The following is a 57,671-nucleotide window of genomic DNA, read 5'->3' as shown; positions in this document are numbered from 1 at the left end:
TTTGAGGGTAAATTTTATTACAACGGTTGCAATAATGATTATGAGATCATTCAACAAGAACATACATTAATTTACTTGCAAACATCAAACACAATGATTGACTCAACTAAATCCGAAAAAGGAACCATAAGTTATCGGATTAATGGAACTCTGCAAGGAAATACTTTTACAGGTGAATATGCTAATTATTCAAGAACAGAAAATATCGAAGTTTGTGATAGAGAGCAGGTGATGAATCAGCAGATATTTATTGATTTTTTTAGTGATCGCTTAGAGATGTATAATTCACCCAATGATCCAAAATTTGTTTTAAGAAAAACTGGATAGCTCTTAATACTTTTATACAGATAAAAGTTTGACTACAATTTGACAAACCGGGTTTTATCATATCTCACCCATAGCATCAATAAACTTCTTGGTGCGCTGATCGCTTACGCACCCTACAGATCGTTGAATAAAGAGACTATTGATCAAATTCAATAAAAATCAAAAAAGCATATACTTTAATCAATAATTACCCCCGATAAAAATTCATATACAAATCGTTACAAAGTTGAGTACAATACAATTATTCACGGATAAGTATTTGTTCTTACTGTCATGATGGCGGATCAATTTCCCTGGCTGACTACGATAGTCCTATTCCCACTCCTTGCTTCAGTGCTAATTCCTGTACTGCCTGATCAAAACGGCAAACAGTTGCGCTGGTATGCCCTGGGTGTAGGCATCGCCGACTTATTATTAATGTGCTATGTCTTCTTGAAGTATTACGATCCCAGCAGTGCAAATTTCCAACTGGTGGAAAAGTTTCCCTGGGCGCCGCAATTGGGTTTGAACTGGGCCGTTTCTGTTGACGGAATTTCCCTTCCCCTGGTACTTCTGGCTGGACTGGTTACAACTCTATCTATTTTTGCAGCTTGGCAGGTAGACCAAAAACCTCGTCTGTTCTACTTCCTGATGTTGGTGCTGTATTCGGCCCAAATCGGGGTGTTTGTGGCTCAAGACTTGCTGCTGTTATTTATTGTCTGGGAACTGGAATTAATTCCGGTGTACCTATTAATTTCCATTTGGGGCGGGCCAAAACGCCGTTACGCCGCAACTAAATTTTTATTATATACGGCCGCTGCCTCTTTATTTATCCTGGTGGCTGCCTTAGCAATGGCCTTCTATGGCGGTGGCCCCTTAACTTTCGATATGGTGGAACTGGGTCTGAAGGATTATCCTCTCACCCTAGAATTATTTACTTATGCCGGGTTATTAATAGCCTTCGGCTTGAAATTGGCGGTTTTTCCCCTACATACTTGGCTCCCGGATGCCCACGGTGAAGCCTCGGCTCCGGTTTCGATGATTTTGGCTGGAGTGCTCTTAAAAATGGGGGGATACGGTCTGATTCGAGTGAATATGGGGATGCTACCCGATGCCCATATCTACTTTGCCCCGATTCTGGCAATTTTAGGGGTGGTTAATATTGTCTATGGTGGCTTAAATTCCTTTGGCCAGTCGAATATGAAGCGCCGCTTGGCCTATTCCTCTGTGTCTCACATGGGGTTTGTGTTGCTTGGAATTGCCTCCTTTACGGATATTGGGGTGAGTGGAGCATTGTTACAAATGATCTCTCACGGTCTGATTTCGGCGGTGCTGTTCTTCTTGGCGGGTGTTACCTATGACCGCACCCATACTCTGGCTTTGGATGAAATGGGTTATATCGGTAAGGCGATGCCCAGGGTGTTCACTCTATTTACCGCCGGGGCGATGGCATCTATGGCCTTACCTGGGATGAGTGGCTTTGCTAGTGAGGTGTTGGTGTTTATTGGAATTAGCACCAGCGATATTTATAGCACGACTTTCCGAGTGGTGATTGTGGCTTTGGCGGGTGTGGGATTAGTTCTGACCCCGATTTATTTACTGTCAATGCTGCGTCAGTTATTCTATGCCACGGGTGAAGCGCCTGCTTGTATGTTGGGTAATGCAGGTTCACAAAATTCTGATGACCAAGAAGCGGTTTGTTTTGGAACCAGTTGTGTACTGCCCTCGGAAGCTACTTTTAGTGATGCTCGACCCCGGGAGATGTTCATTGCTGCGAGTTTCCTGGTGCTGATTGTGGGAATTGGGTTATATCCTAAACTGGTGACTAAGGTTTATGACGCCACAACCGTTGCCCTGAATACTCAGATGCGGGATTCTTATGCTCAAGTGGCTAAGGCTAATCCTGATTTGTATGCTAAAGGGTTTATGGCTCCTCGGATTGCTAAACCGGAGGTGGCTTCGGTTTCGGGAATGTTGAAATAGATAGAAACCGGGTTTCTTTTAGAATAAGCGATCGCTTTGATTGAAAAAGGCGATCGCTTATTTTATAGTTAGGGTTGGGGTTAATTTAACCACAAAGACACAAAGACACAAAGGAGTTGTCAAGACTAATCTGCCGATTGCTATAGAATGTTTTAATATTTAATTGAGGGAGTAGGAAAATCAATTGCGTTACCGTTTTTTATCGTTAATTATCTTAGTATTAATATTTTTGACCAGTTGCAGTCCCAAGGATGTAGACACAATATCTGATTCTCAACCGCAATCCATTCAGGGACAGATTTTAGTTTGGCATTCCTTTGAGGACAAAATCAAGGAAATTATGCAAGATTCCTTGAATGATTATATGCAAATATATCCTAATGTTAGGATTGTTAGTGAATATGTTCCCAATGATCAATTAGAGCGGCAATTCCGCCAACAAGTTAACAGAGGTTTGGGGCCGGATTTTATCTTTACTGTTTCTGGGGTGATTCCGAGTTTAGTTCAGGATAATTTGATTCCGGTGATTCAAGATTTTGATTTTTCTGGTTATCTTCCTACGGCGATTAGTCATGTTCGCTATCAAGGAAAAATGTATGGTATACCCACCTCGGTGATGACTCAAACTCTTTGCTATAACAAGAAGAAAGTTAAGTTACCGCCTAAAACTTTAACTGAACTCTTGCAACAAGCAAAGATGGGTTACTCGGTGGGGATATGGTCTAATTTTGTAGCTACTTTTTGGGGGGTGCAAGTTTTTGGGGGGAAATCTTTTGATCTCCAAGGTAATTTTGTTTTTGATCAAAATAGTTGGGCAAAATGGATGGAGTGGCTAAAAATTGCCCAAAATGAACCGAATATGGTTTTTAATGATGGTATTGAAGGCTTGGAACAGGGGTTTATTAATAACCAATTGGCCTATGTTTTTTGTGATTCTTCGCGGTTTCCCAAATATAGCCAAGGGTTAGGAAAAGATAATTTGGGTGTTGCCTTATTACCAGGGGAAGATAACAACCCCGCCGGGCCTTTTCTCTATTCCCGTGTGATTTTGTTTAATCAAATATCGAGTCCTAATCAACAAAAATTATCCCTACAATTGGCTCAATTTTTTACAAATCCAGAACAAACTCGCAAGCGGTTAAGCCTCCTAGAAGGCTCTTTTATTCCGGCTAATAACAATGTTAATGTTAATAGTCGTTTGTTTCCTCGACAATCGATATTAGTTGAGCAAGCTAAAACTGCAATAGCAATTCCCCTAGATCAAGTTGAATTAGCGCGGGTTTGGGCGAAGAGGGGTGATAGTTTATATCCTCAAGTATTAGGGGGAAGTATCGCTGCTGAAGATGCTGCTCATCAGATTACTGAAACTGTTAATCAGAAATCAAGTCAACCTTAAAAAAAATCCGATATGTCTAATCAACCCAATTTAACATTTATTGTTGATCAAATTACTAAACTCTTGATTTTTTTGAATCGCTCTCCGGTACAAATTCAATTGTTGGTAATTTTGATCTCGATTTTAGTCAGTCATAGCCTATCCTATTGGGTCGGTAAAAAAATCAAAGCAAATTTTCCACAACTAGCAATTAATCTAGCCCAAGAAACAACTTTAGCTCCCTATTGGTGTGGATTAATCTTAATTCCTGATTTAGCGGGTCGGGGATTTAGCTTAATTGTATTAAATTTATTTCACAATTTATTCATTAATCAAGGATGGATTGCCGGAATTTTAACGATCGCAATTAATATTTTATGGGTTTATCTATTTTATCGAATTTTTATCGTTAGTTTATGTCTATTTATTCCGATTAATCGGGTTAAAGAGTGCGATTTCTATTTTTTTAGACCGATATTTATTTTATATGTTTTGAGAGAAATTTTAAGTTTATTTGTAGATTTTGATCAACTTCTGCAAGTAGTGGTGATTAATTTATTTGGCAGTTCAGTCACCATAGGAGCAATTTTAATTAGTACCGTGGGGTTATATTTATGGATTGTTGCTGTCAATATTTTACAATATATCCTTTGGCAGACTATTATTAATAGCACGAAACTTGATCCGGGTGGTGCTCAAGCCTCTTTGATTTTAATTCGTTATTTTTTAATTACTTTCGGAGTTGTGATTGTTATTGGATATCTAGGATTTAATTCTACAACATTTGCTGCAATTACGGGCGGGTTATCTGTCGGTATTGGCTTTGGGTTAAAGGAAGTATTTAGTAATTTTATTAGTGGGATATTTTTATTGTTTGAAGGTTCGTTAAGACCGGGAGATATTATTGAAATTGGGGGAGAATCCAGTGAAGTTAAAAAAATCAGTATGCGAGCGACAACGGTACAAGTGATAAGAGATAATTCAGAAAAAATTATTCCGAATCAAATCTTTTTTACCCAAGAACTTAAAACCATGACGGGTAGCGATCGCCGGGTGCGAAAGTCTTTAATTGTGGGAGTCAGTTATGATTGTGACCCGCAAAAAGTGATTGAGATTTTGTTAGAAATTATCTATAAACATCCCGAAACTTTAAATGATCCGGCCCCTTTGGTTAGTTTTATTAATTTTGGAGAATCTAGTTTAGATTTTGAGATCACAGTCTGGTTAGCAACTCCGACTGGAGGGAAACGAATTATGAGCGAAATTGCTTGTGAAATTTGGAAAGTTTTTGCGGAGAATAATATTGAAATTCCCTACCCTCAACGGGATTTACATATTCGCAGTGATATTAGAAAGGAAGTTGATTGAAAAAACTTGTTTATTTAGGGTTAAAATGGAATAATTCAGATTAGAAAGCCGCCAATAACATGACCAGTTCTAAACGTCTCATCGTGGGTATTAGTGGGGCTAGTGGTATTATTTATGCGGTGCGTCTGTTGGAATTGTTGCGGGAAACCGATGTGGAAACCCATCTGGTTGTTTCTCGGGCGGGAGAAATCACTAGAGCCCATGAGTTGAATATAGATAGTAAACAACTTCACAACCTGGCCAACGTCAGCTATCCTATTGGAGATGTGGGAGCCGCTATATCTAGTGGTTCGTTTCGGACGATGGGGATGGTGATTCTTCCCTGCTCGATGAAAACCTTGGCTGAGGTGGCGACGGGAGTGACAAGCAACCTCCTAACCCGGGCGGCGGATGTGGTGCTCAAAGAACGTCGTCGGTTAGTGTTAATGGTACGGGAAACCCCTCTCCATGCGATTCATCTTAAAAATATGTTATCTGTGACCGAATGTGGGGGGATTATTATGCCTCCGGTTCCTGCATTTTATACGATGCCGGAATCCATTGATGAAATGGTTACAAATACGGTTTGTCGGGTGCTTGATCTTTTTGATATTGATGGGGGTCAGATGAAACGCTGGGAGGGAATTAGTAATCAGTAATCAGTGTAGAGACGTGCCATGGCGCGTCTGTACCAGTTATTACCCATTACCTATTACCTATAGCAATCCTATTTGAGTTGTGTTTAAAATCCCTGATCAAAAGGGAACACCGGAACAGCCCCCCCAAAACCCCGGTGCACGGGGGTTTTGGGGGGAGGGATCTGGGGTAATACTTCTGGCCGTTTCATATCAGTATTGAAATGTTACAACCTATTTAGGATTGCTATATTACCCATTACCTATTAACTATTACTCACTTAACAATTATAACTTTTTATCTTCAATGCCAATTTCTTTGCCTAAATTTCAGTTAATGTGGATTAAGATTGTTCGGAAAAGTCGGCGTCCGATTCCGATCCGAACGGTTTTGATTATACCTTTTTTACTGCAAATTTTTGGGGCGGTTGGGATTGTGGGATGGTTGTCTTTTAATGCAGGACAGAAGGCGGTCAATGAGGTGGTGAGTCAATTACAAAATGAAATTAGTGCTAGGGTTGAACAGAATTTAGAAGCCTATTTAGCTATTCCAGAAAAGATTAATCAAACTAACTTAAATTTACTTCAGTCGAGAATTTTAACCTTTCAAGACCTAACCCAGTGGGAAAAATATCTTTGGCGACAGGTACAAATTTATCCTGATATTAACTTTATTAAAATTACTAATGCCGCTGGACAGGAACGCACGGGGGAACAGTTGGGGGATGGGTCTTTAAGAATTAATGTGATTGACAAATTCACTAATTTTGACTTCTATTCCTATAAGACTGATTATAAAGGCGATCGCACCGAAGTTGCAACCATTGTTAAAGATTTTGATACCCGAAAAGGTGTATGGTATAAAGATGCAGTAAAAGCCGGAGATGCGACTTGGAGTTCGGTGTATTTATCGTTATTAGAACCGACTCTATTAATGAGTGCTTTGCTTCCGGTTTATAATCCTCAAACCCGAGAAGTTCAAGGAGTTTTAAATACCGCATTACGGTTAGATGAAATTGGAAATTTTTTAAATCGATTAAAGGTAGGAAAATCAGGACAAACCTTTTTAATTGACAGTGATGGCACATTATTAGCCACTTCTACTTTAGAAAAACCCTTTCTAGTAGTTAAGGATGATAGACAGTTATTTGCGGCAATAAAAAGCCAAAATCCCTTAACTCAAGCCACCGCAAAATATTTAAGCAAAACCTATACTAATCTCAAGGATATTAAGCAAGGAAAAGAACTAGAATTTACTTGGAATCATGATCGTTATTTTGTCAAAGCGTTACCTTTTCAAAAGGGCAAAACCGTTAATTGGTTAATTCTTGTAGTTGTTCCTGAATCCGATTTTATGGAACAAATTAATGCCAATACTCGCACCACTATTGCTTTATGTAGTTTAGCATTATTGGGAGCTACATTAATAGGATTATTAACCGCACAATGGATTGTAAAACCGATTTTACAGTTAAATATTGCCGCCAAAAAAATTGCCCAAGGAGACTGGGAACAAAAAGTAAACCTGAAACGGGAAGATGAATTAGGTCAGTTAGCTAAATCTTTTAATAGCATGGCCAAACAGTTAAAAGAATCCTTTACTATTTTAGAAGCCAAGAATGAAGAACTGCAACATTTAGACCAATTAAAAGATGAATTTCTAGCCAATACTTCCCATGAATTACGAACTCCTTTAAATGGAATTATTGGCATTGCTGAATCTTTAATTGATGGGGCGACGGGAGATTTATCCCCCCAAACTAATGGTAATTTAGCCATGATTGCGGCTAGTGGTCGCCGTTTATCGAGTCTAGTGGGTGATATTTTAGATTTCTCTAAGCTGCGCCACCAAAATATAGAACTGGAACTGCGACCCCTTGATATTAGGGCAATTGTGGATGCGGTTTGTATTTTGAGTCAACATCTAATTACGCATAAAAATTTACATATTATTAATCGGATTTCGGTTGATTTTCCCCTAGCGGAAGCTGACGAAAATCGGTTACAACAAATTTTCTATAATTTAATTGGAAATGCGATTAAATTTACCCCAGAAGGCATCGTAGAAATTTCAGCCATCATTTTAACTAAAGGCAATAAGTCTCAAATTGCAATTACAATTTCTGATACGGGAATTGGGATTCCTACTAATAAATTAGACCGAATTTTTGAATCCTTTGAACAGGGAGAAGGGTCAACTGCTAGAGAATATGGCGGCACCGGATTAGGATTAACTATTACTAAACAATTGATTGAATTACATAGAGGTGAAATTACCGTTGAATCGGAGGTGGGTATCGGTTCTCGATTTACGTTTACCCTGCCCATTGCTGAAAATGCAGTTAAAACGCCGACGGAAAACCGAGTAAAAAATCCACTACAACCTCAAGAAATTAATACCTTATTATCAATTAATTCTAGTTTTGTTCAACCCCAAATTAATCTTTCTTCGGAAGTTATTAAGATTCTGATTGTTGATGATGAAGCCGTTAATCGTCAAGTCTTATTTAATAATCTTTCATTAAATCAATATGCCGTTTTTCAAGCCAGTAATGGCGAAGAAACCTTGGAATTAATTGCTAAAGGACTCAGACCTGATGTGATGTTATTGGATGTAATGATGCCTAAAATGACTGGATATGAAGTGACTCAAAAACTGAGAGAAAAGTTTAATGCCACGGAATTACCGATTATTTTATTGACGGCTAAAACTCAAGTTCAAGATATTGTTACAGGGTTAAATATGGGCGCAAATGATTATATGATGAAACCCTTTGCTAAGGATGAACTTTTAGCCAGAATTAAAACCCATGTTAATATTAGTCGCCTACAAACGGAAAATTTACGGTTAGCAACGGAATTAGAAGTAACTCGTCGTTTACAACAAATGATTCTACCTAGACCGGAGGAACTCGCAGCTATTCAAGGAGTAGAAATTGTGGGATTTATGGAACCTGCGGAGGAAGTTGGCGGAGATTATTATGATGTTTTAGAAACCGATGGTGTGGTGACATTGGGAATTGGAGATGTCACCGGACATGGTTTAGAAAGTGGGATTTTAATGTTAATGACTCAAATGGGAATTCGCACCCTCACGGAAATTAGAGAAACTAACCCTATCCAATTTTTGACTATTCTTAACAGCACTCTTTATAAAAATATTGAACGGATGAATGTGGATAGAAACTTGACTTTGGTACTATTAAATTATTATCAAGGATTGTTAACTATTAGTGGACAGCATGAGGAAATTTTGATTGTTCGTTCTGATGGTAATATTGAACGGATTGATACGATGGATTTAGGTCTTCCGATTGCTTTAGATGAAAATATTACGGAGTTTATTAATTCCGCAACCGTCGAGTTAAAAACCGGAGATGGAGTGGTTTTATATACCGATGGAATTACAGAAACCTTTAATGTTGATAGACAACAGTATGGACTTGATAGACTCTGTGATGTTATTTCTGAAAATTGGCAACACCCGATAGAAGATATTAAACAATCTGTGATTAATGATGTTTTGACATTCCGAGGAAAAGAAAAACAGTTTGATGATATTACCCTATTAATTTTGAAGCAAAAAGCATAAATTCATAGTTGTTGCGCTTCAGCGCTCCATATTTGTTGTTGCGCTTCAGCGCTCCATATTTGTTGTTGGGATGAATGCCCCTTTATGGAGCGCTAAAGCGCAACAACGAAATTTTGTATTGATGACCCCCTACTGATTATTTTTCAACTTGATTGTTAATTAACCTTTGAATACTGGCGATAGTCGGGTTAAATTCATATCCTTTTTGTTGGGGATTTTGTAAATAGGCTTTTTGTTCTTCTTCTATCATTAAAACATCCTGTTTAACCAACCCATCTAATAGTTTTTGGGCGGAACCAAAACATAAATTTTTGACAAATTTTCTGAATTTTATAGGCAGTTTATGGAGTCGCCAAAAGGCATTTAATGAGGTAAAATGAATTAAATATGCCTTGGTTTCTGTTAAACTAATCGGACAGAATAAACAATATATTTTAAAATAGTCTCCCAAAGTAGAAACCCAATGGGGATAAATATAACTAACCGTTAAAGGTTCAGGATGAAGTTGTCTTAAACCGGAAAAAAATAGCTGGGAAATTGACCAAATTTTATCAATTTTATAATAACTTTTAGCTTGATAGTAAGCATCAACTCGGTTTTCATCTGCTTCTATCTTGTCTAAAATAGCATCCGTCCATGCTTGTAAATCTTGATGTAAATGTCCGTGGTACATATCCATTAAATTCTCAATTAAAAAGGAAAAATGTCCTTGATAATGAATAACTGAAACCGTTGCAATATAATTTAGATTATCCCATTCTGGAATTGCTAAGGGTTGAATTAAATTAGGATTATCCCCAGGAAAAAGCCAGATAAAACCATCTAATTCTTTAACTGAATATTCTCGGATTTTACAATTTTTAGGTAATTTTTGGTTATCCTCTAAATAGGGAACTTTGACACATTCTCCCTGAGAATTAAATTGCCAACCATGATAAGCGCATTCTATATAATCTGATATGATTTTACCATGACTTAATTTAACTTGTCGATGGGGACAGCGATTTTCCAATGCTTGAATTTTGCCTAAACTATCCCGAAATAAAACAATATTTTGATTCCATAATTTTACTTCCAGGGGTTGAGTTTTGACTTCATGAATTGCTGCTACAACATACCAATGATTCGGGTTTATTCCTGACTGTCGAATATCGTTGGTTTTTGATGTTGTATTGGATAATTTTTCTTGATTCATATTAACCTGGGCGATTTCAATCGCAGCTACACAAACAAATTCCGCCTACGCGGAATTAAAGTAATATCAATTTTATATCTTTAAAAATCCTTCTGGATTTACAGAAAAAAGCGGTCGTTTTTGCAAACCCTCCTGATATAAAATTTCATTTGCTGCTAATAATCCACTACTAACAGCCCTTTCCATTAAACCACAGGGAAAGGGCATTTTTACCCAATCTCCCGCAAACATTAAATTAGTAACCCCAGAATTTGTAGCCGGACGATTTGCATAACTTCCGGGGGGATATCCGGCAAAATTTTTCTGATTGACTAATTCTCGATGTAATAGGGTAGCTAATTTTAATTCGGGGACAATTTCATAAAGTTCCTGTTCAAAAGTTATTAATAAAGCTTCTTGTGTGGGAAATTGCGTTTCTTTATAACAATAAGCATGAAGTTCTACCACAGTCCCCCCAGTTTCTTTATACCATTTAATATATTCCTCTTGAATACGATGATAAAGGGTAATACTATCGGTTAAATTATAACCTGATAAAGAGGTAAAATGGCTATATTCCCAAGGGAAATCTCGGTCAAACCAAAACCTACAAACTGCAAAGGGGTCAGCGACTTGTAGTTGTTCAATTTGTTGTTTCACCTGTTGATTGATTTCCCCATTCATCAAGGTAAATAATCGTTGCGTCCCAGGAATATCCGTCGCTAATACATAATAATCTGCCTGGATATTATTTGTAATAGATGAATTTCTGGTTATATTATTAATACCAACTAACTTAACTTGATTATCCTGTCTTTCTATTACCTGATAATTTGGTAAATCTCGTTGTGCTGGGCCAGAAATTACCTGACCTTTTTGATTAAAAACTGCCCCATGACAAGGACAATGAAAATATCCATCTTCTGCCATTTGTACCGTACAACCTTGATGGGTACATTGCAAAGAAATAGCTTGATTATTCTCTCCAGATACCGCATAAATATCATCTCCAGACCCAAAATATTCTAAACAGTCACCCCCGACCAATTCCTGATATTCACCCCCGCTTACCAAGGGGGGGCAGGGGCAGGGGGGGTCAATTAATGATAGAATTGGATTATATTTTACCCAAAATGGAACTGAATTAATTTGATTACCTTGAAAATAACTAATAGAATCAATTTTTCCTTGATTCCAGTTAATATTATTCACGGTAACATCGGTTAAAACTTCTCCTCCTTTTTGTTGAATTGCTTTAACTAAAGGTTGGACTAAACTGGTTCCCATATCTTGACAAGTTCCATTAAAAGCCAACCCTTCAGGATTACCAAAAAAATAGAAATGGAAAAACTGCATCAATTCCCCCACACTCAATTTATCCGGTGCATTTAAACTCGATTTAGCAAAGGGAAGAAAATATAAATCATACAAACCTTGAGGGAAATCTTGACTCACCCAGTCCGCCACAGAAATGTCATCCAAACGTTGAAAACTATTGGGAATTTTAAACCCACCAATTTCTCTAAATACTTTCCAATGATTCAAATGAGTCAGATTAATTCCCCAGTTTAAACGATTAGCAGAAGAGAACCCTAAATCCACCACATTCCAAGGAAATGCAGACCGACTAGGACGGAATATTTCCGGTTGATATTGGTTATTTTTAAAAACCACGGCATAGGATTCTAATGATTTAAAATTATCTTCAATTTGGATTTCTTTAACTAAGGATTTTAAGTTATAATATTGGGGAAAGAACCCATGAAAACCATGTTCCATTTTAAAGGTTTTATCACCTATTTTAATATCCCAACTAGCAATTTTACCGCCCAATTGGGGAGATTTTTCTAATAAAGTAACTTTAAATCCCCGTTGACTCAATTCATAAGCACAGGCTAATCCGGCTAATCCTGCACCGACAATTACAACGTGCTTAGGTTGGGTTAAAAATTGGGGTAAATTCAGGATATTTGGCTGGAAAATTGTTGGTTCAGGTTTATGGAATCGAGAATAACCTAAGAGTCCACCAACAGAACTAATTCCTAATAGTTTAAGAATAAAACGACGAGAAACATTAGAATTTTCAGAAGGATTAAATAGTTCAGTCATGGATAAAATAAACTTAAAATTTTAAAGCCAGATTATTTTCTAATCTACGAAGCGATGACGCTCACCGTATAATGATTATATCAATTTTGTAGCTATTGGCAAATTAATTATTATTAACATAAACATGATGTTGTATGTTGTTGGGCTTTAGCCCTCAAGATTGCGCTGAAGCGCAACAACAGCGCAACAACAGCGCAACAACGGGATTTTTTTTTATTTGTTGATAAAAATATAAAATTTTATGGTATAATCATGAACAGATAATTTTTTAGATCACTATAAATGGCAATAGAAATTGAACGAAAATTTTTAGTTCAGGGGGATGAATGGCGATCGCTTGCAGTGGGAGAAACCTATCGTCAAGGCTATATTGCTAATATCAATGGTCGCACGGTGCGGGTGCGGGTCGTAGGAAGTCAGGGATATTTAACGATTAAAGGGCTAACAACAGGAAGTAGTCGGGCAGAATTTGAGTATGAAATACCCGTTGATGATGCTCAAGAATTATTAGAAACATTATGCGATCGCCCTTTAATTGAAAAAACCAGATATAAAATTAATATCGGGGATTTAATTTGGGAAGTTGATGAATTTTGGGGAGAGAATCAAGGATTAATCTTAGCAGAAGTAGAACTAGAAACAGAAGATCAAAATATTAATATTCCCCATTGGATCGGAAAAGAAGTCACCTCCGATCCTCGGTATTATAACTCCAACTTAGTTAAAAACCCCTTCAAACCGTAGTAAGCCCTTCAGGGCTTCCCTCTTTTCTTTCTTTTCCCGTCTCCAGGCTCTATGACTATTTTTCCATATTCTATATTGCGATTTTAATGCTCAGGTTTATCTATTAAAACAACTAGATATAGTCGCGCGTGGGACTCAGAAACCCTGTTTCTCCACAAATCTCTCGGTTGAGCAACAAAGATTATGACAGAAACCGGGTTTCTACTGTCAAATCTTATTGATAAATATCCCAACAACCGACTATTTTTTCCCCTCTTTCCTCTTTTTCGGCTAACTCTAGGTTGAGTTTTAATAATTTCTCTAAAAGATCATCATCGGGATTAAATCCATAAGCTTCCATTGCTAATTTATCTATTTGTTGATGGAGTTTATACAGTTGACTACTAGACTCAGTAAAAAAATTGTTGTATAATTTGGTGATTCCCCATTGTTTTTTCTCCATTTGCTCTGTCCGATATTCATGGAGTTTAATCATGGTTTCTCTAATTTTTTCAACTATTTTTTTAGTCGGTGTTTGCGGAAAGGGGAAGGTTTCAAAACAAGTTGTATTAGTATAGCGGGTATCTCCTTTTAAAGTTGAACTTTGTGCTTTTACCCAAATACGATGAATATTTGAGGTTAATATTCCTAATATGTAAAAATCCTCGGATGCAATAATAATATTTAAGTCTCCAGGAAGCCAATTAATTTCAGCAGGAATAAATATCGCCCATTTTGATAGCCGAGGAAGTGAAAAATAATAGGATAAATCCTTAATTGCTTTTCTCATTGTTAATCTTTTACCTTCATATTGCCACCAATATTCTTTTAATTTATTGTTGCGATTATTCGTTCTTTCTTCTGGAATAGTTTGTTTTAATCTTACCAAAGGTAATTCATAATCACTCGCTTCTTCCAAACTCATATTATCAAAATCAATAATCCATCTATCAGGTTTTCCATGAGGAAATTTAGCTAAATTTGTTCCCATAGAAAATAATTTTAAAACATCTTTATTTTTAATATCTTTTTCAAGCCATTCTTGAACTTCTTTTTCAGTAACAATAAACCCTTTTCCATTAGGAATTACACCTTGAAAACAGTGATTAAGATTTGCTTTTAAAGTTTTAGCTTGGGTTACATCAGTTAAACAAGTCAGAGAAGAATTAATAAAATTAACGGGTTTATGATCTAAAAAATAAGTATCAGGTTTGATTTTACACCAATTCACAATACTAACATGAACTGCGGCTTCTCCAGACCATTCTTGAGTTGAAATGGCTTCGTGAATATAACCGTTATTTTCATTGATATAATCTAAAGAAACCTTGCGACTTTTCCCTTGACTAATTGAATTAGTCGCAACTAAACCAACTCTGCCATTATTATCAATATTATCATGGGCTAATCTAAACCAATAACTGCAAAAATCCACATCTTTAGGGTATTTTTCAAAGAGATGATCGACATAATCATCTCCTAAATTTAAACGAATATGTTTACCTCCTAAAAAGGGCGGATTGCCAATAATAGCATCGGCTTTTATCCAAGCATTAAAAAGAGCATCTTTACAGACAATATTATCATCTAAAGTATCTAAAGGTAAAGAATTTTCAGTTAAATTAAACTTATCAATTGCCACCTTACGCGCTATCATTAAAGTAACTCTAGCTAACTCCACCGCAAAAGGATTAAGATCCATTCCATAAAACTGATGGGGAGTAACAAAACTGATCTGTAATTGATCAATATTGGTAGTTTTTTTACTCATAATTTTATCAATTAAAAGCTGTTCAATGCGTTTTAATTCTTGATAAGCAATATAAAGAAAATTTCCACTCCCGCAAGCCGGATCTAAGACTTTATAATTGAGTAAGTCTAGCTGTAATTGATATAATTGCTTAAGGGTATTTGCACCTTCAATACGCTCCTCCCAATACTGACTAATAGTAGGGCGAACAATGTTCATTATATCACTTTCTGAAGTATAATGAATTCCGTAGGAATGACGGTCTTTTTTATTAACCGAGCCTTCAAAAATATTCCCAAAAATTGCGGGTCTAACCTTACTCCAATCCTGCCTCGCAGCCACATCTAAAAATTCTAATTCTTTCTCAGTTAAATCAATTGGATAAATCGTAGAAAATAGTCCACCATTAAAATAATCTACACCTTTATAACGCCCAGCCGGAGTAATTCCGGTTTGATTCATTTCTCTAAATAATCCCCCAATGATATCATAGGAGCTTAGTTTATTTTGGAGACAATCTTGTACACAAGCAATAAATAAATCTTGAGGTAATAATCCCCGATCTTCAGCAAACATGGCTAACACACATTGTAAAATAAAGCGTTGAGCGATTAATTCAGAATTGGTTTGTTTTGATAATCTTTGCTGTAAAGTTGTAAATAATTCCCCCATTCTTCGCGCCGCAATTTCAGTAATTTCTACTTGATTATTTCTAAAAACAGGAGTCCGATTTCCCAACTCCATAAAAGCAAAAGCACTCGCTCTTTCTACTAAATTAATCAGAGCGACTTTATCAACAGGTTCATCTAATTGATTATCAAAATCAAAAATCCAAAATTCATCAAAATTACAAAGAATCACATAACGAGGGCGATTAGGTACTAAACGTTGCCAATAAGCAAAAGCTTGGGCATAATGTTTATTAAGATCCTCACCCCGTTGTTTCATCTCAATTAAAACTTTAGGTTTCCAAATTAAATCAGCAAAACCAGTTTTACCTTTTTGACTCCCTTTTTTAATCGCTTCCTCATATTTTGCTCCCGCTTCTAAAGCACCCTCATAACCAAATGCTTTAAAAAAACGATCTAAAAAAGTTTGTGCTTCTTTTCTTTCCTGTCCTGTGATATGTTCTTTACAGAAATCAATAAATTTTTGTAAACTTTCCGGTGTTGCTGACATTTGACAATCCTCGCTCTTTTAAAGTGTCTTTTAACGTTCTGGAAATAGCTTACATTCCCTGAATGTGGGTTGATTAACTTCCCCTAAACGAGAGTTTAAAAATCGATCCATCCAATTCTCAAAATAGATCCGATTAGCTTGTTTTTGTTCCGGATCATTAGTATTAATAGAATGGGGTGCTAATCCCAAAATAGCAGCCGTTGTCACACAGAACATTGACTTTTGAAAACTTTGGCAAATTTGCACCCGTAAATCATCTTCCCCGCGACAACTATTTTGATAAATATTATGTAAATAATCAGGAAGAAAATGACGCATATCCTGCATTAATTGAGTTGGGGGAATACCTGAACCGCCAATTGGTAGAGGATCGGCGTATAATGCACCATAGGCAAAGTCTTTTTGTTCTGTGGGAATTTGCTGTGCTTGGGCATTATAAGAAACGGTTCCCTGAAAAGGAGTTCCCCTAAAGAACACAGCTTCAACGTAGGGAACGGCGGTATCCATTAAAAAGGTTAATTCGGCAGATTTTGGCAGGATATCATAAACTTTATTATTGATTTTGACGCTATAGGTAATCGGTTTATTGGCAGCTTCTACTAATGCTAATAAAATATGATTAACCACTTCAGGAATAGATTTAATTTCTCCTTGATCATAACGGTCAGAAAGGGAAATAAACATATCACTCATCACCCGCCAAAATTGACCTAATCCACTATAATAGGAGAGTTGTCGGATTTGTTCGGGGAGAAATCCTGGGAAAAAACGATGTAACGGTTGAATGATCAAATTTCCCTTAGTTTTGGCTTGAATAGCCGTTTCTGCTAATAGTAGAAATTCAGGAGAATCTAAATATTGATCTAATTTGCCTCCTCCATGCCAAAACATGGTTTTCATACAATATTCGGCATATTCAAAATTAATCCGATCATGCCACAAATATTGCAATATTTTTTTGATGTTTACCTCTCCGTTGAAATATTTAAAAAAGGGAAATAATTCTAAAAACTGTTCATCTGCAATATAAATTAGATTTTTAGAATAGGCATCCAAAACAATCCCATAACTTTTTAAAATGCCGACAACTTCTACTAAATTTTCAGGATAATCTAGTAATAATGCTTCGCCGGACTCGAGGCGATGAATATATTCAGATAGAGGATGTTTAGACATGGTATTAAAATCGGTAATGGTCATTTTGTTTAAAGGTTTAATTAAAATTAATCTCTGGAAAAGTGATAAAATGGGTTTGATTTTCTACTCAATTATTTAGACCCACTTTATCAAGAAATTCAAACTTTTTCCGCGAGATGTTGAGCAAATAAAGGTTGAGTATGGGCTAAAGCCGTTGTGGAAGCATCAGTTAATCTCACCAGTAAGTTAGGTTGAATTCCTAAGATCACAATAATTAATGCTAAAATCATAGCTGGAATGCGATCGCGCCATTGTACCGAAGGCAAATTCACCACAGATTCCGAGAGGCGACCAAAGAAAGCTTTATTAATCATAATCAGGAAATAAACTGAAGTTAATCCGGTTCCAATCATGCACAATAAAGTTTGTACAGGGAAGACTTCCATACTGCCTCGAAAGATGATAAATTCTGCCACAAATCCCACCAAACCAGGTATTCCCGCACTCGCCATTACCGCCATAATCATAATAGTACCAATCACGGGTAAACCTCGTTCTGGATTGAGTAACCCTTGAATAATATCTAAATCTCGACTTCCGGCTTTTCGATAGACAACTCCAACGGTTAAAAACATTAATCCCGAGATTAAACCATGACTCACCATTTGCATCACAGCCCCTAATAAACTGGTGGAGTTAGCCGCAGCAAAAGCCAATAAAATATAGCCCATGTGAGCAATAGAACTATAGGCGACTATTTTCTTCATATCTTTTTGAGAAATAGCACAAAAAGCTCCATATAAAACACTAACTACAGCCCAACTTGCCACCCAAGGAGATACTACTAACCAAGCATCGGGAAATAAGCCTACACCAAACCGTAATAACCCATAAGTTCCTAACTTTAATAATACCCCGGCTAACAGCACAGAAACAGGGGTTGAAGCCTCAACGTGAGCATCAGGTAGCCAGGTATGGAAGGGAAATAAAGGAATTTTAATTCCGAATCCAATTAACAGACCTCCTAATAAAATCAGTTGGGTGGTTAAAGGTAAAGATGAGACTCCCAAGGCTGTAGCACTAATGGTATCTAAATCAAAATCTAGGGTATGGGTCAGCCAAACAATTCCTAAAAAAGACGCTAAAATTAGAAATCCCGAAACGGCCGTATACAGTAGAAATTTAGTGGCTGCATAGCCTTTGCGTTTGCCTCCCCAAATCGCAATTAATAGATACAAAGGGATTAATTCCACTTCATAAAACAGCAGAAATAATAATAGATTTTGGGATAAAAATGTCCCAGAAATCCCAGCCGAAATCAGTAAAATTGAGGAATAATAGAGTTGATGGCGACTAATAAATAAATCAGTAATTGCGATCGCAATCGTAATTAATAACCCATTTAAAATTACCAAAGGTAAGGATAAACCATCAACCCCCAAAGTATAATTTAACCCCAAAGGTTTAATCCAAGGAATATATTCTTTAAACTGTAAAGCCGGATTATCTGGATCAAATATTCCCGCTAAAACCAACGACCATAAAAACAATCCGACTGTGATCACTAAAGACAATTGACGAGCCGTTTTACCCGATAAATTCGGCCAAAAGCCAATAATAGCCGCACCCAATAAAGGAAGCCAAATTAATACACTAAGCATAAATAAATTGGTGTTGATAGTTGATAGTTAACTTCCGTAGATTAAGAAAAGAAAGCCCTAAAGGGCTTACTACAGTTAGAATTGCCACAACATTAATCCCAGCAATACTCCTACTCCTAAAACAATAGTTAGGAGATAAAATTGAGATTGTCCAGAAATACTGTATTTTAAGCCTTCTCCACTAAACAAAGTTGCTAAACCAAAAGCATTAACAATGCCATCAATAATATAGCGATCGATCCAAGCACTAAAAGCGGAAATTTGACGAACAAATAAAACCACAGTTAGATCGTAAATTCGATCAATATAGAAATCGTAAGCGAATAAATCTTGCAATCCTTTCCAGGGCAATTTGTAAGGCTTAGAACCCACCCCATATAAATAAATAGCAGCGCCAATTGTCACCCCAATAATACCTGACATCACCAATAAAGGAACCGTGGCTTGACGGACACTCTCAGCAAATCCCGTGGGGGGAACTTCCGCCAAGGGGGCCGTCCAACTGAGTAATAATTGCCATTGTTGTAACATCAGGGGTACTAACAAGGTCAAAATGGTCATGCTCACAAGCGGTAAAGCCATTGGCCATGGAACTTCCGGCGCTCGCCGGGTTTTTTGTTGGGGTTTTCCCGCAAAAACTAATCCGAAAACCCGGGTTAAACTCAAAGCCGTTAAACAATTAACCAGCAGCAAGACCAAAATCAACCACAGAGGTAATGTCCAAAATCCATTCACCCAACGGCGCATTGTCCAAAAAGTACCCAATGGCATTAAGGCGACTAAACCCCCCGCACCCACAATAAAAGCCGTTGTCGTTGCGGGCATTTTTGACCATAACCCCCCCATCTCCGTTAGATTTTGGGTATTGGTGGTTAGAATTACCGAACCCGCACTCATGAAAACTAAGGCTTTGGCGATCGCATGGGTGAACAATAATAACAGAGCAATATCAACTTGACTTTCTCCCACCGCAATAAATACCAACCCTAAATAGGCACTGGTAGAATGGGATAAGGCCCGTTTGAGATCAATTTGGGCAATGGAAACCAAAGAAGCACCAATAGCGGTAATTGTCCCCAAAACCACCAAAGTTGTAGATGCAATTGGGGAAAGGGCCAAAACCGGTTGCAGTTTAATTAAAACATAGGCTCCACTGGCCACCACCACGGAATTTCGCAGAATCGAAGCCGGGTTTGGGCCTTCCATCGCCTCATCTAACCAGAGATTTAAGGGAAATTGGGCGCATTTTCCAATCGGGCCAGAAATCAAGGCCAGACCCAGTAAAGTCGCATGGAGGGGCGTTAAGGTGGCGGTTTCAGCCCATCCTTCCAAATCGGAAAAGCTCAAACTTCCGGCCAGGGTGGAGAGATACACCACCCCCATCAACAGCAATACATCTCCGACCCGTTTGGTTAAAAACGCATCCCGAGCCGCCGTTACCACCAAGGGTTGAGCATACCAGAAGCCCACCAGCAGATAGGTAGAGAGGGTTAATAACTCTAGGAGGATATAACTCAGTAATAACGAATCACTTAGGGCTAACCCACTAATTGCCGCTTCAAAGAATCCCATCAAACCAAAAAACCGAGCCAGAGCCCAGTCCTTTTCCATGTATCCCAGGGCGTAGCATTGAGCAATTAAACTCAAACCCGTAATTAATTCTATTGCCCCCAAACTCACCGGGGAGATTTCTAGGGCAAAGGATAGGTCTAAATTGTTGGTGTGTACCCAATGGAAAACAATTTGCTGAATGGGTTCATCCCAGGTAGTGCGGAAAACAACCGAACCATGGACAAGGGCTAAAACCGTCATTAACAAATTAAAGTAGGCTGCGGGTCTAGGCCCAGTGCGTCGCACCAGTCCCGCTGACCAAGGTAAGGTCAAGATTGCCCCAATTAAGCCATAAAAAGGTATCCACCAACTGGTGTGGAGGAGAAAATCTGTCATTTAACTTAAAATTAAAAAATTCTTAGGAAGTCTCAGCTTACTATATCAAAATTTCGGATTCATAGGTCTTTGAGTTAACTTTCAGCCGGGATTGGCGGATTATTATACTATTTTATAGAGCTATATACACAAAAAGTCTTTTCATTAGAGTCTTGCTTACATTGGCACGGTTATAATTCTCAAAAACTTAACAAAACTTAATTAAAATTCATTATCAACAAAAATAATATTAAAAATGAGAAAATATAATCCAGATTAATATTGTCAAGAGTGTCACCCTTCTCCTATTCTTATAGAGGGAGGTTCGTTACTATTTCTGTAAATTGAAATTGTAGGTAATCTGCTGATCTCCGTTTCCATCCTCAATGGCATGGAAGTAAGCAATAGGAAAATATAACTATTGCCAAATCTAGGGATCAATAAGCCCTAAAATTAGACTTAAAGGATAACTACAACATCTGAGTGTAGCCCGAAATCCGACGGTTGAATCTGTTGGAAATTAGCTTATCGCTTAAAAATACAGTGTAGTTTGTTTTGTTCATTAACTAGGAGTTAAACCATGTCAATTGCTGTGGGAATGATTGAAACTTTAGGCTTTCCTGCTGTTGTAGAAGCAGCAGACGCCATGGTTAAAGCAGCCCGGGTCACTTTAGTCGGATATGAGAAAATTGGCAGTGGCCGAGTCACCGTCATCGTGCGTGGCGATGTTTCCGAAGTCCAAGCATCTGTAGCAGCCGGAGTGGAATCTATCAAACGAGTGAACGGCGGTCAAGTGACTTCCACCCACATTATTGCTCGTCCCCATGAAAACCTAGAATATGTTCTGCCGATTCGCTATACCGAGGCAGTGGAGCAGTTCAGGGCTTACTAAGGACTCAAAAAATCTCACGTTGAATTGACCCGTGTAGAAGTTCTAAAAAGTAATTTCACAACCCCAAGTCAATTTTAATTAAAAGCGGAATTATCCCCATTTTATGGCGAAATTCTGTATTATTCCCGAACTGTTTTGATTGATTTTAGGAGTCAAATTTAATGGCGATTGCAGTTGGTATGATCGAGACTTTAGGCTTTCCTGCCGTTGTGGAAGCGGCGGACTCAATGGTAAAAGCCGCTCGAGTCACCTTAGTGGGTTACGAAAAAATTGGCAGTGCCCGGGTTACTGTGATTGTGCGGGGGGATGTATCCGAAGTGCAAGCCTCCGTATCCGCAGGGGTTGAATCCATTAAACGAGTTAAGGGTGGAGAAGTTTTATCCACTCATATTATTGCTCGTCCCCACGAAAACTTAGAATACGTTTTACCCATCCGCTATACCGAAGCAGTAGAACAATTCCGCGAAAGCCTCAGTGGGATTCGTCCTTTAAACCGTCCCTAATTTCCAGAGGATTTTAAAAATCGGTAAATTTACCCTTGATCCTTTGATAAATCCCTCCAAATTCCCATTTATTCTTCCTCAAACTCATTATGCAAATTGCCAAAGTGATTGGCACGGTTGTTGGCAATCAGAAAGAACCTAGTTTAAGGGGTTCCAAGTTTCTGCTTTTACGATTTGTTGATGAACATGGAGAAGATATCTCCAACGAGTATGAGGTAGCGATTGATGTGGTGGGAGCCGGAATCGGTGAATGGGTACTTGTGAGTCGAGGTAGTGCAGCCCGTCAAGTTGAAGGGAGTGAAAAACGACCCAGTGACGCGGCGATTGTTGCAATCATCGACACCATAAATCTGGAAAATCGAACGATTTACAGCAAAAAAGATCATTATTAACAGGAAAAAAGTGGGAGTTATTGAGAAGCGAAAGACTTTAAATTTTTAAGAGGGAAAAAGTTAGGAAAGGTGTTAGTTATAGGATAAATCAAATTTTGAAAAAAAGTTGAAATTCCGCACCCGAAATTATAAACTTCAGAACTTTTTAATATTTAACTGAATCAACTTCTTAATCATCCCTTTTGATCCGGTGCAATAACGAACAACAAACAACAAACAACTATTCGGTTTAGGAGAAATTAAAATATGGCAGTTCGTGGCCTAGCGGCTCCTCCAACCCCTTGGTCGAAGAACTTGGCAGAGCCGAAAATCGACCCAACGGCTTATGTACATTCTTTTTCTAATATTATTGGTGACGTTCGGATTGGTGATCATGTCTTAGTAGCTCCTGGCACTTCTATCCGAGCCGATGAAGGTTCACCCTTTGCCATCGGGGAAAATAGCAATATCCAAGACGGCGTGGTGATTCATGGCTTAGAAGAAGGCCGCGTCAAAGGAGATGATGGTCAATCCTACTCCGTCTGGGTGGGTAAAAATTCCTCCATCACCCACATGGCCCTAATTCATGGCCCAGCTTATGTGGGAGATAATTGTTTTATCGGATTCCGTTCTACGGTATTCAATTCCAGAGTCGGGAATGGTTGCATTGTGATGATGCACGTTTTAATTGAAGACGTGGAAATTCCCCCCGGAAAATATGTTCCCTCCGGTTCAATTATCACCAATCAACAACAGGCCGATCGCTTACCCAACGTTACGGATGCGGATCTGAGCTTTGCTAACCACGTCATCGGGGTCAATCAATCCCTAAAAGCGGGTTATCAGTGTTCTGAAAACTCCTCTTGTATTAACCCGATTCGTAATGAAGGGACTGGAGTTGGTAATGGTAGTGGTCGCGATCGCTCCTATGCCTATACCGGAAGTTCTAATTTAGCCCCTGAAATTGTGCAGCAAATCGGGGATCTGTTAGCCAAGGGCTACAAAATTGGCACGGAACACGCCGATACCCGTCGTTTTCGCACCGGATCTTGGCGCAGTGGCGCTCCGATCAATGCTAAAACCACCGGGGAAGTCGTTGCAGCCTTAGAAGCTGGCCTCAGAGATCATGGCGGAGAATATGTCCGTCTGTTGGGGATTGACTCCAAAAATAAACGTCGTGTCCTAGAAGAAATCATTCAACGTCCCGATGGCAGCGTAGCCCCAAAATCCAGTAATGGCAAGGTCAGTGCTTCGGTGGCTACTTCTGCGGGTTCGGCCAGTGTTGCCAGTTCGGGTATCGGGGGACAAATTGGCGATTTGTTGGCCAAAGGCTACAAAATTGGCACAGAATACGCCGATGTTCGTCGCTTCCGTACCGGATCTTGGCGTGGTGGCCCCAGTATCTCCGGTTCAGGGGTAGCAGATATTCTTTCTAAATTAGATGCGATCGCTAGTGAGCATCAGGGGGAATATGTGCGTTTAATTGGAATTGATCCCAAAAACAAACGCCGTGTCCTAGAAGAAATTATTCAGCGTCCCGATGGCCGCGTAGCCACAAAAGCTGGCACTGCTAAGGTCAGCACTTCGGTGACTACGGCTTCGGGTTCAGCCAGTATTGCCAGTTCCGGTCTCGGCGGACAAATTGGCGATCTGTTAGCCAAAGGTTACAAAATTGGCACAGAATACGCCGATGTTCGTCGCTTCCGTACCGGATCTTGGCGTGGTGGCCCCAGTATCTCCGGTTCAGGGGTAGCAGATATTCTTTCTAAATTAGATGCGATCGCTAGTGAGCATCAGGGGGAATATGTGCGTTTAATTGGAATTGATCCCAAAAACAAACGCCGTGTCCTAGAAGAAATTATTCAGCGTCCCGATGGCAAAGTAGCGCCAACGGCTTCGGCTTCGGCTCCGGCTTCCACCAGTCGTCCTAGTGCAGCAACCGTCAGCAGTGGCAAACTAGATAATGGTGTTGCGGATCACGTTCGGGGTCTGTTAGCCAAAGGCTACAAAGTCGGCACAGAACACGCGGATGCTCGCCGCTTCCGTACCGGATCTTGGAATAGTTGTGCCCCGATTCAATCTAACAATATCTCCGACGTGATGGCAGCTTTAGACGGTTGCTTAAACGAACATCGTGGGGAATATGTGCGGTTAATCGGGATCGACTCTAAAGCCAAGCGTCGGGTACTGGAGGAAATTATCCAACGTCCCTAACATTCCTCTATCAAGGGGATTGAGAATTAAAACGCAACGCTAGAGGTTCGAGTAAAGATGAACATATCGCCACCGCAACTCCTAAACCCAGATGTTTATGTGAGTGGCGATGTCACAATTGATCCCGGGGCTACCCTAGCACCCGGGGTGATCCTACAAGCGGCAGCCGATGGTCAGCTTAGAATTGCTGCGGGGGTTTGTATCGGAAGGGGGGTGATTATTCAGGTTTACCAAGGTATCCTAGAGATAGAGACAGGTGTAGTCTTGGGGTCAGGAGTATTAATTTTAGGGGCAGGAACCCTTGGGGAAAATGCCTGTATTGGTTCAGAAACAACGATCTTGGAGAGTTCTATTGCATCTCAACAAGTTGTTGCCGCGGGATCTTTGATTGGGGATCGCTCTCGTGTATTAGAACCCGAATTAGAACCCGAACAGGTATCTCCGCCACCAGAACTTACTCCTGAACCCACGATCACCTCTCCTTGGTTTGAGGAGCCTGAGCCGATTTTAGAGTTGGTATCCTTTGCCCCTGAACCGGAGAATACCCCGGTATTGGAAGAAATCACGGCTCAACCATCGGAGGTTTTATTCATTCCTGCTGAAACTGAAACGGTCATCCCCTCTAGCCCAGAAAAAACGGAGGAAACGGCTCTGGTTCCCCAGTCCCCAGCATCCTCGGAACTGTCGTCTGGGCCCATTCCTCCGGTAATTTATGGGAAAGAAAATCTGAGTCGGTTATTGGATACCTTGCTTCCCCATCGCAAAGCTTTCAATAACTCCCAGAGTTGAAGAACAGGAGAGCAGGGGAAACAGGAGAGCAGGGGAGGTAAAGGTAAACTCTTTCCATTACCTATTACCCATTACCCATTACCTATTACTCATACGCCACATCCGATTTATCGGAATGATTAAAAATGGACGCAAACAGACGAAATTCCGGCCCTTCTGAACGGTCAAACCAGACCGATTTTAGAGATATGGCCCTGGGTTTAGTTTCTACCCAGAGCTTCCCGGCGATTGTGGGAACGGCGGATATGATGTTAAAGTCCGCCGGGGTTCATTTAGTGGGCTATGAAAAAATTGGTGGGGGACACTGCACAGCAATTGTCCGGGGGAAAATTTCTGAGGTGCGTTTGGCGGTGGAAACCGGAACGCAAACGGCTAAACAGTTTGGTCAATTTGTTTCTAGCTTAGTAATTCCTCGACCCTTTCCAAATTTAGAACTGGTGCTTCCAATTAGTTCCCGTTTATCCAATCTAACTAATGGGGCGGGTCATCGTTTAAGTAATCAGGCGGTGGGGTTACTCGAAACCCGTGGATTTCCGGCGATGGTGGGGGCGGCGGATGCCATGTTGAAGGCGGCGGATGTGAGTCTGATGTCCTATGAACGGATTGGGGCGGGGTTGTGTACGGTGATTATTCGGGGCCCGGTGTCCGATGTGGCGATGGCGATTGAGGCGGGAATGTTTGAAGCTGAACGGATTGGGGAGTTAAACGCCGTAATGGTGATTCCTCGACCTTTGGAAGATTTGGATCAAACCTTACCTTTAGCCAGTTGTTGGTTAGAACAGCGTCAACCTTTGAGAGTGCCAATTAGTGTGAAGGAACAGGAGAAAGAACTGGTGGAAATCCAAGATTTACAAAAGTTACCGAATTCTATTCAAGAAGAATATTTATAGGTTTTAATATTATCTTTTGCTAATTTTTTAGGGTGGGTTTGCAATAATTGAGGTCAGTTTAATTGATGTCATACTCAAGCATGAAAATTGCGATCGCTCAACTTAACCCCACCGTTGGAGATTTAACCGGAAACGCGCAACGGATATTAGAAGCAGCAGAAACAGCGTTTGCAGCCGGATGTAGTCTGTTATTAACAACGGAATTATCCTTAACGGGATATCCCCCTAGAGATTTATTAATTCGTCCTAGTTTTATTCAAGCCACAACGGAAAAATTACGACAATTAGCAAGAGAATTACCGCCACAAATTGCGGTATTAGTAGGAACAGTTGAACAGAATTTAGACTATCAAAAAAATGGGGGAAACCCTATTTATAATAGTGCAGCATTATTAGAACAGGGTGAAATTAAACAATATTTTCAAAAGCGATTATTACCAACCTATGATGTTTTTGATGAGGATCGATATTTTGAACCTGGATTAGAAAGTAATTTTTTTGTTTTAGAAGAAACTATTAAAATTGGGGTAACAATTTGTGAGGATTTATGGAATGATGAATCATTCTGGGGTAAACGGAATTATGCTTGTAATCCTTTAGCAGAATTAGTAGAAAAAGATATAGATTTAGTGGTTAATTTATCCGCTTCTCCCTACCAAGTCGGTAAACAGAAGTTCAGACAATCTTTAATTAGTCATAGTGCAAAACGTTATAATATTCCGATTTTATATGCAAATCAAGTGGGGGGAAATGATGACTTGATTTTTGATGGTTGTAGTTTTGCTTTGAATAAAAATGGCGATCAGGTTTTAAGTTTAAAACCCTTTGATACAGATTTTGAGATGGTAGAATTTGATCAAAATACACAAGATTTAATCTCGGTTTTAGTGGATAATACCCCCCCTAGCCCCCCCTTACCAATGGGGGGGAATGGAATCCCTGCCTTGGGAATGGGGGGTAGTGGTATCACCTCAAATCAGGAAATAAACTTAATTGAAAGTGAAGATCAAGAAATTTGGTTAGCGTTAGTTTTGGGGGTGAAAGATTATGTGCGAAAGTGTGGATTTTCTCAAGTTATTTTAGGTTTAAGTGGAGGAATAGATTCGGCTTTAGTTGCTGCGATCGCAACGGAAGCATTAGGCAAAGAAAAGGTTTTAGGGGTGTTAATGCCCTCTCCCTATAGCTCAGATCATTCGATTCAAGATGCCTTAGAATTAGCCAATAATTTAGGGATAAAAACCCAAACTTTACCCATTGGAGATTTAATGCAAACCTTTGATCAAACCTTAGAACCCATGTTTGCAGAAACCTCTTTTGGGTTAGCAGAAGAAAACCTCCAATCTCGTATCCGAGGAACATTATTAATGGCGGTTTCTAATAAATTCGGACATCTATTATTAACTACAGGAAATAAATCGGAAATGGCGGTGGGATATTGTACTTTATATGGAGATATGAATGGGGGATTAGCGGTAATTGCCGATGTGCCTAAAACTCGGGTTTATTCATTGTGTTCTTGGTTTAATCAATATCATAGCAAAGAAATTATTCCTAATCATATATTAACAAAAGCGCCCAGTGCAGAACTCAAACCAGGACAAGTTGATCAGGATTCTTTACCTCCTTATGAAATTTTAGATGATATTTTATATCGTTTAATTGAAAAACATCAATCCTTAGCTGAAATTGTAGAAGCGGGACATCAAGAATCGGTGGTTAAAAAAGTGATTAAATTAGTGATGATTGCGGAATTTAAACGCCGTCAAGCCGCCCCAGGATTAAAAATTAGCGATCGCGCTTTTGGGACTGGATGGAGAATGCCCATTGCGAAAGGGATTGATTGGTAATCCCTGTTTTGTCACTTTTAAAAAAGCATTAATTTTTAGCGGGCTGCTAAGAAGCCCACATCATACCCGTAACCAGGTTGATGTGGGAGTATGTGTCACGATTATGCCGACTCATGTTGTCGATGCCAAGCGGGATGCCATAATATTTCTGCTGTGGAACGTTTTTCTACCATTTCTTGGGTAATCACACAGTGAACCACATCTTTTCTGGAGGGAATTTCATACATTACTTCTAACATTAATTCCTCCAAAATTCCCCGTAAGGCTCGCGCCCCAGTTTTCCGACGGAAGGCTTCTTTAGCAATAGCTTTTAACGCTTCCGGTTCAAATTCTAACCGGACATTATCCATGCGTAATAGCTTTTTATATTGTTTAACTAAAGCATTACTAGGTTCGGTTAAAATCTGCATTAATGCTCCTTCATCCAAAGGCGAAACCCTAGTTAATACTGGAAGTCGGCCAATAAATTCAGGAATTAAGCCAAATTTAACTAAATCTTCCGGTTGAACATGATACAAAACTTCGTCGGAATGGAGAGGAGTAACCGGAGTTTTATGATCTTCTCTTGACTGCACAAAACCCAGGGATTTTTTGCCTAAACGTTGTTCAATTAGTTTTTCTAAACCAACGAAAGCCCCGCCACAGACAAATAGAATTTTGCTGGTATCAATTTGGATAAAATCTTGATAGGGATGTTTGCGTCCACCCTGGGGAGGAACATTAACTACCGTACCTTCTAACATTTTTAATAGGGCTTGTTGTACCCCTTCTCCAGACACATCTCGGGTAATGGAGGTATTTTCACTTTTGCGGGCTATTTTATCAATTTCATCAATATAAATAATCCCCTGTTGTGCGGCTTCAATATCAAAATCGGCAACCTGTAATAACCGTAATAAAATATTTTCCACATCATCCCCAACATAACCGGCTTCGGTTAAAGTGGTGGCATCAGCAACAGCAAAGGGAACATCTAATAATTTTGCTAAAGATTGGGCGAGTAAGGTTTTACCGCAACCCGTCGGCCCCATCAAGAGAATATTTGCTTTTTGCAATTCTATCGCATCATCAGCCTGGGCATCAGAATCTTTTAACTTTTCTACACTCAGACGTTTATAGTGGTTATAAACTGCAACAGATAGCACTTTTTTTGCCCCATCTTGACCGATGACATGATCATCTAAATAGTTTTTAATTTCGATGGGTTTAGGAATAGAAGTCAGAGAAAACCCTTTATTCGTAGACTGTTTGGGAGAACGTACCCCCGGTTGTCCTGTGACTGAAGCCGCGGCTAGATTTTTATCGGAAAATTCTTCTTCTAAAATCTCGTTACAGAGTTCTACGCATTCATCACAGATATAAACACCAGGGCCGGCAATTAATTTGCGAACTTGCTCTTGAGATTTACCGCAGAAGGAACACCGTAAATGAGAATCATATCTGGACATATTGAATTAATGTTTAATTAACTGCTGGTGGCTTTTCCCTAAATAGGGAAGATAGACTGAATTGCATCACGACTTAGACCAGGGTAAGTTTCCTGGGGGAACATCTGCACGCGAGATCAATCCCACACTATCTTCCCTTAAACTAACACTAAATGAATAAAACGTGGGAATTATCGTAAAAATGGGTTTAAAACCCCGTCGTTCTACGACGGCTTTTTATTGTAAACCTTTGTTGCAATATCAGCCAATCTTGTGCCCAAAGATATAGCATAAAAAGTAAGGCGAGAGGTAAGGCAATGTTAGTATTTGAGTTCAAAACTTACGGAAAAGCAAGTCAGATTGAAGCAGTAAATCAAGCAATTCGTACAGCACAATTTGTCCGCAATAGCTGTTTACGCTATTGGATGGATAATAAAAAAATAGATAAGTACGATTTAAACAAATATTGCGCTGTGCTTGCTAAGAATTTTCCGTTTGCTAATGAACTCAATTCTCAAGCTAGACAATCTTGTGCCGAACGAGCCTGGTCTGCTATTTCTCGTTTTTACGAGAACTGCAAAAAGTCAATTCCTGGTAAAAAAGGATATCCAAAATTCCAGAAAAACTGCCGTTCTGTTGAGTATAAATCAACGGGTTGGAAACTTGCAGATGACAGAAAATCAATCAATTTTACCGATAAAAAAAATATTGGTAAACTCAAGTTAAAGGGCACGCGCGATTTACATTTTTACCAAATTAGCCAAATAAAACGGGTGAGATTAGTAAAACGTGCAGACGGCGTGTATGTTCAATTCTGTGTCGATGTTGACCGTAAAGAAAATATAAAGCCTTCTGGAAATACCATCGGATTAGATGTGGGATTAAAGGAATACTACACCGATTCAAATGGTGTAATGGTTGAGAATCCTAAATTTCTCCGTCAAGGGGAAAAGGTTCTTAAACGTTCACAACGTCGAATTTCCAGAAAAGTAAAAGGTTCAAAAAATCGAGGCAAAGCTAGACAGATTTTAGGGAAACGCCATCTCAAAATAAGCAGGCAACGTAAAGACCATGCTGTGAAATTAGCACGGTGCGTAGTTCAGTCTAACGACTTGATAGCCTACGAAGATTTGAGAATTAAAAATATGGCGAAAAATCATTGTTTAGCTAAGTCTATTAATGACGCATCTTGGTATCAGTTTCGGATCTGGCTTGAATATTTTGGTAAAGTATTTGAAAGAGTCACTGTGGCGGTAAATTCGCAATATACCAGCCAAGAATGCTCTAGTTGCGGTGAAATTGTTAAGAAAACGCTATCCACTAGAACCCATATTTGTAAGTGCGGTTGTGTCATGGATAGAGATGAAAATGCAGCTAGAAATATCCTTAGTCGAGGATTGAGTACCGTAGGGCATACGGGAACTTTCATGCTAGACATGAGCAACGCTTTGGGAGAATCGACCTCTACTCAGGCTGGAGAAATCCTGTTCGAGCAAGTTGGCTCTGTGAACAAAGAATCCCCACACCTTTAGGTTGGGGAGTGTCAATGTTTTGTAACCTTTAGATTAAATCGGGGCTGTTGGAAGATAAACTGTAAACTTAGAACCGACTCCAAGTTGGCTAAAAACGCTGATTTGTCCTCCCAGCATTTTGCAATAGTGATGGGTAATTGCTAAACCTAAACCTGTACCACCATACTCCCGACTTAAAGAATTATCAACTTGGGTAAAGGCTTGAAATAAATTTTTTTGTTGTTCACGAGAAATACCTATTCCGGTGTCGGTGACTTCAAAACAAATCCAATCTGAGTCTTCATTGTGTTCACGCTTCAAAGTTACGGTAACTTTGCCCTGATGAGTAAATTTCAGAGCATTACTAATTATATTATAAAGAATTTGTCGAATTTTAGTGATATCTCCCTCCATGATATCCAAATTATTTTTACAACAAATTTGTACCGTGTTTTGATTTTGCTCGGCTAGGGGTTGTAAGCAAGTCACCACATCATGAACAAAACTAGCCACTTCAAAGGTTTCTAAAGATAAAGATATTTGTCCGGCTTCAACTTTGCATAAATCCAGAATATCATTAATTAAGGTAAGCAAATGATAGCCGGACTGATGAATTTTTTCCACATCGGGTAATAGGTCATAGAGTTTTTGATCCACTACTTCTTCGAGTAATAAATCGCTAAAACCGATAATGGCGTGTAGAGGTGTTCGTAACTCATGACTCATGTTTGCTAAGAAGGTACTTTTCGCTTGGGAAGAAGCTTGAGCTTGATGTAAAGCAGTTTGTAAAATCCCTTCTACTTTCAATCTTTCTACCATTTCTATTCGCAACTGTTGGACAGCTTCTTGTAATTCTGTCGTGCGTTTTTTAACTCTAATTTCTAACTCATTCTTGACCTGAGCTAATGCTTTTTCAGCTTTGATCCGTTCAAATCGTTCAATTGCTAAGGCGACTAAATTGGCTAAGGAATCAATAAATATCCGATCTTCTAGGCTAAAGTCCTGTTGATCAATGGGATATTCAACACAAATAAACCCAATAATTTTTCCGTTTAACCAAATCGGTCTATCTAAACAGTGACTAAAAAAAGAGGCAAGACTATTGCCAATTAGTTCAGATGATTTGGATAAAGATTTAGTTAATAAATCGAGGGGATAAAATGAGAATTTTTTCAAATTAAACGGATTTGAACATAGGGAAAAGTTGTGATTAATAATTGCTGATTCCTCGGGGGAATGGTGATGGTTTTGACGTTCATACAAATCTAAACAAGTCCATTCCAAAGCATTTTGTTTAACCCAAAGTTCGTCCTCACAAGCTGGGTTTAAATCATTAACCCGTTCTTGTTCTGAAATCGAATCCCCCAGGCCACTATGGAGCCAAACACTCACTCTGTCAACATCTAAAGTATGAGCAGCGGTTTCAGTAATTTGACGAATGGCTGTATCAATATGATCATAATTGCAGGTTTGTTCTCGACTTAAATCCCGTAGGGCAACATTTTGACGATAGAGGCGTTCCGTACTTAATTGTAGGGTAGCTTCGGTTTTTTTTCGCTCCGTAATATCGTGAAAAATAGAAAGAATAGCTTGTTCACCTTGAAAGGGTAGAATTTGGAAAGAACCCGTCACCCAAAAGGGAGTCCCATCGGTTTTTTTAACTTGCAGTTCATGGTTATGAATATAGCCTTCTGCGATAATTTGATCAATTAATTTTTGTCGTTCTAAGGCAATAGGATAAAATCCTAGAGTTGTGATAATTTTGATTTGATTCAGGGGGAAATCAAATAACTCACTACAGAAGGAATTAGCATATAAGATTAAACCATCGGATAAACGGCTAATCATAATCGGAATCGGTGTGACTTCTGCGATCGCTTCAAAAATTTCTCGTTGTGGTGGAATCATGAGTTCAGAACTATCGGCAGAAACAGGAGATTTATTTTTTGTTTTTCATGCCAAATTTTTAGGTCAACGGTAGTATTTTTCCAGTTTTCAGATTCTGGAAAAATAGGATTTTTTTGATCCATAAAAGATTCTGGAGAAAGTTTGTTTTCTAGCATCGTTCAAGGGTTTAAGGGTTGAATCAAAGTTCGATTAACTGGTTTTTGCTAATTGTTAAGTTAGGGAAAAATAGACCCGCAACTAATCTAGTTGTGTGTATCTCTTATTCTCTAGTTAATACTAGGTAGAACCTAGATCCGTATTCTGCCGATGACCGTTACTTTGCGGGGGAAGTGTATCGTCCTTTACATTTTCCCTGCACCCTGGAGATTCTAAATAGTGTAGAACAGGATAGTCTGATTTGGGCAAAGATACCCTGATTTTATATGTTCCTCTAATTTAATTCCCAAGCTGTGGGATATTAATTGTTGCACTCTCTCGGACGGATGTTTGCTGTGTCGTTAACCTATGCAATGGTTCATGAATGGTTAACACCCCTGGCGACGGGAGGTTCAGAACTCGTTGTCCAGGAAATTCTCAACCATGTTCAGGCGGATGTTTACTCACTAATTGATTTTGAATCCACCAACCCCGATAGCTATTTGTATCAACGCTCCATCGGTACAACCTTTCTGCAACATTTCCCCCAAGCGCGTTCGGGGGTACAGAAATATCTGCCCTTACTGCCTCTGGCCATTGAACAACTAGACATCCGAGGGTATGACGTGATTCTCTCCTCCTCCCATGCGGTGGCTAAAGGAGTGCTCACCAGTCCCCATCAACTGCACCTCTGTTACTGCCATACACCCATGCGCTACGCCTGGGATTTAACCTTTGACTACCTGAACAGCAGTTTAGCTGGAAAGGGTCTGCAAGGGGCATTTACTCGCTATCTGTTGCATCGTTTGCGGCTGTGGGATGTGGTCTCGGCGAACCGGGTGGATTATTTTATGGCCAATTCCAAACATACAGCCCGACGGATTTGGCGCTGTTATCGTCGCCGGGCTACGGTGATTTATCCCCCGGTACAGATAGAACGCTTTCAGTTTCAACCGCAAAAACAGGATTTTTACTTAACGGTTTGTCGTTTAGTCAGTTATAAAAAAATCGCCTTGATTGTCCAAGCCTTTAATCGTCTAGGATACCCGTTAATTGTGATTGGGACTGGGGCTCAATTAAATGCTATTCAAGAAATGGCAAAACCCAATATTCAGGTGTTAGGGTGGCAGCCAAATGACGTCGTAGACCAGTATATGAGGGATGCTAAAGCCTTTGTTTATGCCGCCTGTGAGGATTTTGGTATCGCCTTAGTCGAAGCTCAAGCCTGTGGGACTCCGGTAATTGCCTACGGGGTCGGAGGTGCTTTGGAAACGGTGCGAGATCTGCGACAATATCCAGATTCTGCAACGGGTTTGTTATTTTCCGCCCAAACCGAGGAGGCCTTAGTGGAGACAGTAGAAGCCTTTGAGCAGTCTAAGGACAAGTTCAACCCCGATATGGCCCGATTAAATGCCACTCAATTTAGCCCGAAACAATTTCAAGAACATTACTTGGGATTCATAGAGCATTGTTTGCAACAGTTTCAATCGGGCAATATCAGCTAAAATGCCAATTAATTTCGGACTTATGAAAATCCGTTCCCGATTATAGAGGGTTGAAAACCAAGGAATACTTAGATTTGTGGGTAACAAAATTTAGCTGTTTCCCCCTCTGTCCTTGAGTTTTCCCGTTTTAAGCAGAATGCTTTTCTATCCGAATTTTGACGAACTAAAGCCGAATTACCTATATTGGGTGTCTTGAGGCTTTATGATCAGGACTGTGTGTGGTGTGAATTGAAGGAGTAAGATGACTGCCAATAGCCAACTCATCTTTGGTAAGGGACTTCGGCGTGGGTTCACAAGGCGAGGGGTTTTACCCTTGGCCTATCGAGCAATACCTGAACGCCTCTCTCTACAGCGTGTAGATGAGGAATTTTGGAAGCGATTATTTGATATTGTCTTCTCTCTGTCTGTTCTGATTTTATTCGCTCCGGTTTACTTAATATTGGCTCTGCTGATTGCATTAAGCTCTCCAGGGTCAGTTTTTTATGTACAGGAACGAGTCGGAAAAAACCGCCAGTTGTTCGGCTGTATTAAATTCAGAACCATGGTGAGTAATGCCGATGAAATATTAACGCAAATCATGGAAACTTCTCCCCATTTGCGAGAAGAATTTCAAAGCAATTTCAAACTCAAACATGATCCTAGAATTACTTGGATAGGTCGTTTTCTCCGAGTGACAAGTTTAGATGAATTTCCCCAATTTTGGAATGTTTTAATAGGAGACATGAGTGTAGTTGGCCCTAGACCTTTAGTGGTGGAAGAACTACACAAATATGGTCGTCACATGGATAAGATCCTAACTATTAAACCTGGAATCACTGGACTATGGCAAGTTTCGGGACGCAATGATATTCCCTATCCTCGGCGAGTTCAGATGGATTTATACTATGTCACTTTCAAGAATTTTTGGACAGACTTGGGAATTGTCGTTAAAACTATTGGGGTTGTGATTTTTCCTAAAAATAATGGAGCTTATTAGTTCAAACAGAAAAATACAGAGATGATTCTATTTCCCCTTAACTCTTTTAATCGACGGGTTTAGGGGTTTTATTTTGAGTCTGATATAATAAAAACTGAAGACTTAAGTTAGGTTTAGATCTCCGGTTTCTAAATTAAACGGGTAGAAGTAGGAATTTAGCCTAACCTTGAATTAAACCTGATCTAAGGTTAATTTGGTTGTAGCTACGATCCTAAAACTCAAGGATCTACAAGATCACCTTGACTACTAAATTACTGAATGTGTTCCAGGGTGCAGATTAACACACTCCCTAGATTAGTTATTAGGTATAATCAAACTAGGGAACATTAACCGATAAAACTCTAAGGGATAGTTTAAATGACAGAACGTAAACGGGCATTAATTACTGGAATCACGGGTCAAGATGGCTCATATCTAAGTGAATTGTTACTAGAAAAAGGCTATGAAGTTCATGGGATTATCCGCCGATCTTCTAGCTTTAATACCGATCGCATTGACCATATTTATAAAGATCCTCACAACCCCGATGCTCGATTATTTCTACACTATGGAGATTTAACCGATGGTACAACTTTACGGCGAATCATCGAAGAAGTTAAACCCGTAGAAGTTTATAATCTGGGTGCTCAATCCCATGTTCGGGTCAGTTTTGACTCTCCAGAATATACCGTTGATGCCGTTGGAATGGGGGTATTACGTCTCTTAGAAGCAATTCGAGACTATCAGCAACGTACCGGAATTGAAGTCCGATTCTATCAAGCTGGTTCCTCGGAAATGTTCGGGAAAGTGTTAGAAATTCCCCAAAAAGAAACCACACCATTTTATCCCCGCAGTCCCTACGCCTGTGCTAAGGTTTACGGACATTGGCAAACCATAAACTATCGAGAATCCTACGGTTTATTTGCCTGTAATGGGATTTTATTTAACCATGAAAGTCCCCGTCGTGGCCCTACTTTTGTCACCCGAAAAATTACCCGGGCGGTGGCTCGAATTGTTAAAGGAAAACAAAAGGAAATCTATTTAGGAAATCTCGACTCCAAACGAGATTGGGGCTATGCTAAAGATTATGTTCGAGCTATGTGGCTGATGCTCCAACATTCTGAACCAGATGATTATGTAGTTGCTACCAACGAAACCCATTCGATTCGAGAATTTCTTGATATTGCCTTTGGTCATGTTAATTTAGATTGGCAAAATTACGTCAAATTTGATGAGCGTTATCTGCGTCCGGCGGAAGTAGATATTTTAATTGGAGATCCAGGTAAAGCTAAAGAAAAATTAGGCTGGGAACCCAGTATTACCTTTGAAGGATTGGTGAAATTAATGGTAGATTCCGATCTTAAAGCCTTAGAAGAAACTAAAGAACCAACCCATCAATTTGATTAATTACTGATACAATAGAGGCTAAATTTATGAGTTCCTTAGATTTGACAAATAAACGGATTCTGGTAACAGGAGGTGCAGGTTTTTTAGGACGTCAAGTGGTCGCTCAACTACTCCAGTCGGGCGCCGATCCAAATCAGATTATGATTCCTCGTTCTCAGGAGTATAATCTTTGTACCTTAGATGCTTGCCAAAAAGTTGTTCAAGGTCAAGATATTGTGATTCATTTGGCCGCGCACGTTGGCGGAATTGGCTTAAATTTAGTCAAACCTGCCGAACTTTTTTATGATAACTTGATGATGGGAACTCAATTAATTGATAGTGCCTATCGTGCGGGAGTCCAAAAATTTGTCTGTGTCGGGACAATTTGCGCCTATCCTAAGTTTACCCCAGTTCCTTTCAAAGAAGATGACCTTTGGGAAGGTTATCCCGAAGAAACTAACGCCCCCTATGGAATTGCTAAAAAAGCCCTATTGGTGCAGTTACAATCCTATCGTCAACAGTATGGTTTTAACGGTATCTATCTGTTACCCGTGAATTTATACGGCCCAGAAGATAATTTTAATCCCAAAAGTTCCCACGTTATTCCCGCATTAGTTCGCAAGGTTTATGAAGCTCAAAAACGTGGAGATAAAACCCTTCCGGTTTGGGGAGATGGTAGTCCGACCCGGGAGTTTCTGTATTCAACGGATGCGGCGCGGGGAATTGTAATGGCAACTCGATTATATAATGAACCCGACCCAGTTAATTTAGGTACAAATCACGAAGTCACAATTAAAGACTTAGTAGAAACGATTTGTGAATTGATGGAATTTCAGGGCGAAATTATCTGGGAAACCGATAAACCTAATGGTCAACCTCGTCGTTGTTTAGATACAACTAGAGCTAAAGAAAAGTTCGGGTTTATGGCAGAAGTTGGCTTTAAAGAAGGGTTAAAAAATACCATTAATTGGTATCGTCAACACGCGGAATAATAGTTTTAAAAAATAATAATTAGGGTGTGTTAACATTAAGTTACGCACCCTTTTTTATCAATATTAAATCCCTTGTTGTTGGGCTTTAGCCCAAGAATATAGGGGCTAAGGCTCAACAACTGGGGAGTTTTGTTTTGGGCTAAAGCCCCCAAAAAAGACAGGGCTAAAGCCCAACAACGAACAACGATAATTAGCTTGATCTCAAGGAGTTTGATTAGCAAAATAATTGTAACAAATTCTTGTCAATTCTTGTCAATTTAAGAGTGATAGTTTATAATATGTGGCATGAACTGGAACTAAGGCATAATTAGTTATTGTTTATCGTTCTAAAGCTGTCCAATTTTGTAATACTTTTTTATGAGCGTCTTCATTTCTTATTTCCAGAGCTAAAATATAGCTAGTATCTAAAAAATAGATATTTTTCATGGAATATACAGATAATAATCATGGTTAACTGCGCCATCTTTTAGATCACATTCCACAGGGTTTGAACCTAAATCCCAAATAGAAGATTCTTTTTTGATACTCGTAATAATAATTTTTTCCTGTTCTTGAATGATTTCAAACTCTTGGTTTTTTCCTAACATTTCTTTAGGTATTAATAATCCTTGCTTTGTTGCTATTAATCTCATTTAAAATTACCTCAATTGATTATGTTATTTAATCTGTCGAGTGAGTTATGCTATTCAATTATAATCTATTTTAGCCGCGATCGCACCTTTTGTTATTTGGGAAAAAAAGGAAGATATGTTATAATGGCATCATACTATTGATAATAACCACACAAACAATGAACAAAGAAAACATAATGCTAACATTGGACAGCGAGAAAAAAGCTGCAATTTCTGCGATCGCTACCCTAATGGAAAGGGATTTCAGCGACGTAGTTAATGAGGCAATTGCCAGCTATCTGGATATTAATCAATGGCTAAGTTCAGAGATCGAGAGAGGTATTGGTGAAGCAGAAGCAAATGACTTTGCCAGCGATGAAGAAGTTCAAGGTGTTTTTGCTAAGTTAATCAATGAAAATTAAGTGGCTGCGAAGGGCGCTGCGAAATCTGGAGATATTGTACACATATATTTCTTCTGACGATGCAGACGCAGCAAGGCAAACTATTGTGAGGATTCAAGATGCTGTGAATCAATTAGCACAATATCCATTTATGGGAAGATATGGTCGTGTAGAAGGTACTAGAGAACTTGTCATTGCTAATACACCTTATCTTGTCATTTACCGAGTAAAAGAGGAAACTGTACAAATCATTCGGGTTCTTCATGCTTCCAGAAAATATCCAGAATGAGGGCAAGTTGTTTTGAAATCGGGGAATGAAGAAAATAAGAACGATCGCATCTTCTAAATAAAGAGTGATCGCCCCTAATAAAAAAGGAGCGATACCAGTACATTTATTCATTAAAGTGAACATCCGACTTGAACCGTCGTAATCATTAAGTAGCGAAACGACTTGTCACGCTGCGTTCAAAAGAACAAGGGGAACAGATAGAAGTTTTTATGTACTTCTATAAAAGGTAAGGTTTTGAGTAGAACACTTACTTAGACTCCCAAAAGTACCCCGGCGGATAGGATGATTCTAAAGGCAATAAACCCATTTTCAAGGAACGTTAAAACCCCCTCATATACCCCTACAGAGGTCGAATATTGTTAGGTAGCCACAAATCTAAGGCGTATGTTATGAGGGCGAGAGATGGAGTCAGAAGCCAATGCCTAAATGTAATGTTTAGGATACGCAGACAGATTCCGGTTTAGTTGTTAGGTAAGGTTGTTAACGTGCGATTCGTTTAACCTAAAATAAGCTGAAAAGTTTATGGGACGGTTAACCCAGTTGTTAAGACTGGTGATAACTGATTACATTTATGAGTGAGTCAGAAGTTCTGACAAGTCTCATCCCTCAAGTGCTGAGGTGAAAGCATAACCCCTAGTTTGTTCGGGTAGCAACCAACAGACTAAAGCGGGGTTAAAAGGTAGAACTACTGGTAGCCAAATCTGGTAACTATCGAGCAAAAAGTCCATGCGTAGCACAAGCAAAGATGTGTTTGAATCATCGTCACTTTAAATGGTGTAAAGGCTAAATCAATGGTAAATCCGTTGAAAAATACGGTAAGAATCCTAGATTAACACCAAGCCAAAAGGCAAGGATAGGGCATAAGCGGTTGATTGACCTGACTTATAAGCACCGCCCACAAAACCCGGTGAATAGCATCACGCTAAAGGCTTCAAACAAATGTGTAATCGGAACGAAGTAACCCCTATATGACTCTGGAGAGGTCGTGCGTCCAGTAAGTAGCTAACGAATGTCATATAGAGGAAGGATGGTATCAAAAGCGAATGCTTTGCTGTAATGGCAAAGATATGCAGACAGATACTCGGTAATTCCAAAGAAATAGAACAAGTAGCAATACAAATGTCTAAAACGCTGATTAAAACTCAGACGGTGGAATGGAAAGACCTTAACTGGCGCAAGCTGGAAAAGGTAACTTTCAAGTTGCAAAAGCGCATATTTCAAGCGAGTGAACGAGGCGATGTTAAAGCAGTTCGTAAACTTCAAAAGACCCTGATTAATTCCTGGTCAGCAAAATGTATTGCGGTTCGCCGGATAACACAAGATAACCAAGGTAAAAATACAGCCGGAGTGGACGGAATCAAAACACTGAATCCTAAACAACGTATGAACTTGGTAGGACGATTAAAGTTAACCAATAAGGTAAAACCAACTCGTAGAGTTAATATTCCCAAACCTGGTACAACCGAAACCCCCCCCAAGCCCCCCGTGCACGGGGGGTTTGGGGGGGCGGAATACCCACAATCAACGACCGCGCATTGCAAGCGTTAGTAAAACTAGCGTTAGAACCAGAATGGGAGGCTAAATTTGAGCCAAACAGTTATGGTTTCAGACCAGGACGCTCATGCCACGATGCAATCGAAGCAATATTTCTTAGCATTAGAAGCAAATCTAAATTTGTACTCGATGCTGATATATCCAAATGCTTCGACCGCATAAATCACAAAGCATTAATCTCAAAAATTCACACATACCCTACATTAAGCCGTCAAATTCAAGCGTGGCTAAGAGCAGGGTACATGGACGGAAAAGAACTTTTTCCTACCAATGATGGTACACCACAAGGCGGGGTTATTTCACCCTTACTTGCGAATATTGCCTTACATGGTATTGAAGAAAGAGTCAAACAATACGTTGAAACTCTAAAAGGGTCAAAAACGATAAATCGTCAAAACCTTAGTTTAATCCGTTACGCTGATGATTTCGTAATAATCCACGAGGATTTAAACGTAGTCAAAAAGTGTCAAGAGATAATTGTGGAATGGTTAATTGACATGGGATTGGAATTAAAACCAAGTAAAACAAGATTAACCCACACCCTCAAGGAAATCGAGGGAAACATTGGGTTTGAGTTCCTAGGGTTCCATATACAACAGTACAAAGTAGGTAACTACAAATGTGCTAAAAACCCTTATGGAAAATTATTAGGTTTTAAAACATTAATCACACCCTCAAAAACAAAAACTAAAACTCATCTTGTCAAAATAACTGATGTAATAGATACCCATAAGAACGCCCCACAAGCTGCTTTAATAGGCAAGCTAAATCCAATCATTAGGGGCTGGTCAAACTATTACTCAACTGTGATTAGCAAAGAAATCTTTTCAAAGGTTGACCATCTAATCTACGACAAGTTAAGAGCCTGGGCAAGAACGAGGGGAAAAGGGAGCATCAATAAAGACAAATACTGGAGAACAGTAGAAGACAGAAATTGGTGTTTCAGTACAGAAGATGGATTAGAATTACTCATCCACAAGAGTACGCCAATCGTAAGGCATACAAAGGTTAAAGGTGAGGCTAGTCCGTTCAATGGAGACTGGATTTACTGGAGTAAACGTAGAGGCGAATATCCTGAAACTCCTAACAGGGTTTCCAAATTAATCAAGAAACAAAAGGGTATTTGTTCTCACTGTGGTCTGTATTTTACAAGTACAGACATTGTAGAAGTTGACCATATTAAACCAAAATCATTAGGTGGAAAAGACACCTATGATAATCTTCAACTTTTACACAAACATTGTCACGACATAAAAACGGTTCATGATGGTTCTGCAACTAAAAGTAAGCAACTACCAATAGTTGAGAATTACGACCTCAATCCGTTTTAAATCGTACCTATAACAAAGGTGGAAATATCAAGGAGCCGTGTGAGGCGAAAGTTTCATGCACGGTTCTGAAGGAGAGGTTAGAGGGGCAACCCTCTAATCGACTCTAACAGCAGTACAAACGGTGAAAACGAGTATAACCAAGACTACGGAAGCATGGAATACAATCAACTGGGCGAAAGTTCAAAGAAAAATATTCAAGCTGCAAAAACGAATTTACCAGGCATCATTATCGGGAGAAAATGCTAAGGCTCGGAAACTCCAAAAACTTCTAGTCAAGTCATATTACGCCAAACTCTTATCCATAAGAAGGGTAACTCAAGATAATCAAGGCAAAAGAACAGCCGGGGTAGATGGGGTTAAATCCATCACACCCAAACAACGATTATAACTTGTCGAAAATCTTAGTAAATACCAAAAGGCGAAACCACTCCGAAGGAAATGGATACCCAAATCTAACGGTGAGGAAAGACCTCTAGGAATCCCAACAATAAACGACAGAGTAAGGCAAGCCTTGGTTAAATCTGCATTAGAGCCACAATGGGAAGCCAGATTTGAGAGCGAAAGCTACGGGTTTAGACCTGGACGCTCATCTCACGACGCAATGTCACGAATCTTCCACAACATCAAACAAGGTGAATATTACATCCTAGATGCTGATATCTCAAAATGTTTTGATCAGATTAACCATGATTACCTACTGTCCAAAACTGATTGTCCATCAACAATGAAAGCTCAAATCAAACAATGGTTAAAAGCTGGAGTGATGGATAACGGCACATTTGAGGCAACAGAGGCAGGCACTCCACAAGGAGGTGTCATCAGTCCTTTACTTGCTAACATCGCACTGGATGGGATGATTAAACGGGTTGAAAAATGTTTTCCAAAAGGAACAAACAACAATAAAAACTACGCCAAAATCATCAGATATGCCGATGACTTTGTGGTAATAAGTCCACAATTAGAAGTTATTCAACAGTGCCAAATTGTCATCGAAGAATGGTTAAAACCTATCGGGTTAGAACTGAAACCAGCCAAAACCCGTATATGTCACACACTAAGAGAAATCGAAGTAAATGGCGAAAAGATAAAACCAGGATTCGACTTTCTAGGTTGGAACTTCCGACAATATCCAGTTGGTAAACACCATAGTTCAAAGACTGGACACAAAAAAATATTAGGATTCACAACCCTAATCAAACCTAGTAAGAAGGCAATTAAAGCTCACGCGGATAAGGTAAAAGAAGTGATTAAAACCCACAAAACTGCACCTCAATACGCATTAATCAAACGCCTAAATCCGATAATTAGAGGATGGTGTAATTACCATTCCAAAGTAGTTTCTAAAGAAACATTCTCCTCTATGGATTATATGACCTGGCAAAGATTAAGAGCATGGACAGTCAGCAGATGCGGAAAGGCAAACTACGGGAAACTGAAAAACTATTTCAGGAAAAACGGTAACAACACATGGAGTTTTGAAACCAAAGATGGTTATAAACTACTAACCCATGCAGAAACACCTATTACCCGTCATGTAACTGTAAGACCTGAAGCATCACCTTATGACGGAAACTGGACATATTGGAGTACAAGAAAAGGAACATCTTTTGATGTACCTAAACGAGTAGCAACTTTGCTCAAAAAGCAAAAAGGCAAATGTAACCTCTGTGGGCAGTATTTTACCCCAGAAGATATTGCAGAAATCGACCATATCATCCCTACATCGAAAGGTGGAAAGAATGATTATAAAAACCTGCAATTATTACATCGCCATTGTCACGATATTAAAACATCAACTGATGGGTCTTATAACTCAAAAGGAGATGGATGCTCTGATGATAACAGTCAACTAGACTAGGAGCCGTGTGCGGTGAAAGTCGCAAGCACGGTTCTGAATGGGAGTCGGGGGTTGTAAAGCCCCCCTCGACCCCTAATAATGGCAATCAGGCTGAAATTTCTCTGCAAAAACTGGTCGGCTACTGCTTAAATCAAGAGCATTCGAGTGGCAAACACAAAGCCAGAGTCTTTGCGTCGGTTTTGGGAATCACGACTAACAATGCAGAGGTTTTGCGAGAGCTTATTCAAAAAGCCGCCATTGAAGGTGAAGTTATCCAACAAAATATTACTGATTTTGGGCAACAGTTTAAAGTTGATTGGACTGTACCCAATACAGCAGGGATTGAGCTTAGGACAATTTGGGAAATTACTTTAACTAATTCTAATCCTCGTTTGATTTCAGCTTTCCTTAAACTATGACAAAACACCTTAAACTTTTGGATTCTGTTGCTATTCTCAAGCCTGTTTCAAATACACGGTTAACGCTAGTGGAACCGGAATACGAATCTGTTTCTAGTTTACCCGAAGGACTTGTGGGAACTATTGTTGAAGTGTATAATACGGGAAAAGAATGTCAGTATTTAGTGGAGTTTGCTGATAGTCAAGGGATTGAATATGCTATGGCTATTTTGAAAGCAGATGAAATTTTAGTTCTGCAATATGAACTCGCAGTTGCTTAGAAATGTAAGAAAAGTATAAGTTAGATAAAAAAAGATCGTGCTTTTGGCTCTTTAGAAAAAAAGGCGATCGCGCTTTTGGTGATTTGGGGTATGGGAGAAAGGTAGCTATGACTCTTGACAAGCATCGGCTTGACGATATCCCTCAAATTACTGCGAAAACTTGAATTAACAATCAGAGTAAATCTTCCTCAGATAGCTGGGCTATTTTCATTAAGGCTCTCAAGGTTCCCACTTTCAAATCTTGATTGCGGTGAATTGGAATTGACAAAATTTGTTCTAATTCTGGGTTTTCATAGATATGATGACTGCCTGTAATTCTTTTCAAAACCCAACCTTTCTGCTCTACTATTTTACAAAGTTGTTTGCCCGAAATAGATTTCATACCGCAATCTCCACAATTTTATCTGTGGAAGCAATGGCTTCACGACTATTAGCAACTTCGAGCCAACCCTCAATAGCATCTTTTAAATTAATCATCACTTCTTCGATGGTGTCTCCTTCGGTAATGCACCCAGGAAGAGCGGGAACTTCTGCCCAATAGCCACCTTCTTCGGCGGGATGGATGATTGCTCTAATTTTCATACATTTCTTGGGTTATTTGTTAAGGATATGATAGCAAATATCAATTAAAGTTTGGCTAATGTTATTGGTGAGTCCTTGAGTTTTTAGGCCGTATAGCGCTTTTGGTGATTGGGAGAGACGTGATCGCACTTTTTGTTATTTGGGAAAAAATGGCGATCGCTCTTTATTTTTACTCTCGAATGCGAATTCTGTAAACTTCTAGGGGATTCTTCTTTACTAATCTTTTAAATGACCTTTTAAAACTATTTTCATAGACTATTTTCATAAATTAGTCTGCCAAAAGATTTGCAATTGCTTCTTCCGCAGTGCCACAAAAAGCTGTGCCATTTTTCTTGGCTTCTCGTGTCAGCTTGACAGATTTTAGTATTTCTTGTTCTTGTAACTCTAGCCGGCGTTTTTGCAGAAACTCAATCAGTTGATCTCGTTCTTCTGAAGTTAAATTATCAAATGTATTAATCAAATTTTGTTTAAAAGTGATGTTCATATTAATATTTCGTCGTTTTATCAAAGTTAAATGGATTATAGCAAAATATTTTTGATGTTCTGAAAACGATCGCCCGATCAAAAATCAAAAGAGCGATCGCACCTTTTGTTATTTGGGAAAATAAGGGCGATCGCACTATTGATGGAATTTCAGTGCTACACTAGAATTACAGTATTGTCTGGTGGCAATTGTGTCATACCCTACTTGCAGGAGGAAAATACATGGTAACTACGCTCGAAATTGACAAAACTCTTCTTCAAGAAGCTCTTGATTTGAGTAACCATCCAACACCTACTACATTAATCGAAGCGGCTTTACGCGAGTATATTCAACGTCGTAAACAACTAAAAATATTGGAATTGTTTGGTACTATTGACTACGATGAAGATTATAACTACAAGCAACAGCGACAAACAACATGAATGTTCTTGTTGATAGTTCGGTTTGGTCGCTGGCATTATAATGAAAGTTGCGACTATTAAAAAAAGTGACAACTTCATCAAAAACATAAGTTGTGGTTACTAAAAAAGGTTTGGAGCTTGCTAAAGCTGCCCAATTTTGTAATACTTTTTTATGAGCGTCTTCATTTCTTATTTCCAGAGCTAAAATATAGCTGGTATCTAAAAAATAGATATTTTTCATGGAATATACAGATAATGATCATGGTTAACTGCGCCATCTTTTACATCACATTCCACAGGGTTTGAACCTAAATCCCAAATAGAAGATTCTTTTTTGATACTCGTAATAATAATTTTTTCCTGTTCTTGAATGATTTCAAACTCTTGGTCTTTTCCCAACATTTCTTTAGGTATTAATAATCCTTGCTCTGTTGCTGTTAATCTCATTTAAAATTACCTCAATTGATTATGTTATTTAATCTGTCGAGTGAGTTAGGCTATTCAATTATAATCTATTGTGGGGGCGATCGCACTTTCGGAAAATCAGGGCGATCGCATCTTCTAAACAAAAATTGATTTCCCTTTTGGTTATTTAGGAAAAATAAGAACGATCGCTGTCAATTTTTACTCTCGAATGCGAATTCTGTAAACTTCTACCAGTAGTAATTTACCTCGATAATGCTCCTCACTATCGTGCAATGATAAGTATTCTGTTAGCCTTGCCATCAACGGAGGAATAATTTCCGGGTGATTTCTCAGTTGAATAGAAATGATTCCTTGATATGAACTTGGCGGATAAGTCACAATATCTGCGAAGTCTCCATTGAGAGAAACAAGTATGGCATTTAATTCCTGAGCTTTGGCAATGACAATAATATCTGGAGATTCAATTGGAATGTAATCTCCCAATACAAAAACTTCATGTTCGGTATCACGAAGGATTGAAATAATAGACTTAGGAACACATTGATCGATGAACAATCTTAAACCCATTAGGCAACTGTTTCAAAATCCGATAAATCGCGAGCATAATCAAGACAAGCAGCTATCTGTTCTTTGACAATATCTGGAAACTCGTCCATGATTTGTTCGACAGTGTTATTTGATGCTAAATATCCTAAAATCAGACTGACGGGAATTCTAGTTCCTTTGATTCTTGGTTTACCTCGCAGTACATCGGGGGTACTAACGATATGTTCTCTCCAGTTTACAGGCATAACTTGTCTTTTGATGAATCTGATCAGTTATATGATCGGATATGACAACTTATATTTTAACTTAAGGAATGGCGATCGCACCTTTTGTTATTTGGGAAAATCAGGGCGATCGCACTTTCGGAAAAAAAGCCCGATCGCATCTTCTAAATAAAAACCGATCACCCCTTTTGTTATTTGGGAAAAAAAGAGCGATCACATCTTCTAAATAAAGAGCGATCGCACTTTCAAAAATCAAAATCATATCAACTATAAGCCTCATCATGACTACCAATATAATATAAGTTTAAAATCCCCTCTCCTGTTGACTCGTCTATTGTTTCCATATCAAAAATAATTCTACAATCATAGGCAACAGAGCAAGACCACAAACCATCCAGATTTCCCTTTAATTTATGGGTTTTTAGGGATGGGATAAAAGGGTCTTCAGATAATAAAGTTATTACTGAAATGACTTTTTCTTGCAGTTGGGGATTCTTCTTTACTAATCTTTTAAATGACCTTTTAAAACTATTTTCATAGACTATTTTCATAAATTAGTCTGCCAAAAGATTTGCAATTGCTTCTTCCGCAGTGCCACAAAAAGCTGTGCCATTTTTCTTGGCTTCTCGTGTCAGCTTGACAGATTTTAGTATTTCTTGTTCTTGTAACTCTAGCCGGCGTTTTTGCAGAAACTCAATCAGTTGATCTCGTTCTTCTGAAGTTAAATTATCAAATGTATTAATCAAATTTTGTTTAAAAGTGATGTTCATATTAATATTTCGTCGTTTTATCAAAGTTAAATTGATTATAGCAAAATATTTTTGATGTTCTGAAAATGATCGCCCGATCAAAAATCAAAAGGGCGATCGCATCTTCTAAACAAAAACTGATCGCCCCTCATAAAAAAGGAGAAACACCAGTAAATTTTAAATTATGAGGATGGGAGAAACAAAAGACAAAATTTCAGGGGGAATTCCGGGCATAGGGTTAAGAGGATCAACCGACTGAGGAATTCCTCCTGGCCCTTCGGGCATCTCTGTTAGTCCTGATTGATTAGGTAATAAAAGGTTAGCTATTGTAATATTAGAAGCCTGAATATTATTCAGTTGGACTAATTGTTCACCTGTACTTTTCAGAACAAGTAGGGTATTAGCACCTGCGGCTTGAATCAAGATGTCACTAATACTTACATCGGCTGGTACTTGAATATAATCAATCGTATTTTCAAAGTCGGTGATGATGTCTAAACCGCTACCTGTTGACAAAGCAAATGTATCACTTCCCTGTCCGCCAGTAAGGGTGTCAATATCCCTATCACCTGAGAGAAAATCATTTCCCGCGTCACCAAATAGTTGATCGTTGCCTTTGCCACCTAATAAAGTGTCGTTTCCGTCTCCGCCTCTGAGCATATCGTCACTGAGATGACCAAGGATGGAATCGTTGTCAGTTCCTCCATCTAACTGATCGTTATCTTTTCCCCCAAACAGGGTATCGTTACCCGCATCGGCGGAAATATTATCTTGACCTTCATTCCCGAAAATTAGTTCGCCGTCGGAGGAGCCTACAACTGTATCGTTACCACCAAGAGCCAACAGGCCACCTGGAAAATTTGTTAGTTGTCCAGGGGAGAGGGTGATAAATTCAGAGGTGTTATCGCCAATTAATAGGCTAAGACCATTATCATTGGTCACTGTTAATGTCATAATTATTTATTTTCAACTAAAAAGTTGACTGAGTTTGAGTTAGGAAAGATTGAAAGCGATCACATTTGGCAAGGACAGAGCGATCGCACTTTGGGAAAAATAAGAGCGATCGCATCTTCTAAATGAAAACAGATCGCACCTTTTGTTATAGAGAATCATGTACAGTAGATATGCCCAGATTCCCTTAAAGTTTAACTTGACAGCTTAAGAATTAATTCCAGATTGTTTGACTATTACCGTTAGAATCTACATAAAATAAACTCTTTATAGGAGGTTCTTTTTGATTCGTTAATAAGTCTGCTGAGATAACACCCTCGTGAGCACGCTCGAATACATAATTTTCAGGCCATAATACACCTTTATCATCAAATCGGTTAAAACTTCTACTTGTGGGAGATAGAGATGGGAAAATTAAGGGTTTATTAGAGACGTGAGAGACAGACGAGAGTATATTAGAGAAAACTCCAGCAACTGCTTGATGATAAACTTCCGCTCGCTTTATGGTAGTGTCTCCTATATAGCCCTGAAATTGAACTACATAGGAATAGTCAGCACTAATAGCTTTCTCATTATCACCTGCTATGCCTCCTGTTGCTCCTAACCCAAACGCTCCTGCCGCATCTGAAGCAACTAATGCAATAGACTTAGTAGCAGCATCACTAAAATTTATTGTATGATCAGTTCCAGGATTATTACCATCTATGTCGTAATTGTCACCAGGCCAAGCTGGATCGAGTGCAACAAGTTCCTTCACTTTTCCACCTATTCTTCCTATCTCAGAAGCAACATAAGAGCCTAAACTATGACCTAAGAGAACAGTTTTTCCAGGATCTATTCCTAATTCTTTCAACTTCTTCGTAGCCCAGTCAGCAACTGGTCGAATCCGGCTTGCTGCGTTGTTAGGAGGCTGTGTCCAATCATTTGCAGCTTCTTTCCAGTCTAAGTAAAGCACCTGAGAGTTTGGGTAATAGTTACTAGCTGCTGCTGTTTTTGCTAAGTTAATTATATTGCTATCTTCGTTACCATCACCACGACCATGAATCACTACAACGGTGTCTTTGTTGGGGTCAATATTGCTACGATTAGCTATCCCCTTTTTACCATCCTTATCGTAAAGCGATAGCTCCACTGAGAATATCTGATTTCCTACCCTGATAGCTTTATTGCTATCCCAAGAGATACTAGCAGGAGAAGAACCAGAAGATGCCTGACCTGTCTGCTCCCAAGAGAGATCGAAATAAGCAGTGTTAGCTATTTCACGGTAGTCTGCTAATACCCAATACTTACCACTATTTTTCGGTGTAAATTGAATAGTCTTACCCTCGAAGGCATCTCCCTTCAACTGATTGCCACCGATCCATTCGATCTGGTTTGCATTAGTTGCACCTATAGGAAAAGCGAATAAAGCATACTTATCATCGGCTTTCACATTAAAATTGTAAGTTCCACCTTGCTGAAAATCAGCTTGTGTCCAAAATCTCAAGTAGAAGTCATCCTGATTTACTCCGTTCGCAGGACTCCCATTTCCCCAATCCTTTGCGAAACCTTTTCTACCATCGCTGCGGGTAGCCGAACCAAAATCTTTGGCCTTGCCATTCCATAAAGGTTCCCAACTTTTTGAATTTCCATTCCGATTCCAAGATTGGACACCCCAGTTATTTCCCCAATCAAATGCCTTTTCAATGGAAATAGCTTGCCCATTGAAGATAAAAGTCCCACGATCATCTTCACTTTCTAACGCCTGAAGCTCACCCTCACTCAATACCTTACCCTGCACAACCGCCCCAAAAATCGCGCCCTCATCTCCAGGTGCATCCGTAATATTCAACCGCGAATCAACAGAATGCCCGATTTCTTCCAGCAACACATCGGCCACCGCCACCGGATTTGCCCCATTCTCGGTTAATAATTCTCTCGATAAATAAATCGTATCTGTCGCCCCTGCAAAAGCCCCATTCGCCCCACCAATTTCGGCAGACGAGACAAATTTAACTGGCGGAATTAAACTAAAATCACCGTTTAACCAATCTTGGGTTAGACTATTTGCAGCTTGATTATCCCAACTTTCTCCAAAGGCTAAATTCATCTTTTCGACAAAATTAGGAACCTTGGCAAACTGGGTTAATTGTTCCTTGACAATATCCATTGCTTCACCCGTCAACCCATCGAAGGAATTGTCATTCAGCAACGTTATATTAGGGTCAATAGTTGCAATTGATCCTTCAATTTGAGCCAGCAATAAACTATCAGAGGGGTTCGGCGTGAGTGCTGTAATATTTGGGTTTTGATTAATATGACCTATTAATAAGTCAGATTGTAAAATAACTGCTGGATTAGGTTCCTGGGGTTCCCAATTCAAAGCGGAAAAACTGGTAGATGGGAGCAAATTCTGACTAGGATCTTGCGAAAGTGGATTAGACATATATCTTCCCTGAATTTAGATAAAAGTGAGATAATTTTGATAAATATAAGTAACTAACTAAACGAACTGATTTAAAAAATAGTATGGATGAAAAACCTATTTTTGTAAAGTAATAAAATATCACTTTTAAGCAGATAATTAAAATCGTTTTCGTCATAAATTGTCATAATATTTTGAGAAATGTCAGGTGAAATCACAAAAAGTCTGATATCCTAGTGAAAATACTGATATGTTGTGGAGTTATGGATATAGAAGAATTTTTAAAGTTAGCAGACAACGTGGTTTTTTCGGAGACAGAAAAACATCTGGATGATCTGCAAAAAGCGGTATTGCGCGGTGTATGGGATGGCCAAAAATATTCTGAAATCGCAGAAGAATGTTATCTTACCGAGGCTTATGTGAGAAATTTAGCCTCACAATTATGGAAAATGTTTTCAGGGATTTTAGGTGAAAATATTAGGAAATCGAATATTATATCCAGTTTGGAACGCTCACAATCAGCTTATTTTTTGAATTATAATGAGTCTGTAAATCTTAGCCATGTTAATATATGCAATAATAACTCATCATCAATCATACCAACAGAGCGATCGCAATCTCCCCCAAAACAACAACAAATAGACTTAGGAACAGCACCGGATATTAAGAAAATATGCGATCGCATTCACGAATTAAAAACCCTACAAAATTGGATAATTCAAGAAAATTGTCGCCTAGTTTCTATTATTGGATTAAGTGGTATTGGTAAAACTACCCTAACTCGTTATTTAATTCAAACCCTACAACCGGAATTTGAAGCAATTATATGGCGAAGTTTTTATACTTCCCCCAGTTTAGAAATTACCCTAAAAAATTTATTATTATTTTTATCTAATCAATCCTTAACGGAATTACCTGTTAGTTTAGAAGAACAGTTATCTTTATTAATCGAATATTTGAGAACAAAACGCTGTCTGATTATTCTGGATGATGTGCAAACCTTACTCAATCAAGGAACCCTAGCCGGACAATATCATCCTGACTTTAAAAATTATAGCCTATTGTTTAAATTAATTGCTGAAACCTCCCATCAAAGTTGTTTAATTCTCAATAGTTGGGAACTTCCTCAAGATATTGTTACTTTAACCGATGATAATGCACCAATTCGCTGTTTAAAGTTGCCGGGTTTGGGTTCAGCATCAACGGAAATTTTACGCGAAAAACGATTAAAAGATGAGGAACAATGGCATTTGTTAATTGAGACTTATCATGGAAATCCCCTATGGTTAAAAATCGTTGCCAACATGATTCAAGATATTTTTAGGGGAAAGGTTGCAGAATTTCTCAAATATGATAATCTATACTTGGGGGAGGAATTAACCGAAATCTTAACACAGCATTTGGAACGCTTATCAAAGATTGAAAAAACAGTCATCTTAACTCTGAGTCAAGAAAAGCAACCCCTAGGAATTGCAGAATTAATAGAAATATCTAAATTACCTGCAACGGATGTATTTAAAGCTATACAATCTTTAGAACGGCGTTGTTTAATAGAATCCGAAGAACAGCAACAGCAAACCTACTTTAAGGTTTCTCCCATTATTCAACAATATCTTATTTTGAATTGTCAATAACCAGAAATCCTGTTTCTATATGTAGGGGCGGGTTCACCGATGAATTTTGCCACTCACCAACAACCTTAATAAACCCGCCCCCACCCAACCAATAACCCCTCACTCGAACCCGCACCTACGGGGGAAGATATTGAACTGTTAAAAAATAGAAATTTATGGTGAATTATCCAGGACTTTTAAGATTCTCTGCAAATCCAAAATTCAGGGTAGGAGGTTCTAAATTAGGAATCATTACATCCACACCCGGCGGTAACGGGGGTAATTTAGGAATTCCGGTTTCAACATCGGTGGTTTTTGCCGCTAATTTGGCAATAAATTCTGAGGAAGGAACTTGCGCCACCTTCATGGTATTTAATAGTTGAGCCAGCGCCACTTCAATATCATTGCGGGGGTCAATAGCTACCCAGCCTTGACTGGTTAACTTCCGCAACTCAAAGTGTAAATGGGGCCCGGTGGATACTCCCGTACTTCCGACCCGTCCAATCACTTCCCCCTGTTTAACCTGCTCTCCGGGTTTAACAAATAATTCCGATAAGTGACCATAGAGAGTTTCTTGGGATTTCTCCGAGTGATTTAGTACCACCGCCATCCCGTAGCCCCCTAACCAGTCGGCGACGGACACTTGACCGGAATAGGAAGCCACAACGGGAGTCCCTTCATCGGCGCCTAAATCAATCCCGGTGTGAAAACGGCCATAACCCAAAACCGGGTGTTGACGCCAACCAAATAAAGAAGTAATTGGGGAGGGAATAGTTAGGGGAAAAAGCACGCTGCTATTGCCATTTCCCCGCACCGCCGCCGGACGTTGGGTGCGATTATAATAGGTCAAACCAGAATTACTCATACTGCTGACCACCATCGGGCCAACTTGAATCGGGCTAAACCCGGTAACGGCTACTTCCCCAGAGTATGACCCACCAGAACCATAATCAACGGATTGAGGTTGCTGATTATAAGTATAGTTGGCTTCATAACCGCCCCCAATATTAGCCTCGGAGTTGGCAACAAAACCATTAGTGTAGGAGGAATTGGGCTGACTATAGGCGGTATTTCCCCCGTCTAGTAAGGGGTTGGGAATAGAGCCTAAATTATTATTGCCAATGTAGGGAGTATTTCCAGTATAGGGAACTTGATTATTTTCAGCCTGATAAATTGATGAGGGATAAACCGGGGCACATAAATCTCCGGCGGCTTGTCCTAATTCTAAAGCCGCTTCGCATCCAGTTGAACGTTCGGAGAATACCACTGTAGAGGGAGCTTCATAGCCGTCCGTTGCGCCAATTTGATAATCCGTTGGATCTATATAAGCATTAGCTGGAGACTCGGCTGCGGGGGGTGTTTCTGGAAAAACAATCTCTTGTTCAGGTGGAGGGACAATATTAGGAATTTCTGGGCTGTAGGGTTCGGAATAATATTCTGGTTCAGGATTAGGGGCGGGTTCAGAATAACTCGGATCAGGTGTAGAGTAGTCTGGAACAGCTTCAGGTTCACTATAGGTAGGTTCGGGTTCAACATCAGGAACAGTCAAGTTATCACTGTATCCTGTAGTCGCTTCAGGAGCGCTGGGAACAGACGCTTCCACAGGTTCCGCTTCCACGGGTATAGAAAATTCATCCGTAGCAATTACACGGCTACTGAATAGGACTAAACCCGTAAGACAACCTAAACCCAAAAGGGCGTAACTTCTTGAACCCAAGTACCAACGTCCTTGGCGGGTATTGGATGTTGGATATTTTTTCTGTTCCGTCATCTTCCTCACACAACCAATAATGATCTAACCGTTTAACTGTAGCCGATACTTATTGTACCGGGCTGTTGGTCAATTTCTTGAGAAAAACCGATTTCGGTTTTAGGATAAAGACCAACTCGCAGGTTCCCTTGTTCCGAAATTCCGATAATTTCACCCATTTGATCCCCAATCTGGATCGGTTTCCCAATACAGGTTAAGAGTTGATTATAGCCCGTTAACATTTTCTTAACCTTAGCATCTGATAGGTGTTGAATCCCTAGGTCTAATCCCTGTAAGACTAGGGCGGCGAGGAATTCTAGGGATTGAATCGCCGGAGGTGTGGCAGAATTGGCAAAAAAGGTTTGTAAATTAATCCCAATTTCAGGAACGGGATTTTCCCAATTTAAACCAACTCCGATCACGGCTTGAGTAATAAACTGCCCGGAAATTTTGGTTTCGGTGAGAATTCCGCCGAGTTTGCGCTGATTTAAGATTAAATCATTCGGCCATTTCAATTGTACGGGACAGGAGCGATCGCGCAATATTGTGGCAATACCCCAAGCGGAACTGATGCTCAATTGGGCTTGTTGAGTCACGGGAAGGTTGAGTTCAACAATTTTTGATAAAAATAGCCCTCCCTGACTCGACTGCCATTGTCGGCCCCATTGTCCCCGTCCGGCCGTTTGTTGTCCGGCGATAACAACTGTTCCCGAAGGTTCACCCTGTTCTAACAATTCCCAGGCGGTTTGATTAGTAGAAATTAGGCTATCAAAATAATGAATATTGGGTAGAGACGTGCCACGGGGAGACGCGCCATGGCACGTCTCCCCGTGGGTTTGTAAGGCAGATTCCAAACGGGATAAATTCAGCAAGTTATTTAAGGGAATGGGAATAAAACACAAAGGCACAAAGACACAAAGAAGAATCGGTTAAAATTAGGGGTGTTTGTAGTCGCAACTGTTCCTAATCATAATTTTATGCACACTTGGCATTGGCAAACTTGGGATGGATTACCCTATTTAACTTGTAGTTTGCTTAAAGATTGGCAACATGGCTTTTTTACTCGTTCTTTTAGTCCTCGAACTCCCTCGGACTTAGTTGATGTTTTACAACCTGGGGTGACCGTCTATCGAGTTAAGCAGGTGCATGGAAATGTAGTATTAAAAACGGGAACCGTTGACCCCTTGGATAATTTGGGATCACAGGAAATTCCTTTGATGGAAGCGGATGGTTTATTTGCGGAAAATTCCTCGGAGGCGGTTTGGGTAGCGACGGCGGATTGTGTTCCGGTGTTAATTGCGGATGCTCAAACCGGAAAGGTGGCTGCGGTTCATGCGGGCTGGCGGGGGACGGCTGCTAAGATTGTTCCAGAGGCGATCGCTCATTTTCAAGCCCAGGGTAGTCAATTAGAGGATTTACGGATCGGATTAGGGCCAGCGATTTCGGGACAGGTGTATCAGGTATCCTTGGATGTGGCGACTCAGTTAGCTCAAAGTTTGGTTTCTGATATAGAGGGATTAGAACCCGTCTATCAACTCCCTAATTCCCCTCTGTTCCCTGATCCTGAACCGGATAAAGTCCGTTTAGATGTGCGACGGTTTAATAGTTTACAACTGGAACAGTTAGGAATTACACCTGAACAAGTGGCGATCGCTCCCTATTGTACATATCAAGACCCGGAGGCTTTTTTCTCCTACCGTCGGGAACAATTGAAACGGGTTCAATGGTCAGGGATTGTGAGTCAGTAGAGTTAATAGATCAACGGTTTGGATCGAGATTGAGTTAAGCTTACAATTAATAAACGGTATAAGAAAAAGTCTGATGAGCGAGCAAAGTCCCTACGAACAGCTTGGGGTTACCCTTGATGCCTCCTTTGATGAAATTCAGGAAGCTCGAGATCGCCTAAAACAGCAATATATTGGCGAAGTTAAGCTGCTGCAATCTATTGAAGCGGCTTATGATGCCATTTTGATGGATCGGTTGAAAATGCGACAAGAGGGCAAAATTAAAGTCCCGGAGCGAATTCGTTTTCCCGAACGAGTGGCCCCAACTCCGCCCTCTGGTGTTCAACCTGTGGCGAATTCAAAACCGAATTGGTTAAGCCAACTGTTAGATACCCCCAGTCGTGCCGATTTATTATGGCCTTCTGGGGTATATGTCACCTTGGCAGGTTTGAGCCTTTATTCGGGTTTTGCTACCTCATTATTACAACTAACTTTAGCCTTGGGTGTGGGATCTTGTCTTTATTTTCTCAACCGGAAGGAAAATAAGTTTGGTCGAGCCGTTTTGCTAACAGTTGCAGGTTTAATTGGAGGATTAATATTAGGAAGTTTATTGAGTTCACTAGCAGGAGCGATCGCGGTAGAACGATTTATTGCTTTTATTACTTTTATTGTTTTGTGGCTTGTGGCTTGCTTTCTGCGTTAATTCCCCAGGGTTTGAAGTTACCAGAATTAGGGAACAGCCCCCCCAAACCCCCCGTACACGGCAGGGCTGTTTCAATTTCCATCGTCAACCCTAAGACCTAACCCCCCAACCCCCTTCCCTACGAGGGAAGGGGGAGTAATTAATCTGTTTAAATCTCAAAGAGATTTAATATTAGGAATCCTTCCCCCCT

General features: G+C 39.5%; 51 protein-coding genes and 2 pseudogenes (1 of these 53 running past the window's edge). 29 read left to right on the top strand and 24 right to left on the bottom strand.

What is annotated here, in order from left to right; all coding sequences use genetic code 11:
* The 6 genes from AC559H_RS08400 to AC559H_RS08375 all read left to right on the top strand — a co-directional run.
* A protein-coding gene (locus AC559H_RS08400; RefSeq protein ID WP_026794281.1) for a hypothetical protein crosses the window boundary here: on the top strand, nucleotides 1-327 show its 3' portion. 387 nt of this gene lie to the left of the window's left edge; the window shows 327 of its 714 coding nt (coding positions 388-714); the start codon falls outside the window, past its left edge; its stop codon occupies nucleotides 325-327.
* Between the two features lie 273 nt (nucleotides 328-600).
* Nucleotides 601-2,289, top strand: coding sequence for an NAD(P)H-quinone oxidoreductase subunit 4 (locus AC559H_RS08395; RefSeq protein WP_026794280.1), 1,689 nt, complete (start codon nucleotides 601-603; stop codon nucleotides 2,287-2,289).
* A gap of 229 nt (nucleotides 2,290-2,518) precedes the next feature.
* Entirely contained in the window at nucleotides 2,519-3,685 is a 1,167-nt protein-coding gene (locus AC559H_RS08390) for a sugar ABC transporter substrate-binding protein (RefSeq protein ID WP_148292300.1), read from the top strand.
* Between the two features lie 12 nt (nucleotides 3,686-3,697).
* Complete coding sequence (locus tag AC559H_RS08385) at nucleotides 3,698-5,032, top strand: mechanosensitive ion channel family protein (RefSeq protein WP_026794278.1); 1,335 nt, start codon at nucleotides 3,698-3,700, stop codon at nucleotides 5,030-5,032.
* A 59-nt stretch (nucleotides 5,033-5,091) separates the two neighbouring features.
* Nucleotides 5,092-5,670: a UbiX family flavin prenyltransferase gene (locus AC559H_RS08380; protein WP_026794277.1), complete on the top strand. Its 579-nt coding sequence runs from the start codon at nucleotides 5,092-5,094 to the stop codon at nucleotides 5,668-5,670.
* A 283-nt stretch (nucleotides 5,671-5,953) separates the two neighbouring features.
* Entirely contained in the window at nucleotides 5,954-9,238 is a 3,285-nt protein-coding gene (locus AC559H_RS08375) for a SpoIIE family protein phosphatase (RefSeq protein WP_052349583.1), read from the top strand.
* A 136-nt stretch (nucleotides 9,239-9,374) separates the two neighbouring features.
* Here AC559H_RS08375 and AC559H_RS08370 read toward each other — a convergent pair whose 3' ends face one another.
* Both AC559H_RS08370 and AC559H_RS08365 read right to left on the bottom strand, forming a co-directional pair.
* The gene (locus AC559H_RS08370) at nucleotides 9,375-10,433 is read right to left on the bottom strand and encodes an aromatic ring-hydroxylating dioxygenase subunit alpha (protein WP_026794276.1); all 1,059 of its coding nucleotides are present in this window, start codon (nucleotides 10,431-10,433) and stop codon (nucleotides 9,375-9,377) included.
* Between the two features lie 72 nt (nucleotides 10,434-10,505).
* Nucleotides 10,506-12,521: an FAD-dependent oxidoreductase gene (locus tag AC559H_RS08365; protein WP_026794275.1), complete on the bottom strand. Its 2,016-nt coding sequence runs from the start codon at nucleotides 12,519-12,521 to the stop codon at nucleotides 10,506-10,508.
* Nucleotides 12,522-12,803: 282 nt separating this feature from the next.
* Here AC559H_RS08365 and AC559H_RS08360 point away from each other — a divergent pair, with 282 nt between their 5' ends.
* A complete protein-coding gene (locus AC559H_RS08360; RefSeq protein WP_026789208.1) occupies nucleotides 12,804-13,265 on the top strand; it encodes a CYTH domain-containing protein in 462 nt (153 codons plus the stop codon).
* Nucleotides 13,266-13,479: 214 nt separating this feature from the next.
* Here AC559H_RS08360 and AC559H_RS08355 read toward each other — a convergent pair whose 3' ends face one another.
* The 4 genes from AC559H_RS08355 to AC559H_RS08340 form a co-directional block, all read right to left on the bottom strand.
* Nucleotides 13,480-16,173, bottom strand: a complete 2,694-nt coding sequence (locus tag AC559H_RS08355; RefSeq protein ID WP_026794274.1) for a DNA methyltransferase — start codon at nucleotides 16,171-16,173, stop codon at nucleotides 13,480-13,482.
* A gap of 30 nt (nucleotides 16,174-16,203) precedes the next feature.
* Nucleotides 16,204-17,373: a CO2 hydration protein gene (locus AC559H_RS08350; RefSeq protein WP_026789210.1), complete on the bottom strand. Its 1,170-nt coding sequence runs from the start codon at nucleotides 17,371-17,373 to the stop codon at nucleotides 16,204-16,206.
* A 95-nt stretch (nucleotides 17,374-17,468) separates the two neighbouring features.
* Nucleotides 17,469-18,971 (bottom strand): NADH-quinone oxidoreductase subunit M, encoded by a 1,503-nt coding sequence (locus AC559H_RS08345; protein ID WP_026789211.1) that lies wholly within the window; start codon nucleotides 18,969-18,971, stop codon nucleotides 17,469-17,471.
* Between the two features lie 75 nt (nucleotides 18,972-19,046).
* Nucleotides 19,047-20,918 (bottom strand): NAD(P)H-quinone oxidoreductase subunit F, encoded by a 1,872-nt coding sequence (locus AC559H_RS08340; RefSeq protein ID WP_026794273.1) that lies wholly within the window; start codon nucleotides 20,916-20,918, stop codon nucleotides 19,047-19,049.
* Between the two features lie 559 nt (nucleotides 20,919-21,477).
* Between AC559H_RS08340 and AC559H_RS08335 the strand changes: the two genes are divergently transcribed.
* The 7 genes from AC559H_RS08335 to AC559H_RS08305 all read left to right on the top strand — a co-directional run bounded on the left by AC559H_RS08335 (nucleotide 21,478) and on the right by AC559H_RS08305 (nucleotide 28,403).
* Nucleotides 21,478-21,789, top strand: coding sequence for a carbon dioxide-concentrating mechanism protein CcmK (locus AC559H_RS08335; RefSeq protein WP_026789213.1), 312 nt, complete (start codon nucleotides 21,478-21,480; stop codon nucleotides 21,787-21,789).
* Between the two features lie 161 nt (nucleotides 21,790-21,950).
* Nucleotides 21,951-22,292: a carbon dioxide-concentrating mechanism protein CcmK gene (locus AC559H_RS08330; protein ID WP_026789214.1), complete on the top strand. Its 342-nt coding sequence runs from the start codon at nucleotides 21,951-21,953 to the stop codon at nucleotides 22,290-22,292.
* Between the two features lie 89 nt (nucleotides 22,293-22,381).
* Nucleotides 22,382-22,684 (top strand): beta-carboxysome shell vertex protein CcmL, encoded by a 303-nt coding sequence (gene ccmL / locus AC559H_RS08325; RefSeq protein WP_026794272.1) that lies wholly within the window; start codon nucleotides 22,382-22,384, stop codon nucleotides 22,682-22,684.
* A 246-nt stretch (nucleotides 22,685-22,930) separates the two neighbouring features.
* Nucleotides 22,931-24,877: a beta-carboxysome scaffolding protein CcmM gene (gene ccmM, locus AC559H_RS08320; RefSeq protein WP_026798480.1), complete on the top strand. Its 1,947-nt coding sequence runs from the start codon at nucleotides 22,931-22,933 to the stop codon at nucleotides 24,875-24,877.
* Between the two features lie 57 nt (nucleotides 24,878-24,934).
* Nucleotides 24,935-25,666 (top strand): beta-carboxysome scaffolding protein CcmN, encoded by a 732-nt coding sequence (ccmN, locus tag AC559H_RS08315; RefSeq protein WP_026789217.1) that lies wholly within the window; start codon nucleotides 24,935-24,937, stop codon nucleotides 25,664-25,666.
* A gap of 125 nt (nucleotides 25,667-25,791) precedes the next feature.
* On the top strand, nucleotides 25,792-26,556 hold the full coding sequence (gene ccmO / locus AC559H_RS08310) for a beta-carboxysome assembly protein CcmO (protein ID WP_026789218.1): 765 nt from the start codon (nucleotides 25,792-25,794) through the stop codon (nucleotides 26,554-26,556).
* Between the two features lie 80 nt (nucleotides 26,557-26,636).
* Complete coding sequence (locus tag AC559H_RS08305; protein ID WP_026798479.1) at nucleotides 26,637-28,403, top strand: NAD+ synthase; 1,767 nt, start codon at nucleotides 26,637-26,639, stop codon at nucleotides 28,401-28,403.
* A 101-nt stretch (nucleotides 28,404-28,504) separates the two neighbouring features.
* Here the strand turns inward: AC559H_RS08305 and clpX are convergent, their stop codons facing one another.
* Nucleotides 28,505-29,851: an ATP-dependent protease ATP-binding subunit ClpX gene (gene clpX / locus AC559H_RS08300; RefSeq protein ID WP_026789220.1), complete on the bottom strand. Its 1,347-nt coding sequence runs from the start codon at nucleotides 29,849-29,851 to the stop codon at nucleotides 28,505-28,507.
* Between the two features lie 296 nt (nucleotides 29,852-30,147).
* Here clpX and AC559H_RS08295 point away from each other — a divergent pair, with 296 nt between their 5' ends.
* Entirely contained in the window at nucleotides 30,148-31,362 is a 1,215-nt protein-coding gene (locus AC559H_RS08295; protein ID WP_026794271.1) for an RNA-guided endonuclease InsQ/TnpB family protein, read from the top strand.
* A gap of 33 nt (nucleotides 31,363-31,395) precedes the next feature.
* Here AC559H_RS08295 and AC559H_RS08290 read toward each other — a convergent pair whose 3' ends face one another.
* The gene (locus AC559H_RS08290) at nucleotides 31,396-33,249 is read right to left on the bottom strand and encodes an ATP-binding protein (RefSeq protein WP_052349581.1); all 1,854 of its coding nucleotides are present in this window, start codon (nucleotides 33,247-33,249) and stop codon (nucleotides 31,396-31,398) included.
* On the bottom strand, nucleotides 33,246-33,404 hold the full coding sequence (locus AC559H_RS08285) for a hypothetical protein (protein WP_158442202.1): 159 nt from the start codon (nucleotides 33,402-33,404) through the stop codon (nucleotides 33,246-33,248). Before AC559H_RS08285 ends, AC559H_RS08290 begins: the two co-directional genes overlap by 4 nt.
* 327 nt (nucleotides 33,405-33,731) lie before the next feature.
* On the opposite strand from AC559H_RS08285, the gene AC559H_RS08280 reads away from it, so the two are divergent.
* From AC559H_RS08280 to AC559H_RS08265, 4 genes are all read left to right on the top strand, one after another.
* Nucleotides 33,732-34,889, top strand: a complete 1,158-nt coding sequence (locus AC559H_RS08280; RefSeq protein WP_036832743.1) for a glycosyltransferase — start codon at nucleotides 33,732-33,734, stop codon at nucleotides 34,887-34,889.
* A gap of 241 nt (nucleotides 34,890-35,130) precedes the next feature.
* Nucleotides 35,131-35,865, top strand: coding sequence for an undecaprenyl-phosphate galactose phosphotransferase family protein (locus tag AC559H_RS08275; protein ID WP_026789225.1), 735 nt, complete (start codon nucleotides 35,131-35,133; stop codon nucleotides 35,863-35,865).
* 357 nt (nucleotides 35,866-36,222) lie between these two features.
* The gene (gene gmd, locus AC559H_RS08270) at nucleotides 36,223-37,251 is read left to right on the top strand and encodes a GDP-mannose 4,6-dehydratase (RefSeq protein ID WP_026794268.1); all 1,029 of its coding nucleotides are present in this window, start codon (nucleotides 36,223-36,225) and stop codon (nucleotides 37,249-37,251) included.
* 26 nt (nucleotides 37,252-37,277) lie between these two features.
* Nucleotides 37,278-38,222 (top strand): GDP-L-fucose synthase family protein, encoded by a 945-nt coding sequence (locus AC559H_RS08265; RefSeq protein WP_026794267.1) that lies wholly within the window; start codon nucleotides 37,278-37,280, stop codon nucleotides 38,220-38,222.
* Nucleotides 38,223-38,644: 422 nt separating this feature from the next.
* On the opposite strand, the gene AC559H_RS08260 is transcribed toward AC559H_RS08265, so the two are convergent.
* Nucleotides 38,645-38,854, bottom strand: a complete 210-nt coding sequence (locus AC559H_RS08260) for a hypothetical protein (RefSeq protein ID WP_026794266.1) — start codon at nucleotides 38,852-38,854, stop codon at nucleotides 38,645-38,647.
* Between the two features lie 176 nt (nucleotides 38,855-39,030).
* Here AC559H_RS08260 and AC559H_RS08255 point away from each other — a divergent pair, with 176 nt between their 5' ends.
* The 6 genes and pseudogenes from AC559H_RS08255 to AC559H_RS08230 all read left to right on the top strand — a co-directional run bounded on the left by AC559H_RS08255 (nucleotide 39,031) and on the right by AC559H_RS08230 (nucleotide 44,924).
* Nucleotides 39,031-39,255 carry a CopG family ribbon-helix-helix protein gene (locus tag AC559H_RS08255; RefSeq protein ID WP_233422960.1) on the top strand — a complete coding sequence of 75 codons (225 nt, stop codon included), beginning with the start codon at nucleotides 39,031-39,033 and terminating at the stop codon, nucleotides 39,253-39,255.
* Nucleotides 39,245-39,523 (top strand): type II toxin-antitoxin system RelE/ParE family toxin, encoded by a 279-nt coding sequence (locus AC559H_RS08250; protein WP_026794265.1) that lies wholly within the window; start codon nucleotides 39,245-39,247, stop codon nucleotides 39,521-39,523. The genes AC559H_RS08255 and AC559H_RS08250 overlap by 11 nt, the downstream gene beginning before the upstream one ends.
* A 1,119-nt stretch (nucleotides 39,524-40,642) precedes the next feature.
* Nucleotides 40,643-42,408, top strand: a pseudogene (gene ltrA, locus AC559H_RS08245) (group II intron reverse transcriptase/maturase).
* Nucleotides 42,409-42,529: 121 nt separating this feature from the next.
* A pseudogene (ltrA, locus tag AC559H_RS08240) lies at nucleotides 42,530-44,266 on the top strand (group II intron reverse transcriptase/maturase).
* A 5-nt stretch (nucleotides 44,267-44,271) separates the two neighbouring features.
* The gene (locus AC559H_RS08235; protein WP_237745580.1) at nucleotides 44,272-44,664 is read left to right on the top strand and encodes a DUF6883 domain-containing protein; all 393 of its coding nucleotides are present in this window, start codon (nucleotides 44,272-44,274) and stop codon (nucleotides 44,662-44,664) included.
* The gene (locus AC559H_RS08230) at nucleotides 44,661-44,924 is read left to right on the top strand and encodes a DUF4926 domain-containing protein (RefSeq protein ID WP_026794263.1); all 264 of its coding nucleotides are present in this window, start codon (nucleotides 44,661-44,663) and stop codon (nucleotides 44,922-44,924) included. Before AC559H_RS08235 ends, AC559H_RS08230 begins: the two co-directional genes overlap by 4 nt.
* A gap of 172 nt (nucleotides 44,925-45,096) precedes the next feature.
* Here the strand turns inward: AC559H_RS08230 and AC559H_RS08225 are convergent, their stop codons facing one another.
* The 3 genes from AC559H_RS08225 to AC559H_RS08215 all read right to left on the bottom strand — a co-directional run bounded on the left by AC559H_RS08225 (nucleotide 45,097) and on the right by AC559H_RS08215 (nucleotide 45,990).
* Nucleotides 45,097-45,306, bottom strand: a complete 210-nt coding sequence (locus AC559H_RS08225) for a type II toxin-antitoxin system HicA family toxin (protein ID WP_026786310.1) — start codon at nucleotides 45,304-45,306, stop codon at nucleotides 45,097-45,099.
* A complete protein-coding gene (locus AC559H_RS08220; protein ID WP_026786311.1) occupies nucleotides 45,303-45,506 on the bottom strand; it encodes a type II toxin-antitoxin system HicB family antitoxin in 204 nt (67 codons plus the stop codon). Before AC559H_RS08220 ends, AC559H_RS08225 begins: the two co-directional genes overlap by 4 nt.
* A 268-nt stretch (nucleotides 45,507-45,774) precedes the next feature.
* Nucleotides 45,775-45,990, bottom strand: coding sequence for a hypothetical protein (locus AC559H_RS08215; RefSeq protein ID WP_036832737.1), 216 nt, complete (start codon nucleotides 45,988-45,990; stop codon nucleotides 45,775-45,777).
* A 221-nt stretch (nucleotides 45,991-46,211) separates the two neighbouring features.
* On the opposite strand from AC559H_RS08215, the gene AC559H_RS08210 reads away from it, so the two are divergent.
* Entirely contained in the window at nucleotides 46,212-46,412 is a 201-nt protein-coding gene (locus AC559H_RS08210; RefSeq protein ID WP_026797956.1) for a type II toxin-antitoxin system VapB family antitoxin, read from the top strand.
* Here the strand turns inward: AC559H_RS08210 and AC559H_RS08205 are convergent.
* The 9 genes from AC559H_RS08205 to AC559H_RS08165 form a co-directional block, all read right to left on the bottom strand.
* Nucleotides 46,360-46,632 carry a PIN domain-containing protein gene (locus tag AC559H_RS08205; RefSeq protein WP_367186276.1) on the bottom strand — a complete coding sequence of 91 codons (273 nt, stop codon included), beginning with the start codon at nucleotides 46,630-46,632 and terminating at the stop codon, nucleotides 46,360-46,362. The two genes, AC559H_RS08210 and AC559H_RS08205, sit on opposite strands and share 53 nt — an antisense overlap.
* Entirely contained in the window at nucleotides 46,629-46,838 is a 210-nt protein-coding gene (locus AC559H_RS08200; protein ID WP_026794262.1) for a hypothetical protein, read from the bottom strand. The genes AC559H_RS08205 and AC559H_RS08200 overlap by 4 nt, the downstream gene beginning before the upstream one ends.
* A 177-nt stretch (nucleotides 46,839-47,015) precedes the next feature.
* On the bottom strand, nucleotides 47,016-47,384 hold the full coding sequence (locus AC559H_RS08195) for a DUF5615 family PIN-like protein (protein ID WP_026794261.1): 369 nt from the start codon (nucleotides 47,382-47,384) through the stop codon (nucleotides 47,016-47,018).
* Complete coding sequence (locus AC559H_RS08190) at nucleotides 47,384-47,608, bottom strand: DUF433 domain-containing protein (RefSeq protein WP_026794260.1); 225 nt, start codon at nucleotides 47,606-47,608, stop codon at nucleotides 47,384-47,386. The genes AC559H_RS08195 and AC559H_RS08190 overlap by 1 nt, the downstream gene beginning before the upstream one ends.
* Nucleotides 47,609-47,708: 100 nt before the next feature.
* Nucleotides 47,709-47,849: a hypothetical protein gene (locus AC559H_RS08185; RefSeq protein WP_158442070.1), complete on the bottom strand. Its 141-nt coding sequence runs from the start codon at nucleotides 47,847-47,849 to the stop codon at nucleotides 47,709-47,711.
* Nucleotide 47,850: 1 nt separating this feature from the next.
* Nucleotides 47,851-48,138 carry a type II toxin-antitoxin system RelE/ParE family toxin gene (locus tag AC559H_RS08180; protein ID WP_026786313.1) on the bottom strand — a complete coding sequence of 96 codons (288 nt, stop codon included), beginning with the start codon at nucleotides 48,136-48,138 and terminating at the stop codon, nucleotides 47,851-47,853.
* Between the two features lie 3 nt (nucleotides 48,139-48,141).
* Complete coding sequence (locus AC559H_RS08175) at nucleotides 48,142-48,357, bottom strand: hypothetical protein (RefSeq protein ID WP_036832737.1); 216 nt, start codon at nucleotides 48,355-48,357, stop codon at nucleotides 48,142-48,144.
* 156 nt (nucleotides 48,358-48,513) lie between these two features.
* Nucleotides 48,514-49,290, bottom strand: coding sequence for a calcium-binding protein (locus AC559H_RS08170; protein WP_051319630.1), 777 nt, complete (start codon nucleotides 49,288-49,290; stop codon nucleotides 48,514-48,516).
* 211 nt (nucleotides 49,291-49,501) lie between these two features.
* Nucleotides 49,502-51,712, bottom strand: coding sequence for an alpha/beta hydrolase family protein (locus AC559H_RS08165; RefSeq protein WP_026794259.1), 2,211 nt, complete (start codon nucleotides 51,710-51,712; stop codon nucleotides 49,502-49,504).
* Nucleotides 51,713-51,954: 242 nt separating this feature from the next.
* Here AC559H_RS08165 and AC559H_RS08160 point away from each other — a divergent pair, with 242 nt between their 5' ends.
* The gene (locus tag AC559H_RS08160; protein ID WP_026794258.1) at nucleotides 51,955-53,325 is read left to right on the top strand and encodes a helix-turn-helix domain-containing protein; all 1,371 of its coding nucleotides are present in this window, start codon (nucleotides 51,955-51,957) and stop codon (nucleotides 53,323-53,325) included.
* 163 nt (nucleotides 53,326-53,488) lie between these two features.
* Here AC559H_RS08160 and AC559H_RS08155 read toward each other — a convergent pair whose 3' ends face one another.
* Together AC559H_RS08155 and AC559H_RS08150 are read right to left on the bottom strand one after the other, a co-directional pair.
* Nucleotides 53,489-55,075, bottom strand: a complete 1,587-nt coding sequence (locus AC559H_RS08155) for a M23 family metallopeptidase (protein ID WP_026786317.1) — start codon at nucleotides 55,073-55,075, stop codon at nucleotides 53,489-53,491.
* A 32-nt stretch (nucleotides 55,076-55,107) separates the two neighbouring features.
* The gene (locus AC559H_RS08150; RefSeq protein WP_237745579.1) at nucleotides 55,108-55,962 is read right to left on the bottom strand and encodes a biotin--[acetyl-CoA-carboxylase] ligase; all 855 of its coding nucleotides are present in this window, start codon (nucleotides 55,960-55,962) and stop codon (nucleotides 55,108-55,110) included.
* A 69-nt stretch (nucleotides 55,963-56,031) separates the two neighbouring features.
* Between AC559H_RS08150 and pgeF the strand changes: the two genes are divergently transcribed.
* Both pgeF and AC559H_RS08140 read left to right on the top strand, forming a co-directional pair.
* Nucleotides 56,032-56,802: a peptidoglycan editing factor PgeF gene (gene pgeF, locus AC559H_RS08145; protein ID WP_026786319.1), complete on the top strand. Its 771-nt coding sequence runs from the start codon at nucleotides 56,032-56,034 to the stop codon at nucleotides 56,800-56,802.
* A gap of 73 nt (nucleotides 56,803-56,875) precedes the next feature.
* Nucleotides 56,876-57,481, top strand: coding sequence for a CPP1-like family protein (locus tag AC559H_RS08140; protein WP_026786320.1), 606 nt, complete (start codon nucleotides 56,876-56,878; stop codon nucleotides 57,479-57,481).
* Nucleotides 57,482-57,671 lie beyond the last annotated feature (190 nt).

The organism is Planktothrix prolifica NIVA-CYA 540 (genome assembly GCF_963864145.1).
GTDB lineage: Bacteria > Cyanobacteriota > Cyanobacteriia > Cyanobacteriales > Microcoleaceae > Planktothrix > Planktothrix agardhii.
The sequence above is the reverse complement of the archived record's forward strand: the minus strand, read 5'-3'. Positions and strand labels throughout refer to the sequence as shown.

Bases quoted from the DNA above. Each gene is read 5' to 3' on its own strand.
- AC559H_RS08395 (WP_026794280.1), top strand. From the start codon at position 601: ATGATGGCGGATCAATTTCCCTGGCTGACTACGATAGTCCTATTCCCA.
- AC559H_RS08385 (WP_026794278.1), top strand. From the start codon at position 3,698: ATGTCTAATCAACCCAATTTAACATTTATTGTTGATCAAATTACTAAA.
- AC559H_RS08380 (WP_026794277.1), top strand. From the start codon at position 5,092: ATGACCAGTTCTAAACGTCTCATCGTGGGTATTAGTGGGGCTAGTGGT.
- AC559H_RS08375 (WP_052349583.1), top strand. From the start codon at position 5,954: ATGCCAATTTCTTTGCCTAAATTTCAGTTAATGTGGATTAAGATTGTT.
- AC559H_RS08370 (WP_026794276.1), bottom strand. From the start codon at position 10,433: ATGAATCAAGAAAAATTATCCAATACAACATCAAAAACCAACGATATT.
- AC559H_RS08365 (WP_026794275.1), bottom strand. From the start codon at position 12,521: ATGACTGAACTATTTAATCCTTCTGAAAATTCTAATGTTTCTCGTCGT.
- AC559H_RS08360 (WP_026789208.1), top strand. From the start codon at position 12,804: ATGGCAATAGAAATTGAACGAAAATTTTTAGTTCAGGGGGATGAATGG.
- AC559H_RS08355 (WP_026794274.1), bottom strand. From the start codon at position 16,173: ATGTCAGCAACACCGGAAAGTTTACAAAAATTTATTGATTTCTGTAAA.
- AC559H_RS08350 (WP_026789210.1), bottom strand. From the start codon at position 17,373: ATGACCATTACCGATTTTAATACCATGTCTAAACATCCTCTATCTGAA.
- AC559H_RS08345 (WP_026789211.1), bottom strand. From the start codon at position 18,971: ATGCTTAGTGTATTAATTTGGCTTCCTTTATTGGGTGCGGCTATTATT.
- AC559H_RS08340 (WP_026794273.1), bottom strand. From the start codon at position 20,918: ATGACAGATTTTCTCCTCCACACCAGTTGGTGGATACCTTTTTATGGC.
- AC559H_RS08335 (WP_026789213.1), top strand. From the start codon at position 21,478: ATGTCAATTGCTGTGGGAATGATTGAAACTTTAGGCTTTCCTGCTGTT.
- AC559H_RS08330 (WP_026789214.1), top strand. From the start codon at position 21,951: ATGGCGATTGCAGTTGGTATGATCGAGACTTTAGGCTTTCCTGCCGTT.
- ccmL (WP_026794272.1), top strand. From the start codon at position 22,382: ATGCAAATTGCCAAAGTGATTGGCACGGTTGTTGGCAATCAGAAAGAA.
- ccmM (WP_026798480.1), top strand. From the start codon at position 22,931: ATGGCAGTTCGTGGCCTAGCGGCTCCTCCAACCCCTTGGTCGAAGAAC.
- ccmN (WP_026789217.1), top strand. From the start codon at position 24,935: ATGAACATATCGCCACCGCAACTCCTAAACCCAGATGTTTATGTGAGT.
- ccmO (WP_026789218.1), top strand. From the start codon at position 25,792: ATGGACGCAAACAGACGAAATTCCGGCCCTTCTGAACGGTCAAACCAG.
- AC559H_RS08305 (WP_026798479.1), top strand. From the start codon at position 26,637: ATGAAAATTGCGATCGCTCAACTTAACCCCACCGTTGGAGATTTAACC.
- clpX (WP_026789220.1), bottom strand. From the start codon at position 29,851: ATGTCCAGATATGATTCTCATTTACGGTGTTCCTTCTGCGGTAAATCT.
- AC559H_RS08295 (WP_026794271.1), top strand. From the start codon at position 30,148: ATGTTAGTATTTGAGTTCAAAACTTACGGAAAAGCAAGTCAGATTGAA.
- AC559H_RS08290 (WP_052349581.1), bottom strand. From the start codon at position 33,249: ATGATTCCACCACAACGAGAAATTTTTGAAGCGATCGCAGAAGTCACA.
- AC559H_RS08285 (WP_158442202.1), bottom strand. From the start codon at position 33,404: ATGCTAGAAAACAAACTTTCTCCAGAATCTTTTATGGATCAAAAAAAT.
- AC559H_RS08280 (WP_036832743.1), top strand. From the start codon at position 33,732: ATGTTTGCTGTGTCGTTAACCTATGCAATGGTTCATGAATGGTTAACA.
- AC559H_RS08275 (WP_026789225.1), top strand. From the start codon at position 35,131: ATGACTGCCAATAGCCAACTCATCTTTGGTAAGGGACTTCGGCGTGGG.
- gmd (WP_026794268.1), top strand. From the start codon at position 36,223: ATGACAGAACGTAAACGGGCATTAATTACTGGAATCACGGGTCAAGAT.
- AC559H_RS08265 (WP_026794267.1), top strand. From the start codon at position 37,278: ATGAGTTCCTTAGATTTGACAAATAAACGGATTCTGGTAACAGGAGGT.
- AC559H_RS08260 (WP_026794266.1), bottom strand. From the start codon at position 38,854: ATGAGATTAATAGCAACAAAGCAAGGATTATTAATACCTAAAGAAATG.
- AC559H_RS08255 (WP_233422960.1), top strand. From the start codon at position 39,031: ATGCTAACATTGGACAGCGAGAAAAAAGCTGCAATTTCTGCGATCGCT.
- AC559H_RS08250 (WP_026794265.1), top strand. From the start codon at position 39,245: ATGAAAATTAAGTGGCTGCGAAGGGCGCTGCGAAATCTGGAGATATTG.
- AC559H_RS08230 (WP_026794263.1), top strand. From the start codon at position 44,661: ATGACAAAACACCTTAAACTTTTGGATTCTGTTGCTATTCTCAAGCCT.
- AC559H_RS08225 (WP_026786310.1), bottom strand. From the start codon at position 45,306: ATGAAATCTATTTCGGGCAAACAACTTTGTAAAATAGTAGAGCAGAAA.
- AC559H_RS08220 (WP_026786311.1), bottom strand. From the start codon at position 45,506: ATGAAAATTAGAGCAATCATCCATCCCGCCGAAGAAGGTGGCTATTGG.
- AC559H_RS08215 (WP_036832737.1), bottom strand. From the start codon at position 45,990: ATGAACATCACTTTTAAACAAAATTTGATTAATACATTTGATAATTTA.
- AC559H_RS08210 (WP_026797956.1), top strand. From the start codon at position 46,212: ATGGTAACTACGCTCGAAATTGACAAAACTCTTCTTCAAGAAGCTCTT.
- AC559H_RS08205 (WP_367186276.1), bottom strand. From the start codon at position 46,632: ATGAAAAATATCTATTTTTTAGATACCAGCTATATTTTAGCTCTGGAA.
- AC559H_RS08200 (WP_026794262.1), bottom strand. From the start codon at position 46,838: ATGAGATTAACAGCAACAGAGCAAGGATTATTAATACCTAAAGAAATG.
- AC559H_RS08195 (WP_026794261.1), bottom strand. From the start codon at position 47,384: ATGGGTTTAAGATTGTTCATCGATCAATGTGTTCCTAAGTCTATTATT.
- AC559H_RS08190 (WP_026794260.1), bottom strand. From the start codon at position 47,608: ATGCCTGTAAACTGGAGAGAACATATCGTTAGTACCCCCGATGTACTG.
- AC559H_RS08185 (WP_158442070.1), bottom strand. From the start codon at position 47,849: ATGATTTTGATTTTTGAAAGTGCGATCGCTCTTTATTTAGAAGATGTG.
- AC559H_RS08180 (WP_026786313.1), bottom strand. From the start codon at position 48,138: ATGAAAATAGTCTATGAAAATAGTTTTAAAAGGTCATTTAAAAGATTA.
- AC559H_RS08175 (WP_036832737.1), bottom strand. From the start codon at position 48,357: ATGAACATCACTTTTAAACAAAATTTGATTAATACATTTGATAATTTA.
- AC559H_RS08170 (WP_051319630.1), bottom strand. From the start codon at position 49,290: ATGACATTAACAGTGACCAATGATAATGGTCTTAGCCTATTAATTGGC.
- AC559H_RS08165 (WP_026794259.1), bottom strand. From the start codon at position 51,712: ATGTCTAATCCACTTTCGCAAGATCCTAGTCAGAATTTGCTCCCATCT.
- AC559H_RS08160 (WP_026794258.1), top strand. From the start codon at position 51,955: ATGGATATAGAAGAATTTTTAAAGTTAGCAGACAACGTGGTTTTTTCG.
- AC559H_RS08155 (WP_026786317.1), bottom strand. From the start codon at position 55,075: ATGACGGAACAGAAAAAATATCCAACATCCAATACCCGCCAAGGACGT.
- pgeF (WP_026786319.1), top strand. From the start codon at position 56,032: ATGCACACTTGGCATTGGCAAACTTGGGATGGATTACCCTATTTAACT.
- AC559H_RS08140 (WP_026786320.1), top strand. From the start codon at position 56,876: ATGAGCGAGCAAAGTCCCTACGAACAGCTTGGGGTTACCCTTGATGCC.